General features: G+C 72.3%; 54 protein-coding genes and 1 pseudogene (2 of these 55 cut by a window edge). 33 read left to right on the top strand and 22 right to left on the bottom strand.

The annotated features are described in order from the left end of the window. Positions 1 to 564 carry the end of a VWA domain-containing protein gene (locus tag M2163_RS37215; RefSeq protein ID WP_280848516.1) on the top strand. Its footprint begins 702 nt before the window's first position, so the window shows 564 of its 1,266 coding nt (coding positions 703-1,266); its start codon lies beyond the left edge, outside the window; the stop codon is at positions 562 to 564. After that, positions 564 to 1,376, top strand: coding sequence for a hypothetical protein (locus M2163_RS37210; protein ID WP_280848517.1), 813 nt, complete (start codon positions 564 to 566; stop codon positions 1,374 to 1,376). Before M2163_RS37215 ends, M2163_RS37210 begins: the two co-directional genes overlap by 1 nt. A 74-nt stretch (positions 1,377 to 1,450) precedes the next feature. On the opposite strand, the gene M2163_RS37205 is transcribed toward M2163_RS37210, so the two are convergent. Continuing rightward, positions 1,451 to 2,080, bottom strand: a complete 630-nt coding sequence (locus M2163_RS37205) for a winged helix-turn-helix transcriptional regulator (RefSeq protein ID WP_280848518.1) — start codon at positions 2,078 to 2,080, stop codon at positions 1,451 to 1,453. An 87-nt stretch (positions 2,081 to 2,167) separates the two neighbouring features. On the opposite strand from M2163_RS37205, the gene M2163_RS37200 reads away from it, so the two are divergent. The 6 genes from M2163_RS37200 to M2163_RS37175 all read left to right on the top strand — a co-directional run bounded on the left by M2163_RS37200 (position 2,168) and on the right by M2163_RS37175 (position 8,092). Continuing rightward, on the top strand, positions 2,168 to 3,376 hold the full coding sequence (locus M2163_RS37200) for a pyridoxal phosphate-dependent aminotransferase (protein ID WP_280896179.1): 1,209 nt from the start codon (positions 2,168 to 2,170) through the stop codon (positions 3,374 to 3,376). Positions 3,377 to 3,478: 102 nt separating this feature from the next. Beyond that, the gene (locus M2163_RS37195; protein ID WP_280896178.1) at positions 3,479 to 5,788 is read left to right on the top strand and encodes a hypothetical protein; all 2,310 of its coding nucleotides are present in this window, start codon (positions 3,479 to 3,481) and stop codon (positions 5,786 to 5,788) included. Between the two features lie 38 nt (positions 5,789 to 5,826). Next, positions 5,827 to 6,219 (top strand): hypothetical protein, encoded by a 393-nt coding sequence (locus M2163_RS37190; RefSeq protein ID WP_280848521.1) that lies wholly within the window; start codon positions 5,827 to 5,829, stop codon positions 6,217 to 6,219. A 105-nt stretch (positions 6,220 to 6,324) separates the two neighbouring features. Further along, positions 6,325 to 6,924 (top strand): histidine phosphatase family protein, encoded by a 600-nt coding sequence (locus M2163_RS37185; RefSeq protein WP_280848522.1) that lies wholly within the window; start codon positions 6,325 to 6,327, stop codon positions 6,922 to 6,924. Positions 6,925 to 6,993: 69 nt separating this feature from the next. Further along, complete coding sequence (locus M2163_RS37180; RefSeq protein WP_280848523.1) at positions 6,994 to 7,620, top strand: hypothetical protein; 627 nt, start codon at positions 6,994 to 6,996, stop codon at positions 7,618 to 7,620. A gap of 55 nt (positions 7,621 to 7,675) precedes the next feature. Continuing rightward, on the top strand, positions 7,676 to 8,092 hold the full coding sequence (locus M2163_RS37175) for an acyl-CoA thioesterase (RefSeq protein WP_280848524.1): 417 nt from the start codon (positions 7,676 to 7,678) through the stop codon (positions 8,090 to 8,092). Positions 8,093 to 8,236: 144 nt separating this feature from the next. On the opposite strand, the gene M2163_RS37170 is transcribed toward M2163_RS37175, so the two are convergent. Then, positions 8,237 to 9,118, bottom strand: a complete 882-nt coding sequence (locus tag M2163_RS37170; RefSeq protein WP_280854052.1) for an SDR family oxidoreductase — start codon at positions 9,116 to 9,118, stop codon at positions 8,237 to 8,239. An 87-nt stretch (positions 9,119 to 9,205) separates the two neighbouring features. Between M2163_RS37170 and M2163_RS37165 the strand changes: the two genes are divergently transcribed. Further along, complete coding sequence (locus M2163_RS37165; protein WP_280848525.1) at positions 9,206 to 9,994, top strand: helix-turn-helix domain-containing protein; 789 nt, start codon at positions 9,206 to 9,208, stop codon at positions 9,992 to 9,994. Between the two features lie 97 nt (positions 9,995 to 10,091). Then, on the top strand, positions 10,092 to 10,901 hold the full coding sequence (locus M2163_RS37160; RefSeq protein WP_280896177.1) for a chitosanase: 810 nt from the start codon (positions 10,092 to 10,094) through the stop codon (positions 10,899 to 10,901). On the opposite strand, the gene M2163_RS37155 is transcribed toward M2163_RS37160, so the two are convergent. From M2163_RS37155 to M2163_RS37125, 7 genes are all read right to left on the bottom strand, one after another. Further along, entirely contained in the window at positions 10,886 to 12,250 is a 1,365-nt protein-coding gene (locus M2163_RS37155) for a nucleobase:cation symporter-2 family protein (protein WP_280848527.1), read from the bottom strand. The genes M2163_RS37160 and M2163_RS37155 overlap by 16 nt on opposite strands. A 211-nt stretch (positions 12,251 to 12,461) precedes the next feature. Beyond that, entirely contained in the window at positions 12,462 to 13,838 is a 1,377-nt protein-coding gene (locus tag M2163_RS37150; protein ID WP_280896175.1) for an 8-oxoguanine deaminase, read from the bottom strand. Between the two features lie 115 nt (positions 13,839 to 13,953). Then, a complete protein-coding gene (pucL, locus tag M2163_RS37145) occupies positions 13,954 to 14,850 on the bottom strand; it encodes a factor-independent urate hydroxylase (RefSeq protein WP_280896174.1) in 897 nt (298 codons plus the stop codon). Between the two features lie 6 nt (positions 14,851 to 14,856). Next, complete coding sequence (gene uraH / locus M2163_RS37140; RefSeq protein ID WP_280896173.1) at positions 14,857 to 15,252, bottom strand: hydroxyisourate hydrolase; 396 nt, start codon at positions 15,250 to 15,252, stop codon at positions 14,857 to 14,859. A 2-nt stretch (positions 15,253 to 15,254) separates the two neighbouring features. Next, the gene (gene uraD, locus M2163_RS37135) at positions 15,255 to 15,767 is read right to left on the bottom strand and encodes a 2-oxo-4-hydroxy-4-carboxy-5-ureidoimidazoline decarboxylase (RefSeq protein ID WP_280848531.1); all 513 of its coding nucleotides are present in this window, start codon (positions 15,765 to 15,767) and stop codon (positions 15,255 to 15,257) included. A gap of 84 nt (positions 15,768 to 15,851) precedes the next feature. Next, on the bottom strand, positions 15,852 to 16,160 hold the full coding sequence (locus M2163_RS37130) for a helix-turn-helix domain-containing protein (RefSeq protein WP_280897373.1): 309 nt from the start codon (positions 16,158 to 16,160) through the stop codon (positions 15,852 to 15,854). Between the two features lie 47 nt (positions 16,161 to 16,207). Then, complete coding sequence (locus tag M2163_RS37125) at positions 16,208 to 16,459, bottom strand: hypothetical protein (protein ID WP_280896172.1); 252 nt, start codon at positions 16,457 to 16,459, stop codon at positions 16,208 to 16,210. Between the two features lie 154 nt (positions 16,460 to 16,613). Between M2163_RS37125 and M2163_RS37120 the strand changes: the two genes are divergently transcribed. The 3 genes from M2163_RS37120 to M2163_RS37110 all read left to right on the top strand — a co-directional run bounded on the left by M2163_RS37120 (position 16,614) and on the right by M2163_RS37110 (position 19,047). Further along, complete coding sequence (locus tag M2163_RS37120) at positions 16,614 to 17,435, top strand: TIM barrel protein (protein WP_280896171.1); 822 nt, start codon at positions 16,614 to 16,616, stop codon at positions 17,433 to 17,435. A gap of 27 nt (positions 17,436 to 17,462) precedes the next feature. Next, positions 17,463 to 18,377, top strand: coding sequence for a 2-hydroxy-3-oxopropionate reductase (locus tag M2163_RS37115; protein ID WP_280896170.1), 915 nt, complete (start codon positions 17,463 to 17,465; stop codon positions 18,375 to 18,377). A gap of 430 nt (positions 18,378 to 18,807) precedes the next feature. Then, positions 18,808 to 19,047, top strand: a complete 240-nt coding sequence (locus M2163_RS37110) for a hypothetical protein (RefSeq protein ID WP_280848535.1) — start codon at positions 18,808 to 18,810, stop codon at positions 19,045 to 19,047. A 229-nt stretch (positions 19,048 to 19,276) separates the two neighbouring features. On the opposite strand, the gene gcl is transcribed toward M2163_RS37110, so the two are convergent. Then, positions 19,277 to 21,061, bottom strand: a complete 1,785-nt coding sequence (gcl, locus tag M2163_RS37105) for a glyoxylate carboligase (protein ID WP_280896169.1) — start codon at positions 21,059 to 21,061, stop codon at positions 19,277 to 19,279. A 183-nt stretch (positions 21,062 to 21,244) separates the two neighbouring features. Between gcl and M2163_RS37100 the strand changes: the two genes are divergently transcribed. Continuing rightward, positions 21,245 to 21,961, top strand: coding sequence for a hypothetical protein (locus tag M2163_RS37100; protein ID WP_280896168.1), 717 nt, complete (start codon positions 21,245 to 21,247; stop codon positions 21,959 to 21,961). Between the two features lie 315 nt (positions 21,962 to 22,276). On the opposite strand, the gene M2163_RS37095 is transcribed toward M2163_RS37100, so the two are convergent. Then, positions 22,277 to 23,863, bottom strand: coding sequence for an AMP-binding protein (locus tag M2163_RS37095; protein WP_280896167.1), 1,587 nt, complete (start codon positions 23,861 to 23,863; stop codon positions 22,277 to 22,279). Beyond that, the gene (locus tag M2163_RS37090; RefSeq protein ID WP_280896166.1) at positions 23,860 to 25,527 is read right to left on the bottom strand and encodes an AMP-binding protein; all 1,668 of its coding nucleotides are present in this window, start codon (positions 25,525 to 25,527) and stop codon (positions 23,860 to 23,862) included. The genes M2163_RS37095 and M2163_RS37090 overlap by 4 nt, the downstream gene beginning before the upstream one ends. A 115-nt stretch (positions 25,528 to 25,642) precedes the next feature. Here M2163_RS37090 and M2163_RS37085 point away from each other — a divergent pair, with 115 nt between their 5' ends. The 3 genes from M2163_RS37085 (at position 25,643) to M2163_RS37075 (ending at position 30,459) form a co-directional block, all read left to right on the top strand. Continuing rightward, entirely contained in the window at positions 25,643 to 26,473 is an 831-nt protein-coding gene (locus M2163_RS37085; RefSeq protein ID WP_280848540.1) for a LuxR C-terminal-related transcriptional regulator, read from the top strand. 164 nt (positions 26,474 to 26,637) lie between these two features. After that, on the top strand, positions 26,638 to 29,454 hold the full coding sequence (locus M2163_RS37080) for a LuxR family transcriptional regulator (protein ID WP_280848541.1): 2,817 nt from the start codon (positions 26,638 to 26,640) through the stop codon (positions 29,452 to 29,454). A 213-nt stretch (positions 29,455 to 29,667) separates the two neighbouring features. Further along, the gene (locus tag M2163_RS37075; RefSeq protein ID WP_280848542.1) at positions 29,668 to 30,459 is read left to right on the top strand and encodes a serine protease; all 792 of its coding nucleotides are present in this window, start codon (positions 29,668 to 29,670) and stop codon (positions 30,457 to 30,459) included. A 152-nt stretch (positions 30,460 to 30,611) separates the two neighbouring features. Here M2163_RS37075 and M2163_RS37070 read toward each other — a convergent pair whose 3' ends face one another. After that, positions 30,612 to 31,718: a winged helix DNA-binding domain-containing protein gene (locus tag M2163_RS37070; protein WP_280848543.1), complete on the bottom strand. Its 1,107-nt coding sequence runs from the start codon at positions 31,716 to 31,718 to the stop codon at positions 30,612 to 30,614. Positions 31,719 to 31,869: 151 nt separating this feature from the next. Between M2163_RS37070 and M2163_RS37065 the strand changes: the two genes are divergently transcribed. Beyond that, on the top strand, positions 31,870 to 33,042 hold the full coding sequence (locus M2163_RS37065) for a magnesium and cobalt transport protein CorA (RefSeq protein WP_280848544.1): 1,173 nt from the start codon (positions 31,870 to 31,872) through the stop codon (positions 33,040 to 33,042). 15 nt (positions 33,043 to 33,057) lie between these two features. On the opposite strand, the gene M2163_RS37060 is transcribed toward M2163_RS37065, so the two are convergent. Beyond that, positions 33,058 to 33,753, bottom strand: coding sequence for an SDR family NAD(P)-dependent oxidoreductase (locus M2163_RS37060; protein ID WP_280848545.1), 696 nt, complete (start codon positions 33,751 to 33,753; stop codon positions 33,058 to 33,060). A gap of 102 nt (positions 33,754 to 33,855) precedes the next feature. Here M2163_RS37060 and M2163_RS37055 point away from each other — a divergent pair, with 102 nt between their 5' ends. The 4 genes from M2163_RS37055 to meaB all read left to right on the top strand — a co-directional run bounded on the left by M2163_RS37055 (position 33,856) and on the right by meaB (position 39,849). Further along, a complete protein-coding gene (locus M2163_RS37055; RefSeq protein ID WP_280848546.1) occupies positions 33,856 to 34,752 on the top strand; it encodes a helix-turn-helix transcriptional regulator in 897 nt (298 codons plus the stop codon). 116 nt (positions 34,753 to 34,868) lie between these two features. Next, on the top strand, positions 34,869 to 36,677 hold the full coding sequence (locus M2163_RS37050; protein ID WP_280848547.1) for a methylmalonyl-CoA mutase subunit beta: 1,809 nt from the start codon (positions 34,869 to 34,871) through the stop codon (positions 36,675 to 36,677). Further along, positions 36,677 to 38,869 carry a methylmalonyl-CoA mutase gene (gene scpA / locus M2163_RS37045; RefSeq protein WP_280848548.1) on the top strand — a complete coding sequence of 731 codons (2,193 nt, stop codon included), beginning with the start codon at positions 36,677 to 36,679 and terminating at the stop codon, positions 38,867 to 38,869. The genes M2163_RS37050 and scpA overlap by 1 nt, the downstream gene beginning before the upstream one ends. Further along, positions 38,866 to 39,849: a methylmalonyl Co-A mutase-associated GTPase MeaB gene (meaB, locus tag M2163_RS37040; protein WP_280848549.1), complete on the top strand. Its 984-nt coding sequence runs from the start codon at positions 38,866 to 38,868 to the stop codon at positions 39,847 to 39,849. The genes scpA and meaB overlap by 4 nt, the downstream gene beginning before the upstream one ends. A 150-nt stretch (positions 39,850 to 39,999) precedes the next feature. Here meaB and M2163_RS37035 read toward each other — a convergent pair whose 3' ends face one another. Then, on the bottom strand, positions 40,000 to 40,779 hold the full coding sequence (locus tag M2163_RS37035) for an ANTAR domain-containing protein (RefSeq protein ID WP_280848550.1): 780 nt from the start codon (positions 40,777 to 40,779) through the stop codon (positions 40,000 to 40,002). Positions 40,780 to 40,913: 134 nt separating this feature from the next. Between M2163_RS37035 and M2163_RS37030 the strand changes: the two genes are divergently transcribed. After that, complete coding sequence (locus M2163_RS37030; protein WP_280848551.1) at positions 40,914 to 41,258, top strand: helix-turn-helix domain-containing protein; 345 nt, start codon at positions 40,914 to 40,916, stop codon at positions 41,256 to 41,258. 208 nt (positions 41,259 to 41,466) lie between these two features. Here the strand turns inward: M2163_RS37030 and rox are convergent, their stop codons facing one another. The 4 genes and pseudogenes from rox to M2163_RS37010 form a co-directional block, all read right to left on the bottom strand. Further along, the gene (gene rox, locus M2163_RS37025) at positions 41,467 to 42,891 is read right to left on the bottom strand and encodes a rifampin monooxygenase (protein WP_280848552.1); all 1,425 of its coding nucleotides are present in this window, start codon (positions 42,889 to 42,891) and stop codon (positions 41,467 to 41,469) included. Between the two features lie 134 nt (positions 42,892 to 43,025). Beyond that, positions 43,026 to 43,445, bottom strand: a pseudogene (locus M2163_RS37020) (CBS domain-containing protein); the annotation flags it as partial. 132 nt (positions 43,446 to 43,577) lie between these two features. Next, positions 43,578 to 44,600, bottom strand: coding sequence for a hemolysin family protein (locus tag M2163_RS37015; RefSeq protein ID WP_280848554.1), 1,023 nt, complete (start codon positions 44,598 to 44,600; stop codon positions 43,578 to 43,580). After that, complete coding sequence (locus M2163_RS37010; RefSeq protein WP_280848555.1) at positions 44,597 to 45,916, bottom strand: hemolysin family protein; 1,320 nt, start codon at positions 45,914 to 45,916, stop codon at positions 44,597 to 44,599. The genes M2163_RS37015 and M2163_RS37010 overlap by 4 nt, the downstream gene beginning before the upstream one ends. A gap of 217 nt (positions 45,917 to 46,133) precedes the next feature. Between M2163_RS37010 and M2163_RS37005 the strand changes: the two genes are divergently transcribed. From M2163_RS37005 to M2163_RS36970, 8 genes are all read left to right on the top strand, one after another. After that, positions 46,134 to 46,358, top strand: coding sequence for a twin-arginine translocase TatA/TatE family subunit (locus M2163_RS37005; protein ID WP_280848556.1), 225 nt, complete (start codon positions 46,134 to 46,136; stop codon positions 46,356 to 46,358). 73 nt (positions 46,359 to 46,431) lie between these two features. Further along, complete coding sequence (locus M2163_RS37000) at positions 46,432 to 47,058, top strand: hypothetical protein (RefSeq protein WP_280848557.1); 627 nt, start codon at positions 46,432 to 46,434, stop codon at positions 47,056 to 47,058. A 70-nt stretch (positions 47,059 to 47,128) separates the two neighbouring features. Then, positions 47,129 to 47,824 carry a DUF1775 domain-containing protein gene (locus M2163_RS36995; protein WP_280896165.1) on the top strand — a complete coding sequence of 232 codons (696 nt, stop codon included), beginning with the start codon at positions 47,129 to 47,131 and terminating at the stop codon, positions 47,822 to 47,824. Positions 47,825 to 47,967: 143 nt separating this feature from the next. Beyond that, positions 47,968 to 48,576: a hypothetical protein gene (locus tag M2163_RS36990; protein ID WP_280848558.1), complete on the top strand. Its 609-nt coding sequence runs from the start codon at positions 47,968 to 47,970 to the stop codon at positions 48,574 to 48,576. Between the two features lie 141 nt (positions 48,577 to 48,717). Next, positions 48,718 to 49,107: a DUF6153 family protein gene (locus tag M2163_RS36985; protein WP_280848559.1), complete on the top strand. Its 390-nt coding sequence runs from the start codon at positions 48,718 to 48,720 to the stop codon at positions 49,105 to 49,107. Positions 49,108 to 49,160: 53 nt separating this feature from the next. Further along, a complete protein-coding gene (locus M2163_RS36980) occupies positions 49,161 to 49,787 on the top strand; it encodes a DUF305 domain-containing protein (protein ID WP_280896164.1) in 627 nt (208 codons plus the stop codon). 251 nt (positions 49,788 to 50,038) lie between these two features. After that, positions 50,039 to 51,430, top strand: coding sequence for a family 43 glycosylhydrolase (locus M2163_RS36975; protein WP_280897372.1), 1,392 nt, complete (start codon positions 50,039 to 50,041; stop codon positions 51,428 to 51,430). 68 nt (positions 51,431 to 51,498) lie between these two features. After that, positions 51,499 to 51,807, top strand: coding sequence for a DUF3040 domain-containing protein (locus M2163_RS36970; protein ID WP_280896163.1), 309 nt, complete (start codon positions 51,499 to 51,501; stop codon positions 51,805 to 51,807). Between the two features lie 3 nt (positions 51,808 to 51,810). Here M2163_RS36970 and M2163_RS36965 read toward each other — a convergent pair whose 3' ends face one another. Then, positions 51,811 to 52,383, bottom strand: a complete 573-nt coding sequence (locus tag M2163_RS36965; RefSeq protein ID WP_280848562.1) for an HAD-IIIA family hydrolase — start codon at positions 52,381 to 52,383, stop codon at positions 51,811 to 51,813. A 205-nt stretch (positions 52,384 to 52,588) separates the two neighbouring features. On the opposite strand from M2163_RS36965, the gene M2163_RS36960 reads away from it, so the two are divergent. Both M2163_RS36960 and M2163_RS36955 read left to right on the top strand, forming a co-directional pair. Further along, a complete protein-coding gene (locus M2163_RS36960) occupies positions 52,589 to 53,020 on the top strand; it encodes an SRPBCC family protein (protein WP_280848563.1) in 432 nt (143 codons plus the stop codon). A gap of 22 nt (positions 53,021 to 53,042) precedes the next feature. After that, on the top strand, positions 53,043 to 54,356 hold the full coding sequence (locus M2163_RS36955) for a lanthionine synthetase LanC family protein (protein WP_280896162.1): 1,314 nt from the start codon (positions 53,043 to 53,045) through the stop codon (positions 54,354 to 54,356). Here the strand turns inward: M2163_RS36955 and M2163_RS36950 are convergent. Then, the gene (locus tag M2163_RS36950) at positions 54,308 to 55,456 is read right to left on the bottom strand and encodes an XdhC/CoxI family protein (RefSeq protein ID WP_280896161.1); all 1,149 of its coding nucleotides are present in this window, start codon (positions 55,454 to 55,456) and stop codon (positions 54,308 to 54,310) included. The genes M2163_RS36955 and M2163_RS36950 overlap by 49 nt on opposite strands. Before the next feature lie 46 nt (positions 55,457 to 55,502). Further along, positions 55,503 to 56,005, bottom strand: the final stretch of a protein-coding gene (locus tag M2163_RS36945) for an NCS2 family permease (protein WP_280848566.1). It continues 955 nt past the right edge of the window; the window shows 503 of its 1,458 coding nt (coding positions 956-1,458); the start codon falls outside the window, past its right edge; it ends in the stop codon at positions 55,503 to 55,505.

The raw sequence follows: 56,005 nt of genomic DNA, 5'->3' as shown, positions 1-56,005 counted from the left end.
ACGCCGGTGGCCACCGAGGGGGCCGGCAGCTGCGCCGCGGCGCCCACGCTGAAGTCCGGTCTCTACACCGACCGCGAGGAGTTCACCCAGCAGCGCTGGTACCGGGTGGACGTCGATCCGGGCCAGGAGCTGCGGGCCTCGGTGAGCGTGGGGGCCGACCGGGCGGTGAACCCGTCGTACGGGGTGCTGCTGCGGGCGGTGACCGTGCACGGCCGGGAGATCGTGCGCGGGGAGGGCGCGGGCAACGGCCGTACCGATGTGATCTCCACCGGGCTCAGGTACCCGAAGGCGGAGAGCGACGACGAGGACGCCCCGGCCGAGACCGTGTGCCTCCAGGTCACCAGCTCCTTCTCGGCGGCCGCCGGGGTGAAGACCACCCCGGGTCTGCCCCTGGAGCTGACCGTCGACGTCGTGGACGGGCCGTCGCACGCGAGCGACGTGGCCTCCTTCGGCCTCGGGCGCGGCTGGTGGCTGCTCGGCGTGCTGATCCTCGCCGGTTTCGTCGCCGGTCTGCTGTGGGGCTGGCTGTCACGCTGGCGGGTCGCGGTCTGGAGGACCAACTGATGCGGATCACACGCGCGTTGAGCGTTTCCCTGCTGTTGCTGGGGCTGGCCGTCGCACCGGCGGCGGCCGACTCCTCACCGACGCCGACGGATTCGGCCTCGGCGGACGGTGACGCGCCCACCCAGGCGGGCACGTCCTTCCGTACCGCGACCGAGGTCGAGCAGGGGCAGACGGCCACGGCGAGCGGCTCCACCGGCGACTACCTGTACTGGTCGTTCCCCGCGGACGCCGGACAGCGCCCCACCGTGCGGGCGACGGTGAAGCTGCCGGAGACCCATGCCGCGCAGACCTGGCAGATCGACGTGTACGACGGTCTGCGCCGCCGCCAGTCCTGCCAGTACGGCGCCCAGACCCGCACCGCGGCGCAGGACGCCTCCTCGGTGGAGCTGGCCTGCACCCTGCGCACGGTCCGCGCCTGGTCGGAGACCTGGGCCAACGACCCGCTGCCGGGCACCTACTACATCCGGCTGACGGCCGTCGGCCTCACCACGGCCGACCTGGGTCTGCCGGTCGGCACCGAGGTCCGCACCGACTCCAAGGACATCGGCGGTTCGGCCGCGGTGGACGGTTCGCTGGCCGAGCCGCTGGTGCCGGGGATCGCGGTGAAGTCCGAGGCGGACAAGGAGGGTTCGGAGGACTCCTCCGCCGTTCTGTCCGCCATCGAACCCGAGGACGGCTGGTCCTCGGGATGGTGGTCCGACCGGTGGGTGTGGACCGCGATCGGCGGGGTGCTCGCCGCGCTGGCCGGGGTCGGCGGATACGCGCTGACCCGTGGCTCGGGACGGCCCTCCCGGGTACCGCCGGGCGCCTGACAGCTCGTCCGGACAGCTGATGGTTCATCAAGAAGGCCCGCTCCGGCGGGCCTTCTTCCTTTGCGCCCGCCCGCTCACCCCGCCCGCAGCGCCTTGGCGATCGTGCCGTCCCCGGTCACCCGGACCCGCCCGTCCCGCACCGCGCCCGGGAGGCTCAGCTCCCCGCGGCTGAGCGCCTCGCAGGTCCCGGCGTCCAGGACCAGCCGCGCGTCGGGCTCACCGGGGGCCGGCCCGTCGCCGTACGCGGGACCGTCCTGCGCTCCGCCGACGTGCAGATGGAACTCCCCTTCCTCCAGCCGCACCTCGACGAGCCCCTCGCCCTCCAGCGCGCGCAGCAGGGGCAGCGCGAACCAGTGCGCGCGTACGGCGTCGGTGGGCCGCCGTTCACCGAGTTCGGGTTCGCCCCAGGTGCCGAGTGCCTGCAGCACGGGCAGCAACTCGGCTCCGCGCGGGGTGAGTTCGTACACGTAGGCCGCGCCGGGCGGGGGCAGCCGGCGCCGTGTGGTCAGGCCGTCGCGCTCCATGTCCTTCAGCCGTGAGGCGAGCACGTCGGTGCTCACGCCGGGCAGGTCGGCGTGCAGGTCCGTGTAGCGGCGCGGGCCCGACAGCAGTTCCCGGACGATCAGCAGGGTCCAGCGGTCGCCCACGACGTCGAGGGCGCGGGCCGCGGAACAGTACTGGTCGTAGCTTCGGCGAGGTGACATGCGACGCAGTCTAGACAAGTTGTTGGACTTTCCAAGCTCCTACTTGGTAAAACCAAGCAACACACGAAACCGGAGAGGCGGCAGCGCATGGAGTTCCGGCAGTCGAGCAAGCTCAGCGAGGTCTGTTACGAGATCCGCGGCCCGGTGATCGAGCACGCCGACGCACTGGAGGAGGCGGGCCACAGCGTGCTGCGCCTCAACACCGGCAACCCCGCCCTGTTCGGCTTCGAGGCGCCGGAGGAGATCCTCCAGGACATGATCCGGATGCTTCCGCAGGCGCACGGCTACACCGACTCGCGCGGCGTCCTCTCCGCCCGCCGGGCGGTGGCGGGCCGCTACCAGACCCTGGGCCTGGAGGTCGGCGTCGACGACGTCTTCCTGGGCAACGGCATCTCCGAGCTGATCTCGATGGCCGTCCAGGCGCTGGTCGAGGACGGCGACGAAATCCTCATCCCCGCACCGGACTTCCCCCTCTGGACGGCGGTCACCACGCTCGCCGGCGGCAAGGCGGTCCACTACCTGTGCGACGAACAGGCCGACTGGTACCCGGACCTGGACGACATGGCGTCGAAGATCACCGACCGCACCAAGGCCGTCGTCATCATCAACCCGAACAACCCCACCGGCGCGGTCTACCCGAAGGAGATCATCGAGGGCATCCTCGACCTCGCCCGCCGGCACGGCCTGATGGTCTTCGCCGACGAGATCTACGACCAGATCCTCTACGACGACGCCGTGCACCACTCGGTCGCCGCGCTCGCCCCCGACCTGGTCGTGCTGACCTTCTGCGGCCTGTCCAAGACGTACCGGGTGGCAGGCTTCCGCTCGGGCTGGCTGGTGGTCACCGGGCCGAAGCAGCACGCGAAGAACTACCTGGAGGGCCTGACCATGCTGGCCTCCATGCGGCTGTGCGCCAACGCCCCCGCGCAGTACGCCATCCAGGCCGCGCTCGGCGGCCGCCAGTCCATCCACGAACTGACCGCGCCCGGCGGCCGGTTGTACGAACAGCGCACCGTGGCCTGGGAGAAGCTCAACGAGATCCCCGGCGTCTCGTGCGTGAAGCCGAAGGGCTCGCTCTACGCCTTCCCGCGCCTCGACCCCAAGGTCCACAAGATCCACGACGACGAGAAGTTCGTCCTGGACCTGCTGCTGCGGGAGAAGATCCAGGTCGTCCAGGGCACCGGTTTCAACTGGCCGACCCCGGACCACTTCCGCATCCTGACGCTGCCTCACGCGCAGGACCTGGAGGCGGCGATCGGGCGGATCGGACGGTTCCTGAGCGGGTATCGGCAGTAGCTGGTGGTGTGGAAGGGATTCACGCCCGGGGGAAGCGGGGATGCCGTAGGGTACGGCCACTGATCCCGGGGGCCGGGGGGATCGGGGGATGGGGGACCCCAGGTGTTGATGTCTCGTCGGCGTGCGTTGGGCACGCCCTCGTCCTTACGCGGCCGCCTCACGCTGCTCGTCCTGCTGGTGGTTCTCGCGGGCAGCCCGTGGGTGCAGCGTCCGCTCTCGGACTACTACACCGAGAAGTTCTACATAGAGCTGTCCGACGACAAGATCCTGCGCTGGCTCGTGGAGGCCGCGTTCCTGCCCCGCTGGGGGGTGTCCGGCGAACGGTACGGCGGCACGTCCGCGCTGGTCGTCAACGATCTCGCCGTCCTGGTCCTGCTCGCGGCGCTCGCGTTCCTCGCCAGGCGGCTGTGGGCCCGCGGGGCCGCCGGCCCGCTGCGCTGCCTCGCCGCGGGTGTGCTGGCCGCGGCGCTGGCCAACCTGGTCTGGTGGGGCCTGCACGAGGCCTTCGTCGACGACGTGCCGCTCGCACCGGCCGACATCCTGGCGAAGGAGCTGCTGCGCGGCGCTCTCCTCTTCGGCCTCGCGGCCGGCGCCCTGCTCGCGCTGCTGACCGCCGGTCTGCCGAGAACAGTCAAGGGCGCCGTCCCGGCGCCGCTCCGCCGCTGGAGAGAGGGAGGGCTCGGCATGACGACCGCGCCGGTGCACATGCCGGTCGGGAGCGCGCCGGGTGACGTCACCCGGTATCTGTGCGCCGCCGCCTACGTCGACGAGAGCTTCGCCGAGCGGGTGGTCGAGGACCTCCTGGCCGACGAGGCCGGCGCCGTGGCGGCCTCGCCCGACATCGACCTGGTGACGGTGGTGCGCCACTGTCTGACGGCCCAGGAGCTGCGTCAGCGCCGCGATCTGCGGCTGACCGCGGCCTTCGCGGTCCTCGCGGTGTTCGCGCCCCTGTGGCTGGTGTTCGCCACGGTGCTCCCGTCGTCCGCCCAGCTGGCCCGCGGCCGGGCGAGCCGGGCCACCCGGGGCCATCACCAGCCCGAGAGTAGGCTCCTGGTGGGCACCGCGATCACGGCCGTCATCACCGTGCTCGTCGCCTTCGCCTTCGGCGTCCTCCTCGCGGCCCTGCCCGCGCCCGGCTTCGTGAGCTGGCTGCTGGGCGCCTACCTCGCCGGGGTTCCGGCCGTGCTGCTCTCCCTCGCGACGGTGGTGTTCGCGTACGTCACGGTCGTACGCCACGATCTCGCCGTCGACCGGCTGCTGCGCACGACCATGACCCGCGAGGCCTTCGCCCGGCAGCCGCGGCCGACCGTGCCGCGGCGCAAGTGGATGGCCGAGCGGCTGGCGGCCATCCGGGAGGCGCAGGACGGGAACGTCACGGTGTACAGCGGCTACACCCCCTTCATCGGCTACGCGGAGGCCGCCTCGCAGTGGTCGCTCGCCGTGCCGCTGCTGCCCGCGGGGCACCCGATGGGCGGGATCACGCGGCCCGGCGGCCCGGAGGCGTTCACCGTCACCGAGCTCGTCGACCACGTACGCGCGCGGCTGCGGGCGACCGCCACGCGCGCCACGGCGGACGGGACGGCGGCCGACCTCGCGGAGTCCCTCGCCACCCTGGTCGTCGAGGACCGGGTCTTCGCGAGCGGCACCAGCATCGGCGACGACGAGCGGTTCATCAAGGCCAGGAGCCTCACCCCGGCCGCACGGCTGTCGGCCGACGAGGTCCAGCGGATCACGGAGCGGCCCACCGGAGCGGTCCGCCACTATCTGGCGGTCCATGTGCCGCTGTGGGGCGGGGACGTGGTGCCGAGCGTGTTCCTGCACTTCTCGACCACCGGTCGGACGCTCCACCTGCACTGCAGCAACCACGTGCTCGGTCCGGTGCGCGCCGAGTACCACATCGTGGACCGGCTGCGCGGGCCCCTCTCCCCCGCCGCGCGGCGGGGAGTGCTGCTGGACGCCGTCCCCCGCACCGGCAAGGCCTTCTCCGCGGCCCCGTTCAGGGCCCTGCGGCAGGCCTACTTCGACGAGCGGCACAGCAGACGGATGGTGGACGAGCTCAAGGCCCTGGAGCAGGACCCGGTCTACGACTTCGGCGCCCGGGTGAGCGTCCGGGAGCTGGCGCTGAGTCCGAAGTACCACAACTACTTCCAGGTCGTGGACGCCACACGGATCACGTCCCTGGTGGAGCGCCACACCCTCGCCGCGATCCGTGAGTTCCTCGACGCGCGCGGCTACGACATCACCGACTTCCGCGCCCAGCAGCAGACCATCCTCAACCAGGGGCTCATCCAGCAGGGCGGGACGAGCATCATCGGCAACCAGGCGATCGGCACGGGCGCGACCGCCACGCAGAACGTCCCGCAGCAGCCGGGTGCTGCGGCCACGGGCGCCGTCGGCGGCTCCGGCAAGTAGGCCGGGCCGTCCGTTCTTGCGAGCAGGAGATCCTCATCATGGGCAACGACGACAGCCGCCAGGACCCTCCGGTCAACAACGGCGTCATGATCAGCGGCGGCACCCACCACGTGGGCAACCAGGCCGTGGGGCACCGCGCCCAGGCCTTCTCCGGCTCGGTCTCCTTCCAGCCCCAGGACGCCGAGCGCACGGCCGAACTGCTCGCGTACGTCGAGCGGTTGCTGGAGGAGCACCGGGCCCTGCTCGCGGACCCCGACGCCACCACCAGGGAGCTGCGCCGGCTCCGCGAGGAACTCGACGAGCCCGAACCCCACCCCACGGTCCTGCGCCGCGCCCTCGACCGCCTGAACGAGTTCGTACAGCCGGTGACACCGCTGGTCGTGGCGGTGGGGCAGCTCGCGCAGTCGGTGCAGGGGCTGCCGGGGGTCTGAGGGGCGGGCCGACGGGCCGCCTCCCGGCCGTCCGGCCCAGTCCGTCCTGCGCGGCGCCGGGGCCCTGTGGGACCGTGCTGGAAGGCGAGCGGGAAGGGCGGGCGCGTGGGTGATCTCTTTCTGGTGCGGCACGGCGAGACCGAGTGGTCGCGGTCGGGACGGCACACGGGACGGACGGACGTGCCGCTGACCGAGCGCGGCCGGGAGGAGGCGCGCCGTCTGGTGCCGCTGATCCGCTCCCACCGCATCGGCGCCGCCTTCGTCAGCCCCCTCCAGCGGGCCAGGGAGACCGCGGAACTGATCGGGCTGCACGACCTGCGGGTCGACGTCGACCTGCGCGAGTGGGACTACGGCGGCTACGAGGGCGTCACCACCGTCGAGATCCAGCGGGAGCGTCCCGACTGGTTCCTGTTCACGGACGGGGTGCCCCCCGGACCGCCCGACCACCCCGGGGAGAGCCCAGAGCAGGTCGGCGAGCGGGCCGACCGCGTGCTGGCCGAGGTGGACGCGGCGCACGCGAACACCGAGGGATGCGTGGTGCTGGTGGCGCACGGTCACTTCCTGCGGGTGCTCACCGCCCGTCGGCTCGGGTTGCCCGCGTCGGCCGGGGCGCTGTTCCAGCTGGCCACCGGGACGCTGTGCCGGCTGGGGACCGAGCACGGGCGGCCGGTGATCGCCGGGTGGAATGTCAGACCCCCGTCGTAGCCTTCGAAGCGGAGGGGCGGTGATCCGTGCGGCCCGTCGTACGGCCCCCTCCCGAGGAAGGAGCACGCCGTGACGCGACCGCCCACCGCCGCGCAGCGGCGTGTCATCGACGCCGCCGATCCCGTCACCGGGCGGATCAAGGGCACCGACGCCCAGCTGGACGCACTGGTGAAGCGCGGCCTGGCCTTCCGGCATCCCCGCCCGCCGCACGACCACTTCCTGACACCGGCCGGGCACCGTGTACGGGAGACGGCCGAGAAGGCGCCCGAGCGGCCCGTCGACGACCCGCCCAGCGGTGTGTTCGCCGCGTACGTCGGCGGCACGCCGGAAGCCGTGGACACCGGTCCGGCCCGCACGCGTGAGGTGCACAGCGCCTGGCAGGGACTGCTGGAGCTGCGCCGGATGACCAACCCCGACGGGGCGACGGACCGGCCCTGCGGCTGGGAGCGCGCCCATCTGGTGCAGGCGGCCGCGCTGGCGCTGGAGGCGGCCGGGCACGCTCCGGAGGCGGGCGGCTCGCCCGGCTACCGGGTGCGCGCGACCCCGCAGCCCGAGGCCGTGGCCGTGCACGCCCCGGACGGTGAGGCGCTGCGGGCCTGCGCGAGCACCCTGGAGCGGGCCGGCTGGCAGGCCGGCGAGTACACGCAGCCGCGCACCAGGAGCCGCTACCTGCTGGCCTCGCCGCGCCGGGTGTAGGGGCCACATGTCAGGATCGGGTGCAGCAACTGCCGTGGTGTGAGAGGGGATTGACGTGAGCGAGCCGTTTTCCGTGCCGGTGACCGTCCGCGGGTACGAGACGGACGTACAGGGCCACCTCAACCAGAGCGTGTACCTCAACTACGCGGAGCACGCCCGCTGGTCGCTGCTCAGGGCCGCCGGGATCACCCAGGCCGCGCTCATCGGCAGCGGGGTGGGACCGGTGGCCCTGGAGACCACCATCCGCTACCGGCGCGAGCTGCTGGCGGGCGACGAGGTCGAGGTGAGCTGCGCGTTCGAGTGGGGCGAGGGCAAGACGTTCCGGATACAGCAGACGATCCGCAAGAAGGACGGCACCGTGGCCGCCGAGATCACCGCGGTCGGCGGGCTGATGGACCTCAAGGAGCGGCGCCTGGTCGCGGACGCGGGCGGGGTGTTCAAGGCGCTGGCCACGGACCCGAGCCTGCTCTAGCCCAGGCCACTGGCCGCGGTGGGGCTGCTACGGCGGGCTGGTGCGGAGGCTGCGGGGCTGCGGTTGTGCCCCGTCCTGCGGTCCAGCCGGCGCGGGCGCGTCGTGGCTGGTCGCGCAGTTCCCCGCGCCCCTGAGTGGGTGCGGTCACCCTTCCCCCGAGGAGCGAGGTCCGCCGAACGCCCCCGCGTGGTCCCGCGCCCACTCCCGGTACGTCCGCGCCGGACGCCCCAGCACCTCGGCCACGTCCCCGGTGACCACCGCGTTGCCGCCCTCGGCCACGAAACGGACGCTCCGCAGCATCCCCTGTGCCGACTCCTCGCTCCAGCCGGACGCGACCAGCAGTTCACGCGTCTGGGCGGGGGTCAGGTCACGCAGTTCCACCCGGCGGCCGAGCACCTCGCCGAGCGTGGCCGCCTGCTCCTGGGGGCTGAGCGTCTCGGGGCCGGTCAGGGTGTACGTCCGCCCCGCGTGCCCCGGTCCGACCAGCGCCGCGACCGCGGTCTCGGCGACGTCCCGCGGATCCACGACCCCCTGCCGGCCCGAGCCCAGCATGTTCGGCACCGGCTCACCCGAGCGGAGCGGCCCCGCCCAGCTCAGCGTGTTGGACGCGAAGGCCGACGGCCGCAGCAGCACCCACTCCAGGCCGCTCTCCCGGACCGCCTCCTCGCCGTGGCCGTGCGCGATCCCGCCCAGGCCCGTCCTGGGGTCCCCCGCGCTGATCGCGGACAGCTTCACCACGCGCCGCACCCCCGCCGCCCGGGCCGCCTCCACCATCCCTCGGTCGCTGTCGGCGTCCTCCGGTCCGAAGACGCCCACGAGGAAGGCGGTGTCGGCGCCCGTCATGGCCGAGGCCACGGAGTCCAGGTCGCGGTGGTGCCCCCGGGCGGCCTCCACCCCGGGCGGCACCTGGGCCCTGCCCGGGTCCCGGGTGAGCGCGCGCACCTTCTCGCCGCGCGCCACGAGGCGTCGTACGACATCACTTCCGATGGTGCCCGTGGCACCCGTGACAAGGATCATGACCACCACGGTGGGCGCCGCACCGCCGGGGCCGATAGGAAATTCCGGCACGTTTCGTGTCCCCGAACCCCCTGTTCCCGCGCTTACGGTGGACGTGTGACCAACTCCGTTTCCGAGCGGGCCCCCGACGCTCCGGGTCCGTGGATCGCCGGGACCGGGGTCCTGGCCGTGGCGGCGGATCCCGGGAGACCGTTCGTCCGGCTGCCGGACCCCAGCACCAAGGTGATCGTCCGCAGCGAGGCGCGGGGCCGGACGGCCCTGCTGGTCTCGGGGCCCCGGGTGCGGGCCACCTACCACGAGGGCAAGAGGGACGTGTCCTGCGTGGAGGTGCGGCTCGCGCCCGGCACGACCCGCCCGCTGCTGGGCGTCCCCGCCATCGACCTCGTCGGACGGATCGTGCCGCTGGAGGCGCTGCCGAGCCCTGCCGCGCGGCGGCTGGCGCGCGAACTCGCTTGTCTGGAGCCCGAAGAGGTCGCCGCCCGGCTCACGGAGGTCCTCCCGGACCGGCTGCCCACCGCTGCCGAGGGGGCACGCGCCGAACTCCTGCGGGCCGCGGTCGCCGCCCTGTCCGTCCGCTCGGGCCGCACACCCGGCCATGTCCGCGACGTGGCTCGTGAACTCGCTGTCAGCGAGCGGCAGTTGCGCAACCTGTTCAGCGAGGGGGTCGGGCTCTCCCCCAAGCACTACGCCCGCATCGACCGCGTCCGCGCCGTGCTCTCCCGGGCGACCGGTCTCGCCCCGGCCGAACTGGCCGCCGAGACCGGCTACTACGACCAGTCCCACATGACGTCCGACTTCCGCACCCTGATGGGTGTGCCGCCGCGCTCCTACTTCTCCGGCCGGCTTCCCGCTCCGGGGGCCTGCCAGGTGATCGACAGCCTGTGAACCGGCCTCACAGTGATCCGCCACCGGCCCCTCACGGCACTCCCGGGCCGGCGCGCGACACTCAACCCACCTGCACAGCGCCCCGCAGGGAGACGACGTGGCTTTCCTGTCCGGAGCGGCCGCCCGCCGCACCCTGCTCGCCGCCCTCGGAGCCGGAGTGCTGAGCTCCCGGTGGCCCGCCGCCGAGGCCGCGGGTCCGACCGGGCTGGACGACCCGGTCAAGAAGGACCTCGCGATGCGCCTGGTGTCCAGTGCGGAGAACTCCTCGCTGGACTGGGAGGCGCAGTACGCGTACATCGAGGACATCGGCGACGGCCGCGGCTACACCGCCGGCATCATCGGTTTCTGCTCCGGTACCAGTGACATGCTGGCGCTGGTCGAGCTCTACACGGAACGGGTCCCCGGCAATCCGCTGGCCCGCTATCTGCCCGCGCTGCGCGCGGTGGACGGCACCGACTCGCACGACGGGCTGGACCCGGACTTCCCCGCGGCCTGGCGGGAGGCGGCGAAGACCGCGCAGTTCCGCACCGCGCAGCGGGACGAGCGGGACCGCGGCTACTTCGACCCGGCGGTCGCGCGCGCCAAGAAGGACGGCCTCGGCACCCTCGGCCAGTTCGTCTACTTCGACGCGATGGTCATGCACGGTCCCGGCGAGGAGGCCCTGAGCTTCGGCGCCATCCGCGACCGGGCCCGCAAGGACGCGCACACCCCCGCGGACGGCGGCGACCAGACGGCGTATCTGCACGCCTTCCTGGACGCCCGGGTGCGGGCGATGAAGCAGGAGGCCGCGCACAGTGACGTGAGCCGGGTCGAGACCGCCCAGCGGCTGTTCCTCACCGCGGGCAATCTCGACCTGGACACTCCGCTCAAGTGGAAGGTGTACGGGGACGGTTACGAGATCGGCTGAGCGGGGACGGCCTCCATGGGGTGGGTGACGTCCTGGGCGTCCGGGTTCCGGCCCAGGTGGTTGAAGACCAGGTTCAGCGCCACCGCGGCCACACAGCCGGTCGAGATCCCCGAGTCCAGGACGATCCTCGCGGTCTCCGGGAAGGCGTGGTAGAACTCCGGCGCCGTGATCGGGATGATCCCGACGGCCAGCGAGACGGCGACGATCAGGACGTTGTTGTCCTTCTCCAGGCCCGCCTTGACCAGGGTCTGGATGCCGCTGGCGGCCACCGAGCCGAACAGGACCACTCCGGCGCCGCCGAGCACCGGGCGCGGTACGACGGCGATGAGCGAGGCGGCCATCGGGCACAGCCCCATCAGCACCAGGAAGGCACCGCCGGTGGCGACGACGTAGCGGCTGCGGATCCTCGTCATGGCCACCAGGCCGATGTTCTGGGCGAAGGCGCTGCACATGAAGCCGTTGAAGAGGGGACTGATCGCGGAGCCGAGGGTGTCGGCGCGCAGGCCCGCCGCGATGGTCCGCTCGTCGGCGGGACGTTCGACGATCTCGCCCAACGCCAGCATGTCCGCGGTCGATTCGGTCATCGAGACCACCATCACCACGCACATCGACACGATCGCGGCGATCTGGAACCGCGGGGCGCCGAAGTGGAACGGGGTGGGAAAGCCGACGACGGCCGCGTCGGTGACGGGTGCGAAGTCCGTGGCGCCGAAGGGGATCGCGAGGAGCGTGCCGGCCACCAGACCGAGGAGCACGGCGATCTGCTTGACGAAGCCTCGGGTGAAACGTCGTAGGACGAGCACGATCGTCAGCGTGGCCGCCGCCAGGCCCAGGTTCGTCGTCGAACCGTAGTCCTTCGCGGCCGGGTCGGGCCCCTGTGCCCAGCCGAAGGCGACCGGCAGGAGGGACACTCCTATCAGGGTGATGACGGTCCCGGTGACCACGGGCGGGAAGAAGCGGATCGCCTTGCTGAAGAAGGGGGCGGCGAGGAAGCCGAGGAGTCCGGCGACGATCACCGCGCCGAAGATGACCGGCAGGGCCTCGGACCTGTCGTCGGTGGAGGCGACGATCGCCGTCATGGGGGCGACTCCGGCGAAGGTGACGCCGTTGACGAAGGGCAGCCGGGCGCCGATCCGCCAGATGCCGAGCGTCTGGAGGAAGGTGGCGAGGCCCGCGGTGAACAGGCAGGCGCCGGTGAGGAAGGTGAGGTCGGTGGCGGAGAGGCCGATGGCCGCGCCGACGATCAGGGGCGGGGCGACGACTCCGGCGTACATGGCGGCCACGTGCTGGAGGCCGGTGGTCGCCATCTTGAGGGCGGGGAGCTTTTCGTCGACGGGGTGGACTGACACTGCGGCTCGCCTCCGGGCGGTTGCACGTCGGCACTGACGTGGGTTTCAGGGAGGTGGTGCGCGGCCGTGCGGGGACCGTGTGACGGGGACCGTTCCGGGGCGCGTGCGTCCGACACGCGCCCCGGGCACGGCCGCCGTGGACACCACGGGGCGTCCACGGCTGCCGGCCGGGAGCCGTCCCTCCCGGCCGGAGATCGATGCCGTACGGGACTCAGTGACCGGCGATCCGGGCCAGGCGCTGCGCCTGCTCCCGCGTCGAGCGGGCGATGAGGTCCTCGTCGACGTGCAACAGGCGTCCGTTCTCGACGATCTGACGGCCGTTCACGAACGAGGCCGTGACCGGTGCCGCCGCGCCGAAGACCAGTGCGGTGACCGGGTCGGCGATCGAGGCGTGGGCGAGGGTGTCGAGCTTCCACAGCACCAGGTCGGCGAGCTTGCCCGCCTCCAGGGAGCCGGTCTCGGCCGCGCGGCCCAGCACCTGGGCGCCGCCGTACGTGCCCAGACGCAGGGCCTGGCGGGCGTTCAGGGCCGCTTCCCGGTGCGCTCCGAGCCGGTTGATGAGCAGGGCGTTGCGCAGCTCGGTGTGGAGTTCACCGGACTCGTTGGACGCGGTGCCGTCGACGCCGAGGCCGACCGGGACACCGGCCGCGAGCATGTCCGGGACCCGTGCGATGCCCGCGGCGAGCCGGGCGTTGGAGGAGGGACAGTGGGCCACGCCCGTCTTCGTCCGGGCGAAGGCGGCGATGTCGGAGTCGTTCATGTGGACGCAGTGCGCCATCCACACGTCCTCGCCGAGCCAGCCGGTGGACTCGAAGTAGTCGGTGGGACCCATGCCGAACAGTTCCTTGCAGAACTGCTCCTCCTCGACGGTCTCCGAACCGTGGGTGTGCAGCCGAACCCCGAGCCGGCGGGCCAACGCGGCGCCCTCCCGCAGGAGTTCGGTGGAGACGGAGAAGGGCGAGCAGGGGGCGACGGCGACCTGGGTCATGGCGTCGAAGGAGGAGTCGTGATGTTCCTTGACGGTGGCCTCGGTCGCGGCGAGGGCGCCCTCCAGGGTCTCCACGGCGAAGTCCGGGGGCAGACCGCCGTCCTTCTCGCTGCGGTCCATGGAGCCGCGGGCGAGGGTGAAGCGGACGCCCGTCTCGCGGGCGGCGCGGATGATCGCGCCGGACAGGTCGCCGGAGCCGGCGGGGAAGACGTAGTGGTGGTCCATGGCGGTGGTGACGCCGCCGCGGGCCATCATCGCGAGCGAGCCCTGGGCGGCGGCGTAGACCATCTGCTCGTCGATGCGCGCCCAGGTCGGGTACAGCGCGACGAGCCAGTTGAAGAGGTTGTGGTCGGTGGCCAGGCCCCGGGTGATCCACTGGTAGTAGTGGTGGTGGGTGTTTACCAGGCCGGGGGTCACCAGGTGGCCGGTGGCGTCGATACGGCGGTCGACGTTCTCCAGGCCCTCGGGGGCCCTGCCCGCGCCGAGCGACTCGATGCGGTTGCCGGCGATGACGACGTACCCGCTCGGGTACTCCGTGTCGTGCGCGTCCACGGTCGCGATCGAACAGTTCTCGATGACGATGCGCCGGTCTGCTGCCATGGTTCGTCCTTTGGGCTGGGTGGAGAGGGCACGGCAGGACCCCGGGAGTTTGAGTGCCGCGGCCGGAGGGCCTTTCCGGAGCCCTTGCCCGGCCGCGGGTGCCGCGATGGAGTTGCTAGAGGTTCGTGAGGTCCACCGGGATCCTCGGCTCGGCGCCGTCCCGCAGGACGGTTGCCTCGATCAGGCCGTAGGGCCGGTCGGCGGCGAAGTACACCTCGTTGTCGTTCTTCAGCCCGAACGGCTCCAGGTCCACGAGGAAGTGGTGCTTGTTCGGCAGCGAGAAGCGGACCTCGTCGATCTCGGTCCGGTTCTCGATGATCCGGGCGCCCATCTGGTACAGGGTCTGCTGGAGCGAGAGCGAGTACGTCTCGGCGAAGGCCTCCAGCATGTGCTTCCTGACCTGCTCGTAGGACGTCTCCCAGTCGGGCGTCTGCTGCTCGTCGTCCGACCAGTTGAAGCGCCAGCGGCTGGACACCTCGGTGGCCAGGATGCGGTCGTACGCCTCGGGCAGGGTCGTGTACTTGTCCTTGACGTAGCCCCAGAACTCGGAGTTGGTCGAGTTCATCACGGTCAGGTCCTTGAGCCCGGAGACCACCTCCCAGGACGAGCCGTCGTAGGTGATCTGCGTCAGCCGGGTCTCCTGGCCCTGGCGGACGAAGGAGTGCCGGTCCTCGCCGGCCGTTTCGATCCGCTCCCAGGCGTACTCCTCGATGCGGATACGGGCCGTCCTGATCGGCTCCTGCGAGGTCACGAAGTGGCGGGCGAGGTGGATGCCGAACTGCTCGGCGGACTCGATGCCGTGCTCCTTGGCGAACGCGTACACCGTGTTCTTGGTGGTGTCGGTCGGCAGCACGTTGGCGTTGGAGCCGGAGTAGTGGACCTCGTCCATGTCGCCGCTCAGCGACACCGAGACGTTGAGGTCCTTGATGTGGTGGGTGGTGCCGTCCCGCGTGATCTTGACGACTCGGTTCTCGGCCTTGCCGTACTGGTTCTGACCCAGAATGGGGGGCATTGCTCGCTAGCTCCCTCGGTAAACGGAGTAGCCGAACGGGTTGAGCAGCAGCGGTACGTGGTAGTGCTCGCCCGGCTCGACGGCGAAGGTGATCGCCACCTCCGGGAAGAACACACCGGCACCGCTGTCCCGATTCGCGGGGGCGTCCTGCTGCGCATCGGCTTGCTTCTTCGAGAAGTACGGCTCCACCGCGAAGTCGAGCCGTACGTGGGTGGTTCCCTCCGGCAGCGCCGGCAGGTCCTTGCACCGCCCGTCCGCGTCGGTCGCGGAGCCGCCGAGCGCCTGCCAGTCGGCCTGGCGGCCGGCGCGGGCCGCGAGTTCGACACGGACGCCCTCGGCGGGGCGGCCGGCGCTGGTGTCCAGGATGTGCGTGGACACGGATGCGGTGGTGCTCGTGCTCATGGTCAGGCGTCCTCTTCGACGATGCGGGCCAGCCGGATGCGGTTGATCTTGCCCAGCTCGGTGCGCACGATCTCGCGTTCGCGCTCCGGCGCGTTGCCGATCCGCTCCTTGACCGCGTCCCGCATCTGCTCGGCGGTGCGGCCGGTCGCGCAGATCAGGAAGACATGCCCGAACCTCTCCTGGTACGCCAGGTTCAGGTCCAGCATCTCCGCCCTGAGCTCCTCGGAGGCGCCGGCCATGCCGCGCTGCTCGCGGGCGGAGGTCGGGTCGCCGGGTTTGGGGCGGCCGATCGGCGGGTGGCCGGCCATGGCCTCGGCGAGGTCGTCGGCGGTCAGCTCGCCCATGGCGGTGTCGCTGGTGGTGTAGAGGTCCTCGGCACTCGCGTAGGGGCGGGCGGCGAGCAGACGCCGAACCCACGCCGTCGAGGCGCACGCCTCCAGGAGGAGGGCGTGGGCCGCGTGCTCCTCCAGGACGTTGAACCGGGCCAGGCCGGGGGACGTGGAAGTCGAAGTCACGGGAGTCAGCTAACGCCCCCACGCGACACCACGTCAACACTTTGTTGAAAATTCGGGGTTACGAAACCCGTCGGGGTCCGCCGCCTACGTTTTGTCCCGGTTCAGGTAGTTGTAGACCGTGAAGCGGCTCACCCCGAGGGCGCTCGCCACGGTCTCCACGCCATGCCGTACGGAGAAGGCGCCGCGCGCCTCCAATATGCGTACGACCTCCTGCTTGGCCTTGCGGTCGAGGTCGGCGAGCGGCTTGCCCCGCCTGCGCTCCATGGCGGCCAGGATGTGATCGAGGGAGTCCGCGAGCTGCGGCAGCCTCACGGCGACCACGTCGGCGCCCGCCCAGGAGAGCACGACGTCGTCGGGGCCGGCCTCGTCCGGCGGGAGCATCTCGCCGCCCATGGCGTCGACCAGCGGCTTGACCGCCGCGATGAACGGCTCGTCGGCGCTCACGCGTCGACCTCCCCGACCACGTTCACCTGGAGGGAGATCCGGGTGGCGCCGGAGGCCAGGGTCCTGCGCAGCAGGGCGTCCACGGCGGTGAGCACCTCGTCGGCACCCCCCTCGGCGGTGTTGCCGAACGGGCCGACGTCCACCGCGTCCAGCGCGGCCGCCTCGATGACCTCGCGGGCCACGAGCGCGTGCGCCGGGGCCTCGTCGAGGTCGAAGGGCTCGGTCGTGAACTCCACTCTCAATCGCACGCGCACAACCTAACCCGAGGTGCCGTTTTCCGCCGGGCCCTCTTGACAACGCCTTCGACCCGACGGCAATCTTCCAATAAGCAGAAACTAACTTCCACATTATGGAACTAGTCGCTTACGGAACTACTCGACACGGAAGGGAGCGCCGACCCCGATGGGATTCGCCGACCAGCGCTTCAACGTCAACCTGTCGATCCTCTTCACGGAACTCCCGCTCCTGGAGCGCCCCGCGGCCGCCGCCGCGGCGGGCTTCACCGCGGTCGAGCTGTGGTGGCCCTGGATCGACACCCCGACCCCGGAGCGGTCCGAGCTCGACGCCCTGAAGAGGGCGATCGAGGACGCGGGCGTCCAGCTCACGGGCCTGAACTTCTACGCCGGCGAGCTGCCCGGTCCGGACCGGGGTGCCCTGTCGATCCCGGGCGAGGAGTCGGAGCGCTTCCGCGCCAACATCGACGTGGCCGCCGACTTCGCGGGATCACTGGGCACCAAGGCGCTCAACGCCCTGTACGGCAACCGCGTCGACGGCGTGGACCCTGCCGAGCAGGACGCGCTCGCGCTGGAGAACCTCGTCCTCGCGGCCCGCGCGGCCGACCGGATCGGCGCGATCCTCCTGATCGAGGCCCTCAACAGGCCCGAGTCCCCGCGGTACCCGCTGGTGAGCGCGCCCGCGGCGGTCGGGATCGTCGACAAGGTCAACGACGCGACCGGCCTCGGCAACGCGAAGTTCCTGATGGACCTCTACCACCTGTCCATGAACGGCGAGGACCTGCCCGCGGTGATCGAGGAGTTCACCGGGAGGACCGGCCATGTGCAGATCGCCGACAACCCGGGCCGCGGCGCTCCGGGCACGGGCGCGCTGCCCCTCGCCGACCTCCTCGACCAGCTGAAGAAGGCGGGCTACGACGGCTGGGTCGGCCTCGAGTACAAGCCGGGCGACCGCCCGAGCGCCGAGGCCTTCGACTGGCTGCCCCGCTGACCCCCCTTTCCTGAGAGGCACCCCCTCATGAGCAACCTCGCGCATTCTTCCCACCCAGCCCGCCCGGCGATTGCTTGGATAGGTCTCGGCATCATGGGCTCCCCCATGTCCGAGAACTTGGTCAAGGCGGGTTACGACGTCACCGGTTTCACCCTCGAACAGGACAAGCTGGACCGGCTGGCCGCCGCCGGCGGCACCGCCGCCTCCTCGATCGCCGAGGCCGTGCGGGACGCCGACGTGATCATCACGATGGTGCCCGCCTCCCCGCAGGTGGAGGCCATCGCGTACGGCCCCGAGGGCATCCTGGACAACGCCCGCTCCGGCGCCCTGCTGATCGACATGTCCTCGATCACCCCGCAGACGTCCGTCGACCTGGCGAAGGCGGCGAAGGACAAGGGCATCCGCGTGCTGGACGCGCCCGTGTCCGGCGGTGAGGCCGGTGCGATCGAAGCCGTGCTGTCCATCATGGTGGGCGGCGAGCAGGCCGACTTCGACGAGGCCGAGCCGATCTTCGAGGCGCTCGGCAAGACCATCGTGCTGTGCGGTCCGCACGGCTCGGGCCAGACCGTGAAGGCCGCGAACCAGCTGATCGTCGCCGTGAACATCCAGGCGTGCGCCGAGGCCGTCGTCTTCCTGGAGAAGTCGGGCGTGGACCTGAAGGCCGCGCTGGACGTCCTGAACGGCGGTCTCGCCGGCTCGACCGTGCTGACGCGCAAGAAGGACAACTTCCTCCAGCGCGACTTCAAGCCGGGCTTCCGGATCGATCTGCACCACAAGGACATGGGCATCGTCACCGACGCCGCCCGCAATGTCGGCGCGGCCCTGCCCGTCGGCGCCGTCGTCGCCCAGCTGGTCGCCAGTCTGCGCGCGCAGGGCGACGGGGGCCTGGACCACTCGGCGCTGCTGCGGGCCGTGGAGCGGCTGTCCGGCGCGCGGGTCTGACGCCGGGTCCGACGGCCCCCGAAGACTCCGGGCGGCGCCACCGCTGACATCTGTCCTGTCGCGCCCAGGCGGTGGCGCCGCCCGGAACCAGCCCGGCCCCCGAGGCCGGTGGACGGGAGCGAGGAGACCTCGCTCCCCACAGACTCCCTGACCGCGCCCGACGGACCCGGCGACCCGGATGAGGGGTGGTCGCCCGGTACCGGGTGCGGCCAGGGGAGGACCGCGGCGGCCTGCGAGCCAGTGCGGTGGTGAAGGTCCCGGGCCCTCCTTCTTCGACCTGAGGGAAGGAGCGTGTCCCGGTCCCGTCGCGGCCGCCGCGGTCCCGGCAGTACCGCAGGAACCCAGAGCGCCGGATACGGACGGTCCCGTATCCGGCGCTCTGTCGTGTTCCCGGGGTGCGCAGCGCCGCGGATCGCAGGACTCTGAAGGCATGGCAGCACATCCAGCACAGCATCCCCATGTCGTGGTGCACGCTCCGGCCCTGGACGGGTCGCGGCGGGTCACCGCGGACGACGAGAACCTGGGCGTCGCCTCGCACCTGGACGACGTCGTAGAGCTGCTCCGGCTCGCCGACCTGGACCGCATCGAGGTCGAGGACGACGACGTCGTGGAGTGGCAGGGGGGCGGTCCGGACGACTGGCCGGGACTGTCCGAGCACCACGACCGGTGAGCGGGCGTACGACAGCGGTCGTACGCCCGCTACGGAATCCTCAAATCAAGCTCTGAACCTGGGGCAGGGGGCTTCAACGGGCCCCTGCCTCGGGCACATTCTCTACACGTGAGGGCCCGCCGGCACGGGGGCGGCGGGCCACACGACGGGGGAACGGCTTCGGGGGAGCCGGGCACGGGAAAGGGCGGTCCCGCCTTCACGGTGGGACCGCCCTTCGGCGTCCGGGGTGTCAGACCTTCAGCGGCTTGATCGACGTCGGCGCGTGGGCCGGCTCCGTCGCGATCTCCTCGAACTCGACCACGTTGCCGATGTCGTTCGTCGTCGACATCGAGATGTTGGTGACGCGCTCCAGGACGGCCTCGACGACGACCGGGACCTGGAACTCGGCGGCGAGCTTCTTCGCCTGCTCCAGGGCCGCGCCCAGCTCCGCCGGGTCGGTCACCCGGATCGCCTTGCAGCCGAGGCCCTCGGCGACCTTGACGTGGTCGACGCCGTAGACGCCCAGGTGCGGGGAGTTGACGTTCTCGAACTCCAGGTTGACCTGGAAGTCGATGTCGAAGGCGCGCTGGGCCTGGCGGATCAGGCCCAGGTAGGAGTTGTTCACCAGGACGTGGATGTACGGGATCCGGTGCTGGGCCCCGACGGCCAGCTCCTCGATCATGAACTGGAAGTCGTAGTCGCCGGAGAGGGCCACGACCTGTGCCTCCGGGTCGGCCTTGGCGACGCCCAGTGCGGCCGGGATCGTCCAGCCGAGGGGGCCCGCCTGGCCGCAGTTGATCCAGTGCCGGGGTCGGAAGACGTGCAGCATCTGGGCGCCGGCGATCTGGGAGAGGCCGATCGTGGAGACGTACCGGGTCTCCGGGCCGAAGGCCTTGTTCATCTCCTCGTAGACCCGCTGGGGCTTGATGGGGATGTCGTCGAAGTGCGTACGGCGCTGGAGGGTGGCCTTCTTCTCCTGCGCGGACGCGGCCCAGGCGCTGCGGTCGGGGAGCCGGCCCTCGGCCTTCAACTCCCCTGCCACCTCGACGAAGAGGGCCAGGGCCGCCTTCGCGTCGGAGGCGATGCCGTAGTCCGGGGCGAAGATCCGGCCGATCTGGGTGGGCTCGACGTCGACGTGGACGAACGTCCGGCCGGCCGTGTAGACGTCCAGTCTGCCGGTGTGACGGTTGGCCCAGCGGTTGCCGATGCCGAGGACGAAGTCGGACTCCAGGAAGGTGGCGTTGCCGTAGCGGTGCGAGGTCTGCAGGCCCACCATGCCGGCGTTCAGCTCGTGGTCGTCGGGCAGGACGCCCCAGCCCATGAGGGTCGGCACGACCGGGATGCCGGTCAACTCGGCGAACTCGACGAGAAGTTCGGCGGCGTCGGCGTTGATGACACCGCCGCCGGCGACGATCAGCGGGCGCTCGGACTCGCCCAGGAGCGCGAGCGCCTTCTCGATCTGGGCGCGGCTCGCGGCCGGCTTGTACACCGGGAGCGGCTGGTACGTGTCCGGGTCGAACTCGATCTCGGTGAGCTGGACGTCGATCGGCAGGTCGATCAGGACCGGCCCCGGGCGGCCGGAGCGCATGAGGTGGAAGGCCTGCTGGAAGACGCCGGGGACCTGGGCCGCCTCCAGGACGGTGACCGCCATCTTCGTCACCGGCCCCGCGATGGAGGCGATGTCGACGGCCTGGAAGTCCTCCTTGTGGATCACGGCGGTCGGGGCCTGGCCCGTGATGCACAGGATCGGGACCGAGTCGCCGGTCGCGGAGTACAGGCCGGTGATCATGTCGGTGCCGGCGGGTCCTGAGGTGCCGATGCAGACACCGATGTTGCCCGGGCGGGTCCTCGTGTATCCCTCGGCCATGTGCGAGGCACCCTCGACATGGCGGGCGAGGGTGTGGTGGATGCCCCCGGAGGCCTTGAGCGCGGCATAGAAGGGGTTGATCGCCGCGCCGGGGACACCGAACGCGTCCGAGACACCTTCGCGCTTGAGGATCTCAACTGCCGCGCGGGCAGCGGTCATTCGAGCCATCGAGTACTCCTGCTTCGACTGCTTCTACTGCTTCGGCTGTCGGATGCGTACTCCCGTCGCGCCCCGCGGTGAGTGCTTCCGCAATACGGAATAAGTTTTCTGCTATCTGGAAGCAATGTAGGTGGGTGGGTGAAGACCGTCAAGAGGCGGACAACCGGGCGGGCACTGGAGGACGATGTGGCCATGTCCGAGACCGTGTCGGTGCGCTGTCCGGTCTGCCGGCGCGAGCACCTCTACGCGGCGCCGTCGTACCCGTGCGAGTGCGGCGCCCCCGTCTGCCCGCCGCTGGACCGGTACGGGGCGCCCGCGGCCGTCGCCCACCAGGTGTGGGAGGAGGCGTGGGTCGCCGTGGAGTGCGCGGTCTGCGGGCGCAGGACGCAGTGGCCGCGGCCGGAGCTGGGCTGTGGCTGCGGGACGGTCCTGCGGATCCCGGTCGCCGGGGGCACGTGCCCGGAGTCCGGGGCGGGGGTGGGACGGGACGTGGAGCCGGGGGTGGAGCCGGGGGTGGAGGTCCCCGCTCCCCCGCGCCGTGCCTTCCAGCCGATCACGATCCGCACCGCGCGTGACGCGGTCACCGTCGCCGCGCTGTATCTGCGCTGGCTCGGCTACCAGGACATCCGGCGCGCGGACCAGCGGCCCCCGTCCGGCATCGGCCTCGCGGCCCGCGGGCTGCTGGCGCAGGTGGACCCGACCGTGCGGCCCGCCTCACCGCGTGACGTGGAGTGCCTGTGGCTGACGGCCATGACGGAGTCCTCGGACTGCGTGTACTTCTCCCTGGCCGGCTACACCACGGAGGCCCGCACCCGCGCCGACAGCCTCGGCGTCCCCCTGTTCGTCCTGGACCTGACGGGAACACCGCAGCCGGTCAACACCCTGGCGGACGAACTGAACGGACCGTAGCGGCGGGCCAGGCGGGTCGGCCCACGGGCCGGGGGGCGAGCCAGGACAGGGACCACACGCCCGAGCGGCCGGGGCCGGGCGAACTCGCGCGGCCCACCGGCCGGTGGGGGCGGGCGTTTTGCGCAGTTCCCCGCGCCCCTGGGCAGGTTGCAGTGCCCCGGCGCCACGGACGATCAGGGGCCGCCGCAGGCACTCAGGGGCGCGGGGAACTGCGCAGAAACGCCCGCCCCCACCGAACCCCCAGACGAACACGCACCGCCACACACACCCAGGGGCGCGGGGAACTGGTACACACGCCCCGGGCCGGCCACGCGCTCACCCCCGCGCGTACGTCTCCCGCAGCTCCACCTTCCGTACCTTCCCCGACACCGTCATCGGAAAGGCGTCGAGGATCCGGAGGCGGCTCGGGATCTTGTAGTGGGCCAGTCTGCCGTCGCAGAACGCGCGCAGTTCCTCCAGGCTCGGCGGTGCGGCCGGGTCGCGCGGGATCACGCAGGCCAGCACCTCCTCGCCGTAGCGCTCGTCAGGGACGCCCACCACCTGGACGTCCGCGATCTTCGGATGGCCGTACAGGAACTCCTCGATCTCGCGCGGGTAGATGTTCTCGCCGCCCCGGATGATCATGTCCTTGATGCGGCCGACGATCTCGACGTACCCGTCCTCGCGCATCACGGCCAGGTCACCGGTGTGCATCCAGCGACCGGGGTCGACGGCCTCCGCCGTCTTCTCGGGCTCGTTCCAGTAGCCGAGCATCACGCTGTAGCCGCGGGTGCACAACTCCCCCGCCGTGCCCCGGGGTTGGGTCACACCGGTCGCCGGGTCCACGACCTTGACCTCGATGTGCGGCAGGACGCGGCCCACCGTGCCGGTGCGGTGCTCCAGGTCGTCGTCCCTGCGGGTCTGGAGCGAGACCGGGGACGTCTCCGTCATGCCGTAGCAGATGGAGACCTCCGCCATGTGCATCTCCGCGACCACCCGCTTCATCACCTCCACCGGACACGGCGAGCCCGCCATGATCCCGGTGCGCAGGGTGGAGAGGTCGTAGGTCGCGAAGTCGGGCAGGTTCAGCTCCGCGATGAACATGGTCGGGACGCCGTACAGCGAGGTGCAGCGCTCCTGCTGGACCGCCCGCAGGGTCGCCGCCGGGTCGAAGGAGGGGGCCGGGATGACCATGCACGCGCCGTGGGACGTAGCGGCCAGATTCCCCATCACCATGCCGAAACAGTGATAAAACGGAACCGGGATGCACACCCGGTCCTGCTCGCTGTAGGCAATCAACTCCCCCACGAAATAACCGTTGTTGAGGATGTTGTGGTGGGAGAGCGTGGCCCCCTTGGGGAAGCCGGTCGTGCCCGAGGTGTACTGGATGTTGATCGGGTCGTCGCAGGAGAGTTCCGGGTGCACCGCGTCCGGCACGGCGCGCCGCAGCAACTCCCCCCAGCTCGGGTCGCCGATGTAGACGACCTCCCGCAACTCCCGGCACCTGCCCCGCACTTCGTCGACCATCGCCCGGTAGTCGCTCGTCTTGTGGCTCAGGGACGCGAAGAGGAGCGAGATCCCCGCCTGGCCGAGGACGTACTCGACCTCGTGGGTGCGGTACGCCGGGTTGATGTTCACCATGATCGCGCCGATGCGGGCGGTGGCGTACTGGACGAGCACCCACTCCGGGCAGTTGACCGCCCAGATCCCCACCCGGTCACCCTTGGCGACCCCGGAGGCGAGCAGCGCGGACGCCAACTCCTCGACGTCGGCGCCGAACTGGGCGTACGTCCAGCGTCGCCCGGACGGCACGTCGACGAGCGCCTCCCGGTCGGGCCACCTCGCCACCGCCCGGTCCAGATTGGCCCCGATGGTGTCGCCGAGCAGCCCCGTCGAGCCCAGGCCGTGCGTGTACGAGTTCACCGGAAGTCCTCCTCGCGGTACTCCGCGTCCGAGCCCGCCGCGGTCGCCTCCCGCAGCTCGATCCGCCGGATCTTCCCCGACACCGTCTTGGGCAGCTCCCCGAACTCCAGCCGCCGGATCCGCTTGTAGGGCGCCAGCGCCTGCCGGGAGTGCTCGAACAGCACCTTGGCCGTGTCGGGGCCGGGCTCCCAGCCGGCCGCGAGCACGACGTACGCCTTCGGGACGGCGAGCCGCAGCTCGTCCGGCGCGGGCACGACGGCCGCCTCGGCCACCGCCTCGTGTTCCAGGAGCGCGCTCTCCAGCTCGAAGGGGCTGATCTTGTAGTCGGAGGCCTTGAAGACGTCGTCGCTGCGCCCGATGTAGGTCAGGTAGCCGTCCTCGTCCCTGGACGCCACGTCCCCGGTCCGGTAGTAGCCGCCCGCCATCGCCTCCGCCGTACGGTCGGGGTCCCCGTGGTAGCCGGTCATCAGGCCGACCGGACGGGCCGACAGGTCCAGCGCGATCTCCCCCTCGCTCGCGCCGGGCGCGCCGGAGACCGGGTCGAGGAGTTCCACCTGGTAGCCGGGGCTCGGGCGCCCCATGGAGCCGGTCTTGAGCACCTGTCCGGGGCTGTTGGAGACCTGCACGGCCGTCTCGGTCTGGCCGAAGCCGTCCCGGATGGTGACGCCCCAGGCCCGCCGGACCTGCTCGATGACTTCGGGGTTGAGGGGCTCGCCGGCCGCGACCACCTCCCGGGGCGGCGTGCGCAGCTGGGTCAGGTCGGCCTGGATGAGCATGCGCCACACGGTCGGCGGGGCGCAGAAGGTGGTGACCCGGGCCCGGTCCATCTCGGACATGAGGCGGGCGGCGTCGAAGCGCGTGTAGTTGTGGATGAAGACGGTCGCCTCGGCGTTCCACGGCGCGAAGAGGTTGGACCAGGCGTGCTTGGCCCAGCCGGGCGAGGAGATGTTCAGGTGCACGTCACCGGGCCGCAGGCCGATCCAGTACATGGTCGCCAGGTGCCCGATCGGGTACGAGGTGTGCGTGTGCTCGACGAGTTTGGGGCGGGCCGTCGTCCCGGAGGTGAAGTAGAGCATCAGCGGGTCGTCGGCGAGTGTCGGCCCGTCGGGCAGGAACTCCTCGGGCGCGGCGTACGCGTCCTCGTACGGCTGCCAGCCCTCCGGTACGCCGCCGGCGGCGATGCGGGTGTAGTCGCCGGGCACCTCGTCGAACTTGGCGGTGTCCTCGGCCCGCACCAGGACGTGCCGCACCCGCCCGCGCTCCACGCGGTCGCGCAGGTCGGCGGGGCCGAGCAGCGGGGTCGCCGGGATGACGACGGCCCGCAGCTTCATGGCGGCCAGGGCCGTCTCCCACAGCTCGGCCTGGTTGCCCAGCATGACGAGGATCCGGTCCTCGGCCTCCACCCCGCGCTCGCGCAGCAGGTTGGCGACCCGGTTCGACCGTTCGGCCATCTCGGCGAAGGACAGCCGGACCTCGCTGCCGTCCTCCTCGACGATGTGCAGGGCGGTGCGGTCGTTGCCCTGTGCGATGACGTCGAACCAGTCGAGCGCCCAGTTGAAGTGCCGCGGGCGGGGCCAGGCGAAGCCCTCGTACGCCGTCGCGTAGTCCTCGCGGTGTTGCAGCAGGAAGTCCCGCGCCCCGCGGAAATCCTCCGTGGCCGTCATCTTGCGTCCTCCTCTGACCGGACCTTGCCGGGCGGCTCTCTGCCATCGTGTAATCCGTGATGCAGGTCTCACTACCCCCGGACGGGGGTGTCTGCCGCGGCGAAGGGACGAACAGGTGACGGTGGACGCGGCAGGCGCGATGGAGATCCGGCGGGCGCTCGTGCGACTGCGGCGCACCACCGGCCTCCCGGTCGCCTTCGGCGGTCTGGTGGGGTCCGGCCGCCCGCAGATCCGCATCAGCGAACTCAGCGGCACGGCCACCACCTCCCTGCTCTCGCTGGCGGTGACCTCGGGCAACGGCCTCGGCGGCAAGACCGTCGCGCTGGCCCGCCCGTGCGCCGTGGCGGACTACCCCCTGTCCCGGCAGATCAGTCACGAGTACGACGCCGCCGTCGCCGCGGAGGGCCTGCGCTCGGTGCTGGCCGTCCCGGTGGTGGTACGGCGCCGGGTGCGGGGCGTCCTGTACGGCGCCCTGCGCGACGCCCGGCCCCTGGGTGACCGCATGCTGACGGCGGCGGTGGACGCGGCCCGGGACGTGGAGCAGGCCCTGGTAGTAGGCGACGAGGCGCGCGACGTGCTGGCGGCGGCGCGGGCGGAGCCCGGTCACGGCGACGCCCTCGCGCGGGAGCAGGTCCGGGAGGCGCACGCGGCGCTGCGGGCGCTGGCCCCGCGGATCGGCGATCCCGCGCTGCGGGCCGAGCTGCTGGACGCCTGCGCGCTGCTGACCGCAGGTCCGGTGCCCGTGCAGGGGGTCCGTCTGGCCCCCCGTGAGCTGGACGTGCTGGCCTGTGTGGCGGCCGGGGCGACGAACGCCGGGGCGGCGGACCGACTGGGCGTGACCGCCGAGACGGTCAAGGCGTACCTGCGGTCGGCCATGCGCAAGCTCGGGGCCGGGACGCGGGGCGAGGCGGTGGTGGCCGCCCGCCGGGCGGGACTGCTGCCCTGACAACCCGGCCGCTCCCGTACCATTCGTGAACAACTCCATCATTCACGGGCGCTTTGAATTTCTCCCCTACGGAACCGGTTGTTGTCTCCCTCACCACATCTTCCCGTCGAATTTCGAAGCACCTTGCCTAATATTGGCCAGGACACGACACAGGGAGGGGAGCGGTGACCGTGCCACGCGACTTCCAGGAGCCTGCGAGATGCCGCCCCGACCTGGTCATCGGCCGGGACGAGCTGTTCGGACAGGCCCGCGAGCAGCTGGCCCGCGGCGGCAGCGTGCTCCTGCACGGTCCGGCCGGAATCGGAAAGTCGACCGTGCTGCGGGCCCTGGCCGCGGAATGCGGCGAGGCCGCCCACACCGTTCTGCGCTGCTCGGCCACCGAGTCGGAATCCCACCTCCCCTTCCTGGCCCTGGCCGACCTCTTCGGCCTGGTCCTCGACGACATCTCCGACAAGCTGCCCGCGGCCCAGCGCACCGCGCTCGAATCGGCGCTGACCGGCCGGGGCGAGTCCACCCTCCAGCGCGACGGTCTGGCCCTGCGCCTCGCGGTGCTGTCGGCGCTGCGCGCCCTCGCCGCCGAGGGGCCGGTCCTGGTCGTCGCCGACGACGTGCAGTGGCTGGATCCCGCGAGCCTGGAGCTGCTCGGTTTCGCCGCCCGCCGGCTCGGCGACATCCCCGTGCGGATGCTGTGCGCGGTCCGGACCGACGGCCCCGAGTACGACCGCCATCTACGCGCGTTGCCGCCGGACAGTCTCGCCGTCCGCTTCAACCCGCTCACCCGCGCCCAGGTGGCCGCGCTCCTCGACCACCGCGGCTACACCGGCCTCCAGCGCTCCACCGTCCGGGACATCCACCGCACCAGCGGCGGCAACCCGTTCTACGCCCTGGAACTGGGCCGCGCGCTCACCGAGAACCCGACCCCGCCCCGCCCGGGCGAGCCGCTGCCGGTGCCCACCTCGCTCCGGGCCCTGGTGCTCAGCCGCCTGGAGATGCTGTCCGAGGAGGCCCGGCGCACCCTCCTGGTGGCGAGCGCGGGCGCCCGCCCCACCCCGGCCCTGCTGCACGCGGCCGGCCGCGGGGACGCCGAGGCCGAGATGGCACAGGCGGCCGCGCTGGGCCTGCTCGCGACGGAGGCCGAGGGGCCCGCCGTACGCTTCGCGCATCCGCTGATCTCCGCCGCGCTGTACGCGGAGGCGCCCGCGCAGGAGCGGCGGGACGCGCACCGGGCGCTGTCCACGGCCGCCTCCGACCCGATCGAACGGGCCCGCCACCTGGCCCTCGCGACCACCGGAACCGACCCCGAGGTGGCCGCCCGGCTCGCCGAGGCCGCCGCCCTGGCCCGGGACCGGGGCGCGCCCTCGATGGCCGCCTCCCTCGGGCTGCTGTCGGCCCGGCACACCCCCGCCGACAGCGTGCCCGCCCCGGACGTGCGGCGGCTCACGGCGGCCGAGGACGCCATCACCGCCGGTGAGCTCGATCTCGCCCGGGACATCGCCCGCGACGTGCTCACCCGGGCCACCGTGCCCGCGGACCGGGTGCGGGCCTGGATCATCGTGATCGACACCGCGGGCCACGCCATGACGGAGGTCGACGCGGTCTTCCCGCAGGCCCTGGCCGACGCGGGCGACGACCCCGAGCTGCTCGCCCTGATCCGCTACCAGCTGGCCTGGCGCGCGCTGCTCGTCGAGGGCGACTTCGACGAGGCGCGCGGGGAGGCCGCCCGCTCGGCGGCGCTGGCCGCACGCGCCGGGGACCGCTACAACGAGCTGATGGCACTGGCCTTCCAGGCCCAGATCGAGACCCTGATGGGCCACCCGGACGCCCCCACGACCATCAAGCGCGCTCTCAAGGAGCCCCAGGACCCGCGGGTGGCCGTCCATCACAACGGGGCGGGGTACTCCCGCTTCCGCTGGCTGATCATGAGCGACCAGCTGCCCGAGGCCCGTGCGACGGTCACCGCGCTGCTGCGCGAGGTACGGCGGCGCGGGTCGGTCGAGAGCGAGGTGCACTTCCTGCGCGGGCTGGCCGAGACGGAACTGCGCTCCGGGCACTGCGGACGCGCGCTCGACCTGGCCCGGGAGAGCCTGCTGATGGCCCGGGACACCGGGATCGGCGAGGTGGCCTCGGCCGTGCTCGCCTCCTTCGCGGAGGCCTCGGGCGGACAGGTCGAACGGGCGCTGGAGCTGGGCCGGGAGGCGGTCGTCCACGCCGAGGAGAACGGCGACCAGATGTACGAGTCCCGGGGCCTGACCGCGCTCGGCTACGCCCAGCTCGTCGCCGGGGACGCGCCGGGCGCGGTCCGTTCCCTGCGCCGGGTGCGCGAGCTGGAGCAGGGGCTCGGCATCACGGACCCGGCCCGCGGCCGCTGGCAGGGCGACCTCGCCGAGGCCCTGGTACGCATCGGGGAGACCGGCGAGGCGCAGGACGTCATCGACGTGACGCGGGTGAACGCGCTCCGGCTCGGCCGGGAGAGCGTGCTCGCCGTGCTCGACCGGGCCGAGGCGCTGGTGCGGGCGGCGCGGGGTGAACACGACGCGGCGCTGGTGCAGTTGACCTCGGTCCAGGATCGTCTCGCCAAACTGGGCCACGGCCTGGAGGAGGCCCGCGCCGCCTTCGCCCTGGCCCAGTTGCGCACCCGGCGGCCCGGTCCGACGTCGTACGACGAGGCGGCCCGGCTGTTCAGGCGCTGCCGGGCGCTGCCGTGGCTGCGCCAGGTGGAGGCGGCCGCGCTGTCCCGGCCGGTGGAGCCGGAGCCCGCGCACGCCGTCGCGGCGGACGGGCTGGAGAGCCTGGAGGGGCTCGCCTCGATGGAGCGTCAGGTGGCCGCGCTGGTGATGGAGGGCGCCACCAACCGGGAGATAGCCGCCCGGCTGTTCATCAGTGTGAAGACGGTCGAGGCGACGCTCACACGGGTCTACCGCAAGCTCGGGATCCGCTCCCGGGTGGACATCGTCCGCCTGGCGGCCGGCCGCAGGCCGTAGCCGAGGGACCGTCAGAACCGCGGCCCCCGGGGCCGACCGAGGGTTTTCCCTGCCCAACTCCCTTAGGGGGTTCCCTCATTGGGAGCGGGAACCGCCCGGTTCTAGCTTATGCACATGCCGCTCGCCGGGCATACGGGGGTCGGTCCCGCGACCCCCGTGCATCACCCCCACACCCGCGCGACCCCCCACCGGCAACCCCGAGGAGACTCACCGATGTTCGGTCTCACCCGTGCGAAGAAGGCCGGCGCCGTCGGTCTGGCGGCCGCCGCCGCCACCGCCACCGCGCTGCTCGGCGCCCCCCAAGCTGTCGCCGCTCCCCAGCCCATCGTCGGCGGTACGACGACGACCACGACCGCCTACCCGTTCATGATGCAGATCACGGACGCCTCGCAGAACCAGTTCTGCGGCGGCACCCTGGTCTCCGCGACCAAGGTCGTCACCGCGGCCCACTGCATGGTCGGCGAGACCACCAGCAGCGTCAGAGTCGTCGGCGGCCGCACCTACCTCAACGGCACCAACGGCACGGTCAGCCGCGTCAGCAAGATCTGGATCAACCCGGACTACACGGACGCCACCAACGGCGACGACGTGGCCGTGCTGACCCTGTCGACGTCGATGCCGTACACGACGGCGTCGTACGTCTCCTCCTCCCAGACGAGCGTGTACGCGGCCGGCACCACGGCCCGCATCCTCGGCTGGGGCACCACCTCGTCCAACGGCAGCTCCTCCAACCAGCTGCGGACCGCGACCGTCCCGATCGTGTCCGACACCAGCTGCGCGAGCTCCTACGGCTCGGACTTCGTGAAGTCCGACATGGTTTGCGCCGGATACACCTCCGGCGGCACAGACACCTGCCAGGGCGACAGCGGCGGTCCCCTGCTCATCGGGGGCGTCCTGGCAGGGATCACTTCCTGGGGAGAGGGCTGTGCGCAGGCCGGTTACCCGGGTGTCTACACCCGGCTGACCACCTTCTCCAGCCTGGTGACCGCGCAGGTCAACTCGTAGGTCCCCAGAGGCACTCCTGAGCGTCCCACCGATGCTCGGGTGCGAAGCAAGGGGGCGTTGCGGGCCTCCACGAGCGGCCCGCAACGCCCCCTGTCCATGGGTGCGATCCGTGTGTGAACGACCGCCAGGACCGAGAGCTCCCTCACCGGGGGTCACGTTCCCACGACGGTCCCGAACCGGATGTCGTACGGCGTCCCCGGGTGCAGCGTGGCCAGCATCCGCTCCCCCTCGGCGGTGACCTCCTCCCGCTGGGCCCTGGTGAGCCGGCCGAAGGACTCGACCACGAGGGTGTCCGCGGTGAGCTTCCAGACACCCGCGAGGAAACCGTCGACGAGGAGCGTGCGGTAGGCCTGGTTGCCCTGCCAGCTGCGGCCCCAGTACTCCTTCGGCACCACACGGGTGCGGTCGGCGTGGGAGAGCAGCAGGTTGTCGAACTCCGGCAGGAAGCGGGGCGGGGCCGGGGTGTCCTCGGCGGGGCGGGGCGCGTCGGGGAGGTCGAAGAGCTCGACGCCGTTCTCGTCGCGGAGGACGAGCAGCTGCGGGCGGAGCCGCTCGAAGGCGTCGCGGAGGCGGGTGAGCCCGGCCCAGGTCTGCATGTCCTTGACGGAGGCGGGCCCGAAGGCGGCGAGGTAGCGCAGGACGGTGGCGTCGGGGGCGGGGGCGGGTTCTGCGGGGCGGCCGAGCCAGTGCTCGGCCGTGGTGAGCGCGACCTGGCCGCTCCTGCCCCACAGCCCGCGGGGGGTGACCTGGACGAGGGGGAGCCGGCAGCGGGCGGCGATGGCGAGGGCCTGCGGGTCGGCGTCCGGCCACTCGGTCAGGAGGGCCTCGCGCAGCTCCTTCATGGTGCGCGGCTCGGCCTCGACGAGCTCCCGGGCGAGGGCGGTGAGGCGGTCGAGGTCGACGCCCTGAAGTCCCTTGCGCAAGGTGGTGAGTTCGCGGTCCCGGGCGGGCTGCACGAGGGGCCGCAGGGTGAGGCAGTCCTCGGCGGTGTGGGTGTGGATGGTCGAGCGCATGGTGACGATCCGGACGACCTCCCGGTCGGCCATCAGCTGCGACAGCGCCTCGGGGGTGAAACCGTCGAGGCGGGCGGCGAGCGCGTAGTACGGCGGCTTGACGTTCTGGGCCTGCAGACCGAGCAGATGCCCGACGGCGGCCTTCGCGGACAGACCGGACCGGCGCAGGAGCAGCTGCCGGTCGAGGGTCGCGCGGTTCAGGGCGCGGATGCCGAGCACGGGGGCCGACGTGGTCGTCTTCGTCATGAGGTACACGCTAGAGGGGCTTGCGGACGGGTTCTGTCCGCAACTCTCACCGCGCCCTCGCGCGGCCCCGCCCAGGATGTCATTTGCCCCGTATACCCTGCTCCGTGATCCCGCCGACAGCGGCTCGACCCCAGAGCGAGAGGCCGCCACGATGTCCGAGCGACGCGCACGTCCCGCCGCGAAGAACTCCTCGAAGGGCTCCGCCAGGAAGTCCGCCTGGCGCCGCGCCCTGACGCCGCCCTCCGCGCCACCCAGGAGTGCGGTGCCGGCCGCCGAACCCGCTGCCCCCGAGCCGCCCGAGCCGGCGAGCATCGTCCAGGCGGCGCTGTACCGGGACGGTGTGCGCGTCTCCTCGCCCGCGACGCTCGCGGACACCTTCCGTGAACTGCGCGAACAGCCCTCCGGCATGGCCTGGATCGGCCTCGCCCGCCCGCCGGAGAGCGAACTCCTCTCCCTGGCCGAGGAATTCGACCTGCACCCGCTGTCCGTCGAGGACGCGATGGAGGCCCACCAGCGCCCGAAGCTGGAGCGCTACGGCGACACGCTCTTCGTGGTCCTGCGGGCGGCCCGCTATCTGGACGCCCCCGAGGAGGTCGACTTCGGCGAACTGCACGTGTTCGTGGGCCCGGACTTCGTGATCACGGTCCGGCACGGGGCGGCCCCGGACCTCTCGGCGGTGCGCCACCGCATGGAGCAGACACCGGAGCTGCTCGGGCTGGGCCCCGAGGCCGTCCTCTACGCCATCCTGGACGCGGTGGTCGACGGCTACGCGCCGGTCGTCGCGGGCGTGCAGAACGACATCGACGAGATCGAGACGGAGGTCTTCCGCGGTGACCCGGAGGTCTCCCGCCGCATCTACGAACTCTCCCGCGAGATGGTCGAGTTCCAGCGCGCGACCCGCCCCCTGGTCGGCATGCTGCACGCCCTGATGGCCGGCTTCGCCAAGTACGGCACGGACGAGGAGCTCCAGCGCTACCTGCGGGACGTCGCCGACCACGTCACCCACACCAGCGAGCGGGTCGACGGCTTCCGCCAGGCCCTCACCGACATCCTCACGGTCAACGCCACGCTCGTCACCCAGCAGCAGAACGCGGAGATGCGGGCGCTGGCGGAGGCGGGCTTCGAGCAGAACGAGGAGATCAAGAAGATCTCCTCCTGGGCGGCGATCCTGTTCGCCCCCACGCTGGTGGGCACGATCTACGGAATGAACTTCCAGCACATGCCGGAGCTGAGCTGGAGGTTCGGGTACCCGTTCGCGATCGGGCTGATGGGGGTCGTCTGCGTGAGCCTGTACGTGATCTTCAAACGCCGGGACTGGCTCTGATCCCGGGTCGAGGTCTCACCAGGCCACCGCCCCGTGGCGGTCACGGAAGACGCCGGTCGGGCCGTCCGGGCCGAGGGTGGCGAGTTCGACAATCGCGTCGGTGCCCTCGGTCACGGTCTGCGGGCCGCTGTGACCGTTGAAGTCGGTCGCGGTGTAACCGGGGTCGGCCGCGTTCACCTTCACCTCCGGCCAGGACTTCGCGTACTGCGTGGTCAGCATGGTCACGGCGGCCTTCGACGCGGTGTACAGCGGGGCCACGGCCCGGCCCTCGGCACGCGAGGTGTCATGGGTCAGTTCGAACGACCCCATGCCGCTGGACACATTGACGACGACCGGGTTCGAGGACTTGCGCAGCAGGGGCAGGAACGCGTGCGTCACCCGGACGATCCCCACGACGTTGACGTCGAACACCGCGGTCGCGTCGGCGGCCGTGAGTTCGTCGGCGGGCACGTGCGGTCCGAGGACACCCGCGTTGTTGATCAGGACGTCGATGGCGCCCTCGTGGGCCGCGACGTCGGCGGCGGCTTCGGCGACCGACGCGTCGTCGGTCACGTCGATCCGGACGAACCGGGCGCCGAGCGCTTCGGCGGCGGAGCGGCCGCGCTCGGGATCACGTGCGCCGACGAGGACTGTGTGCCCCGCCTCGGTCAGACGGCGGGCGGTCTCGTACCCGAGGGACTTGTTGGCTCCGGTGATGAAGGTCGTGGTCATGGGTTCAGCCTCGGCCCGGCGCGGGAGGACAACCAGTGCCCCGGGCGACGGTAGGACTGCCGGTACCAGGCACGGCGGCCGTACGGCGCCCACAATGGGCGGGTGGACGAGACTCTGGGCAGGGCGTTGCGCCGCTGGCGCGACCGGCTTTCCCCCACCGACGTCGGACGGCCCTCGCGGCCCGGCCGACGGGCGGCGGGGCTGCGCCGCGAGGAGCTCGCCGACCTCGCGGGGCTCTCGGTCGACTACGTGGTGCGGCTGGAGCAGGGGCGCGCCACGAGCCCTTCGGCGCAGGTCGTCGCGAGCCTGGCCAGGGCACTGCAACTGCAGCCCGTGGAGCGTGACCATGCCTACCGGCTGGCCGGCCTGCTGCCTCCCCAGGAGGGGACGATCTCCACGCATGTCCCGGCGGGGGTCCAGCGCATGCTGGCCCGCCTCGGGGAGTTCCCCGTGGGCGTGTTCAGCGCCGACTGGACCCTGCTGTCCTGGACCCCCTCGTGGGCGGCGCTCCTGGGCGATCCCGTCGCCCGGACGTCCGTCGAGCGAAACCTGGTGCGGTCGGTCTTCACCACCGGGCCCTCAGGTCTCGCCGCCTGGCCCGTGCTCCAGGACGGAGACGCCCTGGGCCCCGCCCTGGTCGCCGATCTGCGCACCGCCCTCGTCACCTACCCCCGCGACCGCGGCCTGGCCGACCTCGTCGAGGAACTGCGGTCCACCAGTGCGGAGTTCGCCCGGCTGTGGGACGAGGGCGCGGTCGGACCGCACGTCTCGGCGCGCAAGACCGTCGTGCACCCCCAGGTCGGCGAGGTGACCTGCGACTGCGACGTGCTCACCGTCCCGGGCTGCGACATCCGCCTCGTCGTCTACACGGTGGCCGCGGGTTCCGCCGACGCGGAGAAACTGGAGTTCCTCCGGGTCACGGGCGGCGTACGCGCCGACGGCTTCCGGTCGTTCTCCTCCTCCCCCACCTCCGGCGAGCCCCGGGACGAGTCGCCGTGAGGCACGGCGACCACACCCCGGCCGGCCGCGGGAGACCGGGGTCACAGTGTCGTTGCGGGCAAGGTCACAGCCGTGCCCCCTGCTGCTCCTTCGGCCGTCTGGCCTAGCATCCGAGCATGACGGTCCTGCCTGACGACGGGCTCTCGCTGGCCGCCGAGTTCCCTGACGCGAACCTTGATCAGTGGCACAGCCTGGTGGCGGGTGTCCTGCGCAAGTCGGGCAAGGAAGTCTCCGGCGCGGCAGCGGAGGACGCCCTGTCCACCGCGCTCGAGGACGGGCTGCGCACCCGTCCCCTGTACACGGCGCACGACACCGCACCCGACCCCGGCCTCCCCGGTTTCGCGCCCTTCGTGCGCGGCGCCCGCCCCGAGGGGAACACCACCGGCGGCTGGGACGTACGGCAGCGGCACGCGGTCGCCGACAACACCGCGGTGCTCACGGACCTGGAGAACGGTGTCACCTCGCTGTGGCTCGTCGTGGGCGAGGGCGGCATCCCGGTCGCCTCCCTCGGCCAGGTCCTCGACGGCGTCTACCTCGACCTCGCGCCGGTCGTCCTCGACGCGGGCGGCGACTTCGCCACCGCCGCGGACGCGTTGCTGCGCCTCTACGACGAGCGCGGCATCGCCGGCACGGCGGCGCGCGGCAGCCTCGGCGCCGACCCGCTCGGCCACGAGGCCCGTACCGGCGAGGCCTCGGACTTCGCGCCGGTGGTTCCCCTGGCACGCACGTGCGCCGAGAAGTACCCGGGGCTGCGGGCGCTGACCGTGGACGCGCTGCCGTACCACGAGGCCGGCGGTTCGGCCGCGCAGGAGCTGGGTGCCTCGATCGCCACCGGCGTCGCCTATCTGCGCGCACTGACCGAGGCCGGGATGGGCGTCGAACAGGCCTGTGCGCAGCTGGAGTTCCGGTACGCGGCGACGGCCGACCAGTTCCTCACGATCGCCAAGCTGCGAGCCGCGCGCCGGCTGTGGGCGCGGGTCGCCGAGGTGTGCGGGGCGCCCGGTGCCGGGGCGCAGGCGCAGCACGCCGTGGTGTCGCCGGTGATGATGACCCGCCGTGACCCGTGGGTGAACATGCTGCGCGCGACGATCGCCACCCTGGCCGCCGGGGTAGGCGGCGCGGAGGCCGTCACCGTGCTGCCCTTCGACCACGCGCTCGGCCTGCCGGACGCGTTCGCGCGCCGCATCGCCCGCAACACCTCGACGATCCTGGTCGAGGAGTCGCACCTGTCCCGGGTGATCGACCCGGCGGGCGGTTCCTGGTACGTGGAGCGGCTGACCGACGAACTCGCCGAGGCCGCCTGGCGGTTCTTCCGCACGATCGAACGCGACGGCGGCCAGGCGGCCGTCCTGCGCTCCGGCCGGCTCCGCACCGACCTGGCGACGACGTGGGCGCAGCGTTCCAAGAGGCTCGCCACCCGGCGCGAGCCCATCACCGGTGTCAGCGAGTTCCCGCACCTCGGCGAGAAGCCCGTGGAGCGCGCCCCCGCCCCGGAGGCCCGGACCGGCGGCCTGCCCCGGGTGCGGCGCGACGAGGCGTACGAGGAACTGCGCGCCCGCTCCGACGCCCACCTCGCGGCCACCGGGTCCCGGCCCCGCGTCTTCCTCGCCGCGCTCGGTCCGGCCGCCGCCCACACCGCGCGTCTGACCTTCGCCGCCAACCTCTTCCAGGCCGGCGGCATCGAGCCCGTCACCGACGGCACCTTCGAGGAGAGCGGCGCCACCGAGGCCTGTCTGTGCTCCAGCGACGCGCTGTACGAGGAGCAGGCCGACGACGTCGTACAGACCCTCAGGTCGGCGGGGGCGCGGCACGTGTTCCTCGCCGGGCGGCCGGGGCCGTACGAGGGCGTGGACTCCTACGTCTTCGCGGGCTGCGACGCCGTCGCCGTGCTCACCGCCACCCTCGACCGCATGGGAGTGTCCTGATGACCGCCCCCGCCGGCCCCTCCGTCCCCGACTTCACCGGGATCGAACTGGGCACCCCGGCCACCGACGGCGGCGCCGACGAGTGGCGTACGGCCGTGAAGCAGGCCACACAGGGGGACGGTCCGGTGTGGGAGACACCGGAGGGCATCGAGGTCAAGCCGCTCTACACCGGCGCCGACCTGGAGGGCCTGGACTTCCTGGAGACGTACCCGGGCACGGCCCCATACCTTCGCGGCCCGTACCCGACGATGTACGTCAACCAGCCCTGGACGATCCGCCAGTACGCGGGCTTCTCCACCGCCGAGGAGTCCAACGCCTTCTACCGGCGCAACCTCGCGGCCGGCCAGAAGGGCCTGTCGGTCGCCTTCGACCTGCCCACGCACCGCGGCTACGACAGCGACCACCCGCGCGTGACCGGTGACGTCGGCATGGCGGGCGTGGCCATCGACTCGATCTACGACATGCGGCAGCTGTTCGACGGGATCCCCCTCGACAGGATGTCCGTGTCGATGACGATGAACGGCGCCGTGCTGCCGGTGCTGGCGCTGTACATCGTGGCGGCGGAGGAACAGGGCGTGCCGCCCGAGAAGCTGGCCGGGACCATCCAGAACGACATCCTCAAGGAGTTCATGGTCCGCAACACCTACATCTACCCGCCGAAGCCGTCGATGCGGATCATCTCCGACATCTTCGCCTTCACCTCGCAGCGGATGCCGCGCTACAACTCCATCTCCATCTCCGGCTACCACATCCAGGAGGCGGGCGCGACCGCCGACCTGGAGCTGGCGTACACCCTGGCGGACGGTGTCGAGTACATCCGCGCGGGACGCGAAGTCGGCCTGGACGTGGACGCGTTCGCGCCCCGGCTGTCGTTCTTCTGGGCGATCGGCATGAACTTCTTCATGGAGATCGCCAAGCTGCGGGCGGCGCGGCTGCTGTGGGCCAAGCTGGTCAGGCAGTTCGACCCGCAGAACCCCAAGTCGCTGTCCCTGCGCACCCATTCGCAGACCTCCGGCTGGTCGCTGACCGCGCAGGACGTGTTCAACAACGTCACGCGCACCTGTGTCGAGGCGATGGCGGCGACCCAGGGCCACACGCAGTCGCTGCACACCAACGCCCTCGACGAGGCACTGGCGTTGCCCACCGACTTCTCCGCGCGCATCGCCCGCAACACCCAGCTGCTGCTCCAGCAGGAGTCGGGCACGACCCGGGTCATCGACCCGTGGGGCGGCAGCGCGTACGTGGAGCGGCTGACGTACGACCTCGCCCGCAAGGCCTGGCAGCACATCCAGGAGGTGGAGGCGGCGGGCGGCATGGCCAGGGCGATCGACGCCGGCATCCCCAAGCTGCGCATCGAGGAGGCCGCGGCCCGCACCCAGGCCCGTATCGACTCCGGCCGCCAGCCGGTGATCGGCGTCAACAAGTACCGGGTCGAGACCGACGAGGCGATCGAGGTCCTCAAGGTCGACAACTCCTCCGTGCGGGCCCAGCAGATCGAGAAGCTGCGGCGGCTGCGCGCGGAGCGGGACGAGACCGCGTGCCGGGACGCGCTGGACGCGCTGACCCGGGCCGCCGACGGCGAGGGCAACCTCCTGGAGCTTGCCGTGCGCGCGGCCCGCGCCAAGGCCACCGTCGGCGAGATCTCCGACGCCCTGGAGAAGGTGTACGGCCGGCACGCGAGCCAGATCCGTACGATCTCCGGCGTGTACCGCAACGAAGCAGGGGAGTCGCCCTCCGTGGACCGCACCCGTGCCCTGGTCGACGCCTTCGAGGAGGCCGAGGGCCGCCGGCCGCGCATCCTGGTCGCCAAGATGGGCCAGGACGGCCACGACCGCGGCCAGAAGGTGATCGCCACCGCCTTCGCCGACCTCGGCTTCGACGTCGACGTCGGCCCGCTGTTCCAGACCCCGGGCGAGGTGGCCCGCCAGGCCGTGGAGGCGGACGTGCACATCGTCGGCGTCTCCTCGCTGGCGGCCGGTCACCTCACCCTCGTACCGGCGCTGAAGGAGGCGCTGGCCGAGGAGGGCCGGGAGGACATCATGATCGTCGTCGGCGGGGTGATCCCCCCGCAGGACGTGCCCACGCTGCTGGAGATGGGCGCGGCGGCCGTCTTCCCGCCCGGGACGGTGATCCCGGACGCGGCCCACGACCTCGTCCGGCGGCTCTCGGCCGACCTCGGGCACGAGCTGTGATCGATGTCGACACCTATGTGAAGGGCGTCCTCGACGGGAAGCGCGCGCTGATCGCCCGCGCGATCACGCTCGTCGAGTCCACCCGGCCCCAGCACCGGGTGCTGGCGCAGGAGTTGCTCACCGAGCTGCTCCCGCACAGCGGCCGCGCCCGGCGGATCGGCGTCAGCGGGGTGCCGGGCGTGGGCAAGTCGACGTTCATCGACGCGTTCGGCACCCTGCTCACCTCGCTGGGACACCGGGTGGCCGTGCTCGCCGTGGACCCGTCCTCCAGCCGCACCGGCGGCTCGATCCTCGGCGACAAGACCCGGATGGAGCGCCTGGCCGTCGACCCGGCTGCCTTCGTCCGGCCCTCCCCCACCGCGGGCACGCTCGGCGGGGTGGCCAAGGCGACCCGGGAGTCGATCGTGGTGATGGAGGCGGCGGGCTACGACGTCGTCCTCGTCGAGACCGTGGGCGTCGGCCAGTCGGAGACCGCCGTCGCCAACATGGTCGACTCCTTCCTGCTGCTCACCCTGGCCCGCACCGGTGACCAGTTGCAGGGCATCAAGAAGGGGGTGCTGGAGCTGGCCGACGTGATCGCCGTGAACAAGGCGGACGGCCCGCACCAGCGGGACGCGCAGGCGGCGGCACGGGAGTTGGCGGGCGCGCTGCGCCTGATGCACGGCAAGGACGCGGCCTGGACCCCGCCCGTGCTGAGCTGCAGCGCACGTGAGTCGACCGGCCTGGACACCGTATGGGAGCGCCTCGAACAGCACCGCACCCTGCTCGACTCCACGGGCCGGCTCGCCGCCAAACGCCGTGACCAGCAGGTCGACTGGACCTGGTCCATGGTCCGTGACGAGCTCCTCGGCCGGCTGCACGCCGACCCGGCCGTCCGCGCCCTCGCTCCCGAGCTCGAACAGCGGGTCAGGAACGGTGAGTTGACGGCCACGCTCGCCGCCGAACGCATCCTGGGGGCGTTCGGCACGGACACGGGCTGACCCTCGCGACAGGGCTCGCCCACGAGGTCGTCGGCGACCTCGGCCATGTGGTCGGCCCCGCACCGGGGTTGACGCACCGGGCGCGGGAGGTCGTGCCGACGGCCACGGCAACCGCGCCATCGCCGACGCCCTGTACCTCGGCGAGGAGGTTCACGCGGCTGCCGAAGGCTGGGCCCGCCGGTCCGGCCGCGCCCCGTCGTCGGTCGCCGTCGCCGCGGACGTCCCCCGCACCTTGGCGACGGCCACCGCCAGCTGCCGCTGCACCCGCTCCGGCACCGGGTCCCCGTGGACGGCGCCCATCAGGTCCTCGGCGAGGTGGTGCATCTTGGTGTTGGTGTTCTGGGAGGCGGTGACGAGCACCGTCCAGGCGTCCTCGGCGCTCAGCCCGAAGGAGGCCATGACGATCCCGCGGGCCACGTCGATGGCCGGCCGGGTGCGCATCGCCCGGCGCAACTGGTCGACCTCCACCCGCAGTTCCCGGTCGACGTCCATGGGCCGGGGCTGTTCCTCGGCGTCGGGGAGGGGCCCGGGTCCGGCGGCCGGGGCCGCGCCGACGGGGCCGCCGGTGTGTTCGGTGACGAACAGCTCCCGCGCCCCGGTCAGGTCGAGCAGGCGTCCGACGGTCGGGCTGCACGCCCGGACGGTGACCGTCTTGCCGTGGTCGAGGGCCTGCCGGCGCAGGTCCAGCAGGACGTTGAGACCGGCGCAGTCGCAGAACCCGACCTCGTCGAGATCCAGGTCCACCCCGGTGGCCGAGCGGTCGAGGGCGGCGTACAGCTCGGTCTGGAGCTCCTGGGCTCCGATGTCGAACTCACCGCGACAGGCGACGACGGTGCGTTCCCCTGCCACCACCGTCCTGATCGTGGCCAGACACGGGGGGCGCGCGTCCAGCATGGTGAGGGGCTGCGCAGAGTGCGCAGGTTCCGACATGGCCCTCTCCCTCAAGTGCTCGGCGGGTGTCTCTGTCCCTCAGATTCGCCTCTGCCGACAACATACGTCAACCAATACATGAAACCAAGTTCCGGTTTTTGAATGCGTGAATGTTCGGTCGCTAGACTGCTGCCATGGATGGAGTGCCCGAGTCCCACACCGGATGGACGTTCGTCACCAACCACGCAAGAGTGCTGGCCGCGATCGCCGACAACCCCAGCACCCGGATCCGCGACATCGCCGCGCACTGCCGGCTCACCGAACGCGCCGTGCAGAAGATCATTTCCGATCTCGAGCAGGACGGCTACCTCTCCCACGTACGGGAGGGGCGCAGCAACACGTACCGGATCGATCCGGGCAAGGTGCTGCGCCACCCCGCCGAGGCCGGCCTGACGGTGGCGGCACTGCTGTCCCTGCTCGTCCAGGACGAGCAGGGCCGCAACCCGCTCCCCGACAGCCGCAGCCGCACCCCGGCCTGACGCCCGCCAGGGGGCTGCCTGCCCCCACTGACGTCCGGCCGCTTCGGTGACAAACGCTTTCCAGCGTGGCGGGCGGTGGGATCCGAGTCGTATACAGGGCAACCATCCATGCCCGACCGCCGACTCCCCGGCCTTCCGACGACGCCACGCGGCCTGATCCGGGACGGCGACGGCGGCCGCCGGCCCGTCTGTGCACGGGGGCACCCGGTCAGGCCGCCGCGCCGAACCACCTGGGCAGGTGGCCCAGCAGTTCGCGCTGGTCCTCGCCGGCCCACGCCACGTGACCGTCCGGCCGCAGCAGGACCGCGGGCACGTCCAGCTCCGCACCGGCGTCCACGACGTGGTCGACCCGGTCCGCCCAGCCCGCCACCGAGAACCGGCCGGTACGGTCGAGCAGGAGTCCCCGGCCGCCGTGCATCAGCTCGTACAGGCGGCCACGCTTCAGCGTGAGGTCCCGCAGGCGTCGGCCGAGCAGATCATGGCCCGCGCCGAAGTCGTAGCGGATCCCGATTCCGGTGATCCTCTCGACCAGGTGGCGGTTCACGTCCTCGAACTGCGTGAGCTCCGCCAGCAGTCCGCACACCGACCGCGGTCCGGGTTCGGAGGACATCAGCAGGGACTGGGCGCGGACGATGTCCAGCACGGCCGCGGCCACCGGGTGCCGCTCGGTGTGGTAGCTGTCCAGCAGCCCCTCGGGGGCCCGGCCGGTGACCTCGGCGGCCAGTTTCCAGCCGAGGTTGAAGGCGTCCTGGATACCTAGGTTGAGACCCTGGCCGCCCACCGGGGCGTGGACGTGCGCCGCGTCGCCCGCCAGCAGCACCCGGCCCACCCGGTAGCGCTCGGCCTGCCGGGACGCGTCACCGAAGCGGGACAGCCAACGCGGCGTGTGCACACCGAAGTCGGTGCCGGCGACCGCCCGGAGCCGCCGCCTGAAGTCGTCGAGGGTCGGGGCGACCGTGCGGTCCTCGCTGACGTCCCCTGCGGGCACCACGACGCGGTACACGCCGTTGCCGACGGGCCCGAGGCCGAACCACTGCTCCCGCCGCCGGACTTCGGTCGTCACGGCGGTCACCGTCTCCTGGTCCGCAGCCACCTCCATCTCGCCCAGCAGCGCCTCCCGCGTGGCCGGTTCGCCGGGGAAGCCGACCCCGAGCAGCTTGCGCACGGTGCTGCGGCCACCGTCGCAGCCGACGAGAAAGCGGCAGCGCAGCCGTGTACGGTCGGCCAGTTCGACGCTCACACCGTCCTCGTCCTGGCTCAGCCCGACCAGCTCGCCGCCCCGCCGGACCTCGGCACCGACCTCCACGGCGTGCTCGGCCAGCAGGCGGTCCGTGACGGTCTGCGGGATGGCCAGCGTGTAGGCGTGCGCGGTGTCGATCCGGTCGGGCCAGCCCCTGGTGACGCCCGCGAAGAAGGTGCCCGTTCGGGACTGCTTCCCGTGCGCGAGGAACCGCTCCAGCAGACCGCGCTGGTCCAGCACCTCGACACTGCGCACATGGAGGCCGAGCGCGCGGATGTACGGGACGGGCTCCCGCTCCTTCTCCAGCACCACCACCCGCACCCCGTGCAGCCGCAGTTCGGCCGCGAGCATCAGTCCGGTCGGTCCGCCGCCGACGACGATCACGTCGATCATCGGATTCCCCCTCCCTGGTCCGGACGGCGATTGTGCGGCACGACGGGGATCTTGCCGCAAGGCCCCCCGTGGGCTGTACGTTGAAGAGGGCGAGGCGAGCGGTGATCCTCGCCCTCGGTCCTGTACGTCCTGGTTCAGGGCGGCTGGAGATACCGCGCCAGCAGGTCGTCCAGCGTGACCATTCCCGTGAGCCTGCCGGCCGCGTCCCGTACGACCGCCAGGGACGCCCGGTTGCGGCGCAGGAGGTCGATCGCATCGGCGACCGTGGTGTCCTCCGTCAGCTCCGGAACCGGGCGGGCCAGGCTGCGGGCGGTGCCGGTGCGACCCTGGGCACGGGCGACCAGGGCGTCACGGGCGTGCAGCGAGCCGAGCACGAGCTCGCCCTCGCGGACCAGCATGCGGGTGCGGTCGTGGTCGGCGGCCGTGCGCAGGACGGCGTCGAGGTCCGCGGAGCCCGGCACCGAGGTGATCTCGGCGGCCGGGATCCGGAGGTCGCCGACCGGGGTCTCGGGCTCGGTGAGCGAGCGGGTGAGCAGCTGAGAGTCAGCCTCGCTCGGGCCGGGCGGAGTCCGTCGGTGTGGCGGACACGGGCTTGCTCCTTCGGTAGTGATGTGCGCTGTGTGCACGGCCGGCACGGAAGCGGCGTTCCCCAGATCTACCAGCCGGGCGGCGGGGCCGCCCGGCGGTCACAGGGCGGTGGGCGCCGGCCCGACCAGCTCGGTGAGGACGTCCTCCATGGTCACGAATCCGAGGACGACCCCCGTCTGTCCCGTCACCGCCGCCAGATGGCTCCCGTCGGCGCGCAGCGCGGTGAGTGTGTCGTCCAGCGGCGTGTCGATGCGGACCCGGGTGACGGGGTGCAGGGCGGATCGCGGGAAGGGCCGGTCCCGGTCGGTGACGCCGAGGGTGTCCTTGATGTGCAGATAGCCCAGCAGGGTGCTGTCCGGGCCGGTGACGGGGAAGCGTGAGTAGCCCGCCTCGGCGGCGACCCGCTCCAGGCGGGCCGGGGTGACCGAGGCGTCGACGGTCCGCATCTTCGGGACCGGCACGAGGATCTCCCCGACCGGCCGGGTGCCCAGCTCCAGGGCGTCCTGGAGCCGCTCGCCGTCGGCGGGCGAGAGCAGTCCGGCCTCGCCGGCCTCGACGACCATCCGGGCGAGCTGGTCGTCGGTGAACACCGACTCCACCTCGTCCTTGGGCTCGACCCGCAGCAGCCTCAGCAGGGCGTTGGCGAAGGCGTTGATGCCGAACACCAAGGGCCGCAGCGCGCGCGTGAGGGCCACGAGCGGCGGTCCGAGCAGCAGCGCGGTCGGCACGGGGGCCGCGAGGGCGATGTTCTTCGGGACCATCTCGCCGATCAGCATGTGCAGATAGGTGGCCAGCGACAGGGCGATCACGAAGGCGATGGGGTGGACCAGGCCGTCCGGGACGCGGGCCGCCTCGAAGCCGGGCTCCAGCAGATGCGCGATGGCCGGTTCGGCGACCGCGCCGAGCACCAGGGAGGAGACGGTGATGCCGAGCTGGGCGGTGGCCATCATCGCGGAGAGGTGCTCCAGGCCCCACAGGGTCATCCGGGCCCGCTTGTGGCCCGCACGCGCGCGGGGCTCGATCTGACTTCGGCGCACGGAGATCAGCGCGAACTCGCCGCCCACGAAGAAGGCGTTGGTCAGGAGCGTCAGGGCGCCGACGAGCAGCTGGACGGTGGTCATCGTGCCTCCTGCCGGGCCTGGACGGGCACCCGCGCGGGTCCGGTGATCCGGATCAGGCCGGCGCGGTGGTGGTCGACGTCCAGGACCTCCAGACGCCAGCCGTCGAGGTCCAGGTCGTCGCCCTTGGCGGGGATGCGGGCGAGGCGGGTGGCGATCAGCCCGGCCACCGTCTCGTACGGCCCCTCGGGCGCGGTGAGGCCTATCCGGGCGAGCTGGTCCACGCGCACGGACCCCTCCGCCTCCCAGGCCCGCTCCCCGGCGGGCCGCAGGTCGGGCATCTCCTCGGGGTCGTGCTCGTCGCGGACCTCACCGACGACCTCCTCGACGATGTCCTCGACCGTGGCCACGCCCGCGGTGCCGCCGTACTCGTCGATGACGACGGCCATGGTGCGGCCGGCGCGCATCCGCTCCAGGAGCCGGTCGGCGGGGAGGCTGTCCGGGACCAGCAGGGGCGCGGTGGCCAGTTCGGTGACCGGGGTGGCGGCCCGCGTCCCGGGTTCCAGGGCGAGCACGTCACGGATGTGCACGGTGCCGATGACCTCGTCCAGGCTGTCCCGGTAGACCGGGAAGCGGGACAGGCCGGTGGCGTGGGTGAGGTTGGCGGCGTCGGCGGCGGTCGCGTGGGCTTCGAGGGCCTTGACGTCCACGCGCGGGGTCATGACGTTCTCCGCGGTCAGCTCGCCCAGGTGCAGGGTGCGGACGAACAGTTCGGCGGAGTCGGCCTCCAGGGCGCCCTCGGCGGCCGAGCGCTCGGCGAGCGCGACGAGCTCCTCGGGTCCGCGGGCGGAGGCGAGTTCCTCGGCGGGCTCCAGGCCGAAGCGCCGTACGACACGGTTCGCGGTGTCGTTGAGATGGCGGATGAACGGGCCGAAGAGCGCGGTGAAGGCGCTCTGCGGTCCGGCGACCACCTTGGCGACGGCCAGCGGACGGGAGATCGCCCAGTTCTTCGGCACCAGTTCGCCGACCACCATCAGCACGACGGTGGACAGGGCCACGCCCAGCGCGGTCGCCACCGGAGCGGCCGCCGCGCCCAGGCCGGCGGCCTTGAGCGGGCCCTTGAGGAGCGCGGCGAGGGAGGGTTCGGCGAGCATGCCGATCACCAGCGAGGTGACCGTGATGCCGAGCTGGGCGCCGGAGAGCTGGAAGGTCAGCCGGCGTACGGCCTTCAGGGCGCCCTCGGCGCCGCGCTCACCGGCCTCGGCGGCCCGCTCCAGGTCACCGCGCTCGACGGTGGTCAGGGAGAACTCGGCGGCGACGAAGACGGCGCAGGCCAGGGTGAGGAGCAGCGCCGACACCAGGAGCAGGGTCTCGGTCACGGGGTCACCCCCGCCTGCCTGGTCGGGCGGCACGGGGCGGGGCTGGTACTGGGAGGCTCACCCATTGCGGGACTGTGGCTCCTTCTGTCGGGGCGGGTCGCACCAATAGTAAAGGACAGGCAAAGCAATCGACAGGGGTGCCCTCGCGCCCGGGGTACGCTGCCGGTCCGGCGGGCATCTCGTCCGACTCCGGCGTCACCCTGACGGAGGCCTTCCCATGTTCGGACTGAGCGAGCTCGCGATCATCCTGATCGTCGTCATAGCGGTCATCGCCGTGAAGAAGGGCCCGGAACTGGTCCGTACGGCGGGCAGGTCGACGCGCATCCTCAAGGCGGAGGCCCGCGCGGCGCGGGAGGACCGGCCGGAGGGCCAGGTCATCCAGGGAGAGGTCCTGCGGCCCGGGGCCGCCGAGGGCACCGAGCAGGGGCCCGGCGCCCGCTGAACCGGCCGGCACCCGCACGCGCTCCGCGGTTTCCCTGCCGACCGGCCGCGTGATGATCCATGATGAGCGGGCCATGCACCTGCCGGCCACGACCACGCGCGCGCCGCTGCCCGTCCTGCGGGCCGCGGTGTTCGCCGTCGTCGGCACCGTGCTCGGGGTCGGTGCCCACCAGCTGCTCGCCGAGGGCCCGCTGCCCTGGGGGCGGGGTGCCGCCGCGACGGCCGTGCTCTTCGCGGTGGGGCTGATCGGTGTGCAGCGGCCCAGGCGTCTGGCGACGGTCGTCGCGTGCAGCGTCGCGGGGCAGTCCGGGCTGCACCTGTGGCTCACCCTCACGACGGCCGCGCGTCACCCCGGCGGACATGTGCACGACGGCCACTGGGCATGGCACGAGCGGTTCCACGGCTCCCTGGCCATGACGGCGGCCCACGCACTGGTCGCCGCGCTCGTGGCCGTCCTGCTGCACCGCGCGGACGCGGTCTGCTGGAGGGTGGCCCGCGGGGTGACGGCGACGCTCGACGCGGTACGGCACCGACTGGCCGCCGCCCGGGCGCTGTTCGCCCGCCCCGTGTCCCCGGCACCGGCGGCCGCGGGGCCGGTCGTACCGGCGCGTGACGAACGGCCGCTCACCGCGCGGCCGTTGCCGGCGCACCCGGTGGTGCGGCGGGGTCCTCCGGCGGCGAGCACAGCCCTCGCCCACTGACCCCACGGGGACGCCGTGCCGGCCCACGCCGGAGGGCCGCCCCGCCGTACCGCCCTGCCTGGAGACCACCATGTCCCGTATCCCTCTGTCCCGGCTGTCCGTCGCGGTGGCCGCGACCGCGGCCGCCGTACTCCTGACCGCCGTACCGGCCGCCGCCCACACCGAGGTCGAGGCCGACAAGGCCCAGGCCCTCGCCGAGAACGTCACCGTCTCCTTCCACGCCGAGGCCGAGTCCGACACCTCCGGGATCAAGGAAGTGCGAGTGGTCCTGCCCGCGGGCATCACCCCGGCCGACGTCAGTTACGGCAAGGGCCCCGAGGGCTGGAAGTTCAGCACGACCGACGACGGCTACGCCGTCGGGGGCAAGGAGCTGAAGACCGGCGAGAGCGCCGAGTACTCCGTCGTCGTACGGCAGTTGCCCGACGCGGAGGAGGTGCCCTTCAAGACCCTCCAGACCTACGGCGACGGGCACGTCGACCGCTGGATCGAGCTGGACGAGAACGGGGAGAACCCGGCGCCGGTCCTGAAGCTGAAGGCGGCGGCACCGGGCGCGAAGGCAGTCGGCCCCTCGCCGAGCGCCTCCGCGAGCCCGGCCCCGACCGCCGTGGAGACGACGCCCGGGACCTCCCCGCAGGCCGCCGGCACCACCAAGAACGACGAGGGCGGCCTGTCCGCGGCCGCGTGGACCGGGATCGGCGCGGGTCTCCTCGTGGCGGTCGCCGCGGTGGTCCTCGCGGTACGGCGGCGGGGCGGCACCGGGGAGTAGGCGCACACGGTCCGGGGGTTTACCGCCGCACCCGGTCCGGGGGTTTACCGCCGCACCCGGTCCGGGGGTTTTCCGCCGCGCCCCGGATGAATCCCCCGTCTCCGGGTAGGCCAGCCACACGGCGTACCCGGAGATGGAGTGCCATGACCTGCGCGAACTCCCCCGCACGGCACGGGACCTGGGCGGTGGCCCTGGCTGTCGCCGCCCTCGTCCTCACCGGGGCCTGCGACGACGGCGGCAGTGACGAGGGGGCCTCCCGGACGGGCCGGCCCTCCGCGACCGGCTCGCCGCCCCCGACCACGGCCGGGGGCTCCCCCTCGCCCTCCGCCTCCCCGACACCGACGGCGACCGCCCCCGCGGACCCGGAGCGGGCGGAGCAGGACATCCGGCAGGCGTGGACGGTCCTGTTCGACCCGAAGTCCTCCCTGGACCAGCGCAGTGACGCCGTCGAGGACGGCGACGAGAACGCCCTGATGATCGACAACCTCTTCCGCGACCCGATCGGCAGCACGTTGCGCGCCGAGGTGACGTCCGTTGCGTACACCTCGGACGCGGACGCCGTGGTGGCCTACGACCTCGCGCGCGAGGACCGTCGGCTGGACACCGGCGGCCCGGGGGCGGCCGTACTCCAGGACGGGAGGTGGAAGGTCGCCCTGGGCACGGTCTGCGCGCTGACGCGGCACGCCGAGGACGCGCCCGAGGCGCCGAGCTGTGCGACGGCATCGCCCAGTCCCACCGGAACAGGTCGTTGAGTCCCGTCCGGGAGAGCCGTCGTGATCATCGCGACACGGATGAGAGGCCCACTGTGCTGAACGGTCGGCGGTGCCGGGCCGTACCTGGGATGGACGATGTCCGCGCACAGCCGTGGCACAGCCCTCTCTAGGATGAGCCCGATGATCAGCTCCGAGCAGCCCACCGCGCGTCCGCCCCTGTGGCGGGCGCTGCTGTTGCTCGGGCTGCTCGTGGGAGTGCTGGGCATGCACGCCCTGGCCCCCGGTGGTGGCATGGGCGGGCACGAGGGCAGGTCGGCGCACAGGACGACGTCGGCCGCCGTCGTCGCCGACGCGGTCTGTCACGACGGCTGCGGCTCGGGTCGTCCCCACCACGCCGACGCGACCTGCGTGTCGGGGGCCGTGAGCGGCGGGCCGGTGCTGCCCGCGCTCGTGCCCGACCCGTCGGGCACCTGCCTCGGCACGGTCGGCCTGCGCGCCCGGACGGCCGTGTCCCGGGAAGGCTCCCGCGCACCGCCCTCCCTCGCGGAACTCCAGCTCCTGCGGATCTAGACACGGCGTGCTCCGCCACGTCCAGATCCCTTTCACAGCACAGGAGTTCCAGCATGCGCACCACCCGTACCCTGATCCGCCGTGCCTGTCTCGCGGCGGTCGCCGTGAGCGCCGCCCTCACCCTCACGGCCTGCGGCGGCGACAGCGACGACTCGGCGTCCGCGAAGACCTCGGCGTCCGCGAATGCGTCCGCGCAGTCATCGGCCGACGCCCACAACGACCAGGACGTCTCCTTCGCTCAGGGCATGATCCCGCACCACCAGCAGGCCGTGGAGATGGCCGGCATGGTCGACGGCCGCGCCTCCTCCGCCGAGGTCAAGGACCTGGCCGCCCGGATCGAGAAGGCGCAGGGCCCGGAGATCGAGACCATGACCGGCTGGCTGAAGACCTGGGGCGAGCAGGTCCCCGAGACGATGCCCGGCATGGACCACTCGGCGCACTCCGGCATGGCCGGGATGATGACCGGCGCCGACATGGAGAAGTTGAAGAAGGCGTCCGGCAAGGACTTCGACACCATGTTCCTGACCATGATGGTCGAGCACCACGAGGGTGCCGTCGAGATGGCCACCACCGAGAAGGCCAAGGGCGAGTCCCCGGCCGCCACGGCCATGGCCGGTGACATCATCACCGCGCAGAACGCCGAGATCAGCGAGATGAAGAAGCTCCTCGGCGAGAACTGACCCGCTCGCATGACGGTCGTGGTGCCCCGTGCCGCCCGGCACGGGGCACCACCACGTTCGGACGCAGGCGTTGACGAGGGCATGACGTACCCCTATCTTCACCTCTACCTTGACCGAAGTTACGAACCTTGTTCGACATCACGAACATAGGTGGGGGCGCGCCTCGTCCCGACGACCTGTTCTGGAGAAGTCCCTTGAGACGCACCGCAGTTCGGCTGCTCCTGGCCCTGTTCACGGTTCTCGCCACCACCTTGGCCGGCCCCGGCGGCACCGCGCACGCCGCCGTGCCCGACTCCCCCGCCGTGACCTACACCAACCCGATCGCCGAGAAGCGGGCCGACCCGCACATCTTCAGGCACACCGACGGCTACTACTACTTCACCGCGACCGTCCCCGAGTACGACCGGATCGTGCTGCGCCGGGCGACCACCCTCCAGGGGCTGTCGACGGCGGCCGAGACCACGATCTGGACCAAGCACTCCAGCGGGGTCATGGGCGCGCACATCTGGGCGCCGGAGATCCACTCCATCGACGGCAAGTGGTACGTGTACTTCGCCGCCGGGTCCACCAGTGACGTCTGGGCGATCCGGATGTACGTCCTCGAAGGCACCGGCGCCAACCCGCTGACCGCCTCCTGGACCGAGAAGGGCCAGATCAGGACCCAGTGGGAGAGCTTCTCACTGGACGCGACGACCTTCACCGTGAACGGCGTGCGCTATCTGGCGTGGGCGCAGCGCAACCCGTCGGAGGACAACAACACCAGCCTGTTCCTCGCGCGGATGTCCAACCCCTGGACGATTCAGGGGACTCCGGCCGAACTGTCCCGGCCCACGCTGTCCTGGGAGACGGTCGGTTACAAGGTCAACGAGGGCCCGGCGCTGATCCAGCACGGCGGCAAGGTCTTCATGACGTACTCGGCGAGCGCGACGGACGCCAACTACTGCCTGGGCATGCTCACCGCGTCCGCGACGGCCGACCTGACCGACCCGGCGTCCTGGACGAAGAGCCAGAGCCCGGTGTTCCGGACCAGCGCGGCGACCTCGCAGTACGGGCCGGGCCACAACTCCTTCACCGTCTCCGAGGACGGGAGGTCGGACGTCCTCGTCTACCACGACCGCGGCTACAAGGACATCAGCGGCGACCCGCTGAACGACCCGAACCGCCGTACCCGCGTGCAGAAGGTCTACTGGAAGGCGGACGGCACCCCGGACTTCGGCATCCCGGTCGCCGACGGTGTCACCCCGAAGCGCTTCTCGTCGTACAACTTCGCGGACCGGTTCGTCCGGCACTGGGAGTACCGGGCGAGGATCGAGGCGAACGTGTCGCCGCTGGCCGACTCGCAGTTCCGGGTCGTCACCGGTCTCGCCGGCAGCGGCACGGTCTCCCTGGAGTCGGCCAATCTGCCCGGTTACTACCTGCGTCACAGGAACTTCGAGGTGTGGGTGGAGAAGAACGACGGGTCGACGGCGTTCGCCTCCGACGCGAGCTTCCTCCAGCGGGCCGGACTCGCCGACCCGGCGGGAGTCTCGTACGAGTCCGCCAACTACCCGGGCCGCTATGTCCGGCACTACGACTACCTGTTGTACGTGCAGGCCCCGGGCACCGCCACCGACAGGGCGGACGCGACCTTCTACGCCCAGTGAGCGCACGGTGTCGCGGGTCCTTCTCCGGGCACTAGGAGAAGGACCCTTCGGATCCGCGAGGAGCGACAGTGACGACAGGGCGACTCCCCGATCACGAACAGCGCATTCTGGACGAGGTGGAACGCGCCCTGCGCCGCGACCGCCGTCTGGAACGCCGGTTGCGCACCGGAAGGCTGCGCCGACGGCCGGACCTTTCCCGGGCGACGCACTACCGGCCGCACGTAATGACCGTGGGCCTGCTGCTCACTGTCTCGATCACGCTCATGGTGACGGGCATCGTCACCTCGCGGCCCGCGGTGATCTGGGCCTTCGCGGCCGTGTGGCCCCTGGCCCTGTTCGCGGTGTTCCGTCTCCTGTGCCGCTGGACGGAACCCTGAGCCTCACGCCTCGCCGTTTCCGAAGGCCGCCTCGATGGGCCGCTCGTCGACCAGGACCCGCCCCTGCGGCGGCCCGGCCAGCAGCGCGCGTACGGCGGTCAGGACGTCCGGCGCCACATGACCGGCCCGTGCCGTCTCCTGCGGCCCGGTCCGCTCGTCCGGTACGAGGATCCCGTGGGCGCCCACGCGGGCCGCGGCCTCGGCGTCCGCGGCGGTGCCCACGACCGCGCACTCGGCGGGCCCGGTGCACACCCGGCCCGCCGCCCACAGGAGCAGGCCCGGTTCGGGCGGACGGCAGTGACAGCCGTCCTGCGGTCCGTGCGGGCACACTCCCCAGATGTCGAAGGGGCCGAGCAGTTCGTCGACACGCCGGTTGACGGCCCGCACGTCGGCGTCGCCGAGTCCGCCGTGCCCGATGCCCGGTTCCACGGCGACGAACCCGGTGCGGACGCCGTGCAGACGCAGCATGCCGAGCGCCTCACGGGCGCCGGGAGCCGCACGCACCCGGCCGGGGTCGGACGGGTTCCCGGCGAGGATGCTGTCCCGGTCGAACAGCACCGTGCGCACGCGCGTCATGCGGCCACCTCCCGGCTCTCGTGTGCGCTGCTTCCCCTTGGCGGGTAACCGCGGGGGGCCGGTCCATGCGGTCGGGACGCGGTCCACCGAGCCGAGTGGTGGCGGCGGGGCGCACGGTACGCCGCTGCCGAAGCCGGACTGCCCCAAGTATGTGAGACCCCTTTGAAATCCCCGCTGAGCAGGCCGGATTCCCTAGGATCGGCTCGTGGTCACCTTCCTCCTCGAACGCACCGCCCCGCTCTCCCAGGACGAGGCCTGGCGCCGCCTCACGGACTGGCCCCGCCACGGCGAGTCCGTCCCGCTGACGCGCGTCACCGCCGTGCCGCCGGGGCCGACGGCCGAGGGCACGCTCGTCGTCGCCCGCTCGGGGGTGGGCCCGCTCGGCTTCGACGACCCCATGGAGGTCACGGTCTGGCGCCCGCCGACGGAGGGCGTCTCCGGTCTGTGCCGTCTGGAGAAGCGCGGCCGGGTGGTGCGGGGCTGGGCCGAACTGGAGGTGCACCCGGGCCCCGGCGGCCGGGCCCGGGTGATCTGGCGGGAGCAGTTGCAGGTTCCCCTGTTCCCGGCGCCCTTGCTCGGCGCTGCGGCCCGTTCGGTGTTCGGACGGACGCTGAACCGGCTGCTGCGGGGCAGCTGACGGACGTGCAACAGTGGGCGCCATGACGGCGGTTGACGGCACGGCGGTACGGGTGGACGAGGTCGAGGGGCTCGCGGTGGACGGGCTGCGGTGGCTGGTGTCCGCCGCGAGGGAGACCGCGGACGGCGGGCTCGCCTGGCCGTCCGATCCCTCGCAGGAGGTGACCGACCCGACCCTGTACAACGGCACGGCCGGGATCGTCGCCGTACTCCTGGAGGCGTGGCGGCACTTCGGCGACGACTCCTACGCCGACCTCGCGCTCCGCGCGGGCCGCGGTGTGGCCGCCGCCGTCGACGGCCACGGGGACGACTCGCTCTACTTCGGCCGGTCCGGCATGGCCCTGGTCCTGCACACCCTGGGCGAGCAACTCGGCGACAGCGCCTGCGGTACGGCGGCCGACCGCGCGACGGCCCTCGTGCGGGCGCACTTCGACGGGGAGCGCTGGGGCGAGCTCTTCGAGCTGATGGGCGGCAACGGCGGGATCGGCCTGGCCGCCCTCGCGGTCGGCGACCCGGAATTCGCCGTCCTGGCGGTGGAGCCCTACCTGCGGGCGGCCGAGCACACCCCGTGGGGCGTCACCTGGGCCTGGCGCCCCGGCCGGGACGCCCGCATGCACCACATGTCCCACGGCACGCTGGGCATCGCCTACGCCCTCGCCCGGATCGGCCACGCGAGCGGCCGTGCCGACCTGGTCGACCTGGCGCTGGCGGGGGTCGCGGACGTCGTGGCCCGTGACGAGGGCGGCCCGGAGGGCTTCCTGGTCCGGCACTCCACTCCGCAGCACCTCCCGGACCTCATCGAGCCGATCAGCTACGGCTGGTGCCACGGCCCCACCGGCGACGCGCAGATCTTCCGGCTGCTGCGCGACACCCATGGCGACCCGGCCTGGTCCGCCCTCGCCGACCGCTGCTGGCACACGGTCACCCGCTCCGGACTCCCCCAGCGGCTGCGGCCCGGGTTCTGGGACAACAACGGCCGCTGCTGCGGCACGGCGGGCGTCCTCGCCCTGGCCTGCGACCGCGTCGCCGAAGGAACCGCGCGGTCGCAGGCGTACGACTTCGCGCGGACCCTCGTCGCCGACCTCGCCGCCCGCGCGGTCCGGGACGCCGACGGCGCCCGCTGGTCCAACGTCGAGCACCGGGCCACCCCGAGCGTGCTGGTGCCCCGCACCGACTGGGCGCAGGGCGGTGCGGGCATCGTGCGTGAGCTGCTGCGGTTCGTCCGGCTGAGCCGGGGCGGCGATCCGCGCTACGCCTTCACGTGGCCGGACCAGCCGCAGGTGTCCGCTCAGGCCACCGACCCGATCCGCCGGGCCGGTGCCGACGTCTCGTCGTGATGGATCGGCGTGTGCGCGCCGGTGAGGGAGACACCGCTGCCGCCCCGCCGCGCCGCGACGATCTCGGCGGCGATGGACAGGGCCGTCTCCTCGGGCGTACGGGCGCCGAGGTCCAGGCCGATGGGTGAGTGCAGCCGCGCCAGCTCCCGTTCGGTCACGCCGACCTCGCGCAGGCGTTCGTTGCGGTCGAGGTGGGTGCGGCGGGAGCCCATGGCGCCCACGTAGGCGACCGGGAGCCTGAGGGCCAGTTGCAACAGGGGGACGTCGAACTTGGCGTCGTGGGTGAGGACGCACAGGACCGTCCGGGCGTCGACCTCCGTGCGCTCCAGGTACCGGTGCGGCCACTCGACGACTACCTCGTCGGCCTCCGGGAAGCGCGCCTCGGTCGCGAAGACGGGTCGCGCGTCGCACACGGTGACCCGGTGGCCGAGGAACTTCCCGATCCGCACCAGTGCCGACGCGAAGTCGATGGCGCCGAAGACGATCATCCGGGGCGGTGGCACCGAGGACTCCACGAGCACGGTGAGCGGGGCGCCGCAGCGCGAGCCCTGCTCACCGATCTCCAGGGTGCCGGTGCGGCCCGCGTCCAGGAAGGCGCCGGCCTCGGCGGCCACCGTGCGGTCCAGTTCGGGGTGGGCGCCGAAGCCGCCGTAGGAGCTGTCCGGCCGTACGACGAGCGTGCGGCCGAGGAGTTCGTCCGGTCCGGAGACGATCCGCGCCAGCGCCGTCGCCCGGCCCCGCGCCGCCGCTTCGAGGGCGGCCGCGACGACCGGGCGGTCGCGGTCGCCGGCGCGGACCGGGGTGACGAGGATGTCGATGACTCCGCCGCAGGTGAGGCCGACGGCGAAGGCGTCCTCGTCGCTGTAGCCGAAGCGCTCCAGGACCGACTCCCCGCCCTTGAGGGCCTGTTGGCACAGCTCGTACACCGCGCCTTCCACGCAGCCGCCGGAGACCGAGCCGATCGCCGTGCCGTCGGCGTCCACCGCGAGGGCGGCGCCGGGCCGGCGGGGCGCGCTGCCGCCGACGGCCACCACGGTGGCCACGGCGAAGTCGCGTCCCTGCTCGACCCACCGGTGCAGCTCGTCGGCGATGTCCAGCATGTCTCGGTCTCCTTCACAGCGGTTGCGTACAGGTGCGTCCGGACGGCTAGTGCACGCCCATCCAGCTCTCGATCGGGTTGAGGGCGTAGTACACCAGGAAGATCGCCGTCAGTCCCCACATGAAGGCGCCGATCTCGCGCGCCTTGCTCTGCGCGACCTTGATCGCGACGTAGGAGATGACGCCCGCGGCGACGCCCGCGGTGATCGAGTAGGTGAACGGCATGATCACGACGGTCAGGAAGACCGGGATCGCGGTGGCGCGGTCGGCCCAGTCGACATGGCGGGCGTTCATCATCATCATGGCGCCGATGACCACGAGGGCCGCGGCGGCCACCTCGCCCGGCACGATGGCCGTCAGCGGGGTGAAGAAGAGACAGGCCGCGAAGAACAGGCCGGTGACCACGGAGGACAGGCCGGTTCGGGCACCCTCGCCGACGCCGGTGGCCGACTCGACGAACACGGTCTGCCCGGAGGCGCCGGCCACTCCGCCGATCGCGCCGCCCGCGCCGTCGATGAACAGCGCCTTCGACAGGCCCGGCATCCGGCCCT

The organism is Streptomyces sp. SAI-135, assembly GCF_029893805.1.
In the GTDB taxonomy this organism is placed as follows: Bacteria; Actinomycetota; Actinomycetes; order Streptomycetales; family Streptomycetaceae; genus Streptomyces.
This window is presented reverse-complemented; position numbering and strand designations above follow the sequence as displayed.

What these genes read in the sequence shown, in the direction of transcription:
- M2163_RS37205 (WP_280848518.1), bottom strand. Translation starts at nt 2,080, where the DNA reads ATGTCACCTCGCCGAAGCTACGACCAGTACTGTTCCGCGGCCCGCGCC.
- gcl (WP_280896169.1), bottom strand. Translation starts at nt 21,061, where the DNA reads ATGGCTCGAATGACCGCTGCCCGCGCGGCAGTTGAGATCCTCAAGCGC.
- pucL (WP_280896174.1), bottom strand. Translation starts at nt 14,850, where the DNA reads ATGCCCCCCATTCTGGGTCAGAACCAGTACGGCAAGGCCGAGAACCGA.
- M2163_RS37110 (WP_280848535.1), top strand. Translation starts at nt 18,808, where the DNA reads ATGGCAGCACATCCAGCACAGCATCCCCATGTCGTGGTGCACGCTCCG.
- M2163_RS37090 (WP_280896166.1), bottom strand. Translation starts at nt 25,527, where the DNA reads ATGACGGCCACGGAGGATTTCCGCGGGGCGCGGGACTTCCTGCTGCAA.
- M2163_RS37210 (WP_280848517.1), top strand. Translation starts at nt 564, where the DNA reads ATGCGGATCACACGCGCGTTGAGCGTTTCCCTGCTGTTGCTGGGGCTG.
- M2163_RS37075 (WP_280848542.1), top strand. Translation starts at nt 29,668, where the DNA reads ATGTTCGGTCTCACCCGTGCGAAGAAGGCCGGCGCCGTCGGTCTGGCG.
- M2163_RS37005 (WP_280848556.1), top strand. Translation starts at nt 46,134, where the DNA reads ATGTTCGGACTGAGCGAGCTCGCGATCATCCTGATCGTCGTCATAGCG.
- M2163_RS37200 (WP_280896179.1), top strand. Translation starts at nt 2,168, where the DNA reads ATGGAGTTCCGGCAGTCGAGCAAGCTCAGCGAGGTCTGTTACGAGATC.
- M2163_RS37120 (WP_280896171.1), top strand. Translation starts at nt 16,614, where the DNA reads ATGGGATTCGCCGACCAGCGCTTCAACGTCAACCTGTCGATCCTCTTC.
- M2163_RS37000 (WP_280848557.1), top strand. Translation starts at nt 46,432, where the DNA reads ATGCACCTGCCGGCCACGACCACGCGCGCGCCGCTGCCCGTCCTGCGG.
- M2163_RS37070 (WP_280848543.1), bottom strand. Translation starts at nt 31,718, where the DNA reads ATGACGAAGACGACCACGTCGGCCCCCGTGCTCGGCATCCGCGCCCTG.
- M2163_RS36985 (WP_280848559.1), top strand. Translation starts at nt 48,718, where the DNA reads ATGATCAGCTCCGAGCAGCCCACCGCGCGTCCGCCCCTGTGGCGGGCG.
- scpA (WP_280848548.1), top strand. Translation starts at nt 36,677, where the DNA reads ATGACCGCCCCCGCCGGCCCCTCCGTCCCCGACTTCACCGGGATCGAA.
- uraH (WP_280896173.1), bottom strand. Translation starts at nt 15,252, where the DNA reads ATGAGCACGAGCACCACCGCATCCGTGTCCACGCACATCCTGGACACC.
- M2163_RS37050 (WP_280848547.1), top strand. Translation starts at nt 34,869, where the DNA reads ATGACGGTCCTGCCTGACGACGGGCTCTCGCTGGCCGCCGAGTTCCCT.
- M2163_RS36995 (WP_280896165.1), top strand. Translation starts at nt 47,129, where the DNA reads ATGTCCCGTATCCCTCTGTCCCGGCTGTCCGTCGCGGTGGCCGCGACC.
- M2163_RS37100 (WP_280896168.1), top strand. Translation starts at nt 21,245, where the DNA reads ATGTCCGAGACCGTGTCGGTGCGCTGTCCGGTCTGCCGGCGCGAGCAC.
- M2163_RS37035 (WP_280848550.1), bottom strand. Translation starts at nt 40,779, where the DNA reads ATGTCGGAACCTGCGCACTCTGCGCAGCCCCTCACCATGCTGGACGCG.
- M2163_RS37065 (WP_280848544.1), top strand. Translation starts at nt 31,870, where the DNA reads ATGTCCGAGCGACGCGCACGTCCCGCCGCGAAGAACTCCTCGAAGGGC.
- rox (WP_280848552.1), bottom strand. Translation starts at nt 42,891, where the DNA reads ATGATCGACGTGATCGTCGTCGGCGGCGGACCGACCGGACTGATGCTC.
- M2163_RS37060 (WP_280848545.1), bottom strand. Translation starts at nt 33,753, where the DNA reads ATGACCACGACCTTCATCACCGGAGCCAACAAGTCCCTCGGGTACGAG.
- M2163_RS36955 (WP_280896162.1), top strand. Translation starts at nt 53,043, where the DNA reads ATGACGGCGGTTGACGGCACGGCGGTACGGGTGGACGAGGTCGAGGGG.
- M2163_RS37130 (WP_280897373.1), bottom strand. Translation starts at nt 16,160, where the DNA reads ATGGGCGGCGAGATGCTCCCGCCGGACGAGGCCGGCCCCGACGACGTC.
- M2163_RS36990 (WP_280848558.1), top strand. Translation starts at nt 47,968, where the DNA reads ATGACCTGCGCGAACTCCCCCGCACGGCACGGGACCTGGGCGGTGGCC.
- M2163_RS37150 (WP_280896175.1), bottom strand. Translation starts at nt 13,838, where the DNA reads ATGGCAGCAGACCGGCGCATCGTCATCGAGAACTGTTCGATCGCGACC.
- M2163_RS36950 (WP_280896161.1), bottom strand. Translation starts at nt 55,456, where the DNA reads ATGCTGGACATCGCCGACGAGCTGCACCGGTGGGTCGAGCAGGGACGC.
- M2163_RS37190 (WP_280848521.1), top strand. Translation starts at nt 5,827, where the DNA reads ATGGGCAACGACGACAGCCGCCAGGACCCTCCGGTCAACAACGGCGTC.
- M2163_RS36965 (WP_280848562.1), bottom strand. Translation starts at nt 52,383, where the DNA reads ATGACGCGCGTGCGCACGGTGCTGTTCGACCGGGACAGCATCCTCGCC.
- M2163_RS37015 (WP_280848554.1), bottom strand. Translation starts at nt 44,600, where the DNA reads ATGACCACCGTCCAGCTGCTCGTCGGCGCCCTGACGCTCCTGACCAAC.
- M2163_RS37030 (WP_280848551.1), top strand. Translation starts at nt 40,914, where the DNA reads ATGGATGGAGTGCCCGAGTCCCACACCGGATGGACGTTCGTCACCAAC.
- M2163_RS37115 (WP_280896170.1), top strand. Translation starts at nt 17,463, where the DNA reads ATGAGCAACCTCGCGCATTCTTCCCACCCAGCCCGCCCGGCGATTGCT.
- M2163_RS36980 (WP_280896164.1), top strand. Translation starts at nt 49,161, where the DNA reads ATGCGCACCACCCGTACCCTGATCCGCCGTGCCTGTCTCGCGGCGGTC.